We start from the raw sequence: 56,798 nt of genomic DNA, 5'->3' as shown, positions 1-56,798 counted from the left end.
CATCGGCCAGAGCGTCCCGCGCCGGCCGAGCGCCAGCGTGCACTCCGTGAGCCGCAGCCCCGACGGGTGGGCCAGCCCGGCGAACCGGCAGGACGACAGGTCCAGCCCGGCCAGCGCCAGGCTGGCCGCGTCCACCTGGCGCAGCGACGTCAGCGTGGCCCGGCCGCGCCCGGTCACCGTCGCCGGGCCGCGCAGCACCGCGCCCTCCAGGTCGGCCTGCGAATCGGTCAGCCGCAGCGTGGTCGCGCCCGCCACCCGCACCTGGCGCAGGTCCACCCCGCAGCCGCGCACGGCCACGTCCAGCGTCGCGTCGGCCCGTGCGCGGGCGGCCGACAGCCGGCCGGTCGCCGACAGGTAGGCGTCGGCGGCGAAGTGCGCGGCGTCGAACCCGGCGCTGCCGGCCACCTTGCGGAACGACAGCGTGCGCCCGAACCGCGCGCCCCGGAAGCACGCCGCCTCGCCCAGCCGGGCGCCGTCGAACGTCGCGTACCCGTCGAACCTGGCGCTCTCGCACGACAGCCCGTGCTCGAAGACGGCCTGGCTGAACAGCGCGTCGCGCGACATCACCGCCCGGTCCAGCGACACGTGCCCGCGCGCCCGCACCCCGTGGAAGGACAGCTCCCTGGCGAACCAGGCCCCGGCCAGCGACACGTTGCCGTCGAAGCGGGCGCCGAAGAACGACGCCAGCCGCTCGAACCTGGCCCCGTCGAGCGACACGTCCCCCTGGAAGGCCACGCCCGACAGCCGCACGTCGCCGGTGAACCTGGCCCGGTCCAGCCGCGCCCGGCCCGGCCGGTCGCCCGCCGCCGCCAGCACCCGGCGCAGCAGGTCGCCGCCCACGGTGGTGCCGCGCAGGTCCAGCAGGCGGCCCGGGGCCAGGGCGGCGAGGGCGGCCGACAGCTCCTCGTGAGGCAGATGGGCCAGGCAGCGCCCGGACGGCGGGCGGGCGACTCCGGTGCAGGCGGCCGAGTGCGCGCAGGTGACCCAGTCCATGCAGGGGTCATACCCGGGGCGGGTCCATGTCAAGGTTCGGAGATTTCATGTTCCAGCCTTGTCTATGGAGGAAGATGCGGCGGGGACTGCCTCTAAAGTGCGGATTATGCGTGCTTTACCGCTTGCCGCGCTCACCGTGGCAGCCACCCTCACCGCCACTCTCACTGCCACCCTCACTGCCGGAGCCGTACCGGCCTCCGCGGCCCCTGCCGGGCCCTGTGACACCCCGGCGGACCGGCAGATCGCCGAGGTCCAGGGCCCCGGCGCCGCCACCCCGCTCGCCGGGCAGAGCGTCCGGGTGGAGGGCGTCGTCACCGGCGACTTCCAGCGCGGCGACCAGCTCAGCGGCTTCTTCCTCCAGGACCCGACGCCGGACGGCGACCCGGCCACCTCCGACGGCCTGTTCGCCTTCGCCCGCGACACCTTCAAGGACGTCAAGGTCGGCGACCGCGTCCTGGTCACGGGCCGGGCGATCGAGTACAACGGCTGGACCGAGCTGTCACCGGTCACCGCCGTCGACGTGTGCGGCACCGGCTCCGTCGCGCCCCTGCGCCAGAGCCTGCCCGCCGTCGGGCTGGAGTCCGTGGAGAACGTGCTGCTCACCTTCCCGCAGCCGCTGACCGTCAGCGACCACTACGACCTGGGCCGCTTCGGCGAGGTGACGCTCTCCTCCGGCGGCCGGCTGTTCCAGCCGACCGACCGGCCCGGCGTCGATCCGGCGCTCAACCAGCGGCGCTCGCTGCTGCTCGACGACGGCTCCTCCCGCCAGAACCCCGCCACCCTCCCGCCCCTGGCCCGCGCCGGCGACACCGTCACCGGCCTCACCGGCGTCCTCGGGTACGGGTTCGGCGCCTACCGCCTGCAGCCCACCGAGCCCGTCGCCTACCGTGCGGCCAACCCGCGCCCGGCCAGGCCCGCCCGGGTGGGCGGCAACGTCAAGGTGGCCTCGTTCAACACGCTCAACTGGTTCACCACGCTCGGCTCGCGCGGCGCCACCGACGCCGCCGAGCAGCAGCGGCAGCTCGCCAAGCTGGTGGCCGCGCTCAAGGGCCTCGACGCCGACGCCGTCGGCCTCATGGAGGTCGAGAACAACGGCCGGACCGCACTCCAGGCGCTGGTCGACGCCGTCAACGCCGAGGTGGGCGCGGGCACGTACGCCGCCCTGACCCACCCGTACCCGGGCACCGACGCCATCCAGGTCGGCCTCATCTACAAGCCCGCCAAGCTCAAGCCCGTCGGCGAGCCCGCGGCGTCGCGCGACCCGGTCTTCAGCCGGCCGCCGCTCGTCCAGACGTTCCGCCGCACCGGCGGCGGCCAGCCGTTCACCATGATCGTCAACCATCTCAAGTCCAAGGGCTCCTGCCCCGACGACGGCCCCGACGCCGACCAGGGCGACGGCCAGGGCTGCTGGAACGCCACCCGCGTCAAGCAGGCGCAGGCGCTGCTCGGCCTGACCGCGGACCTGCCCAACCCGATCGTGCTCGGCGACCTCAACGCCTACGGCGAGGAGGACCCCGTCGACACGCTCGAAGCGGGCGGCCTCACCAGCGTCACCAAGAAGCACGTGCCCGCCTCCCAGCGCTACAGCTACGTCTTCGAGGGCCTGGCCGGGGAGCTCGACCACATGCTGGTCGGCAGGCAGCTCCTCAAGCGGGTCACCGGCGCCGCCATCTGGCACGTGAACGCCGACGAGCCCCGCATCCTCGACTACAACACCGAGTACAACCCGCCCGGCCTCTACCGGCCGGACGCCTACCGCTCCTCCGACCACGACCCGCTCGTCGTCGGGCTCGCCCTGCCGGGAGGCCGCGGCTGAGGGCTGGAATGCCCGCGCGAGGGTAGGGGTTCTTCCTGTGTAGAGATGTTGACGTACACACGCTGACGGACGAATGCGAGGAGCCACTTGTGGCGACCATCGAAGTAACCGAGAAGAACTTCAACGACATCGCCGACAAGGGGATCGTCCTGCTCGACTTCTGGGCGGACTGGTGCGGCCCCTGCAAGATGTTCGGGCCGATCTTCGAGAAGGCTTCCGAGGAGCACCAGGACATCACGTTCGGCAAGATCGACACCGATCAGGAGCAGGCGCTCTCGCAGGGCTTCGAGATCCGGTCCATCCCGACGCTGATGGCGATCCGCGACGGCATCGTGGTGTTCTCGCAGCCGGGCGCCATCCCGGCCCCGGCCCTGGCCGACCTCATCCGCCAGGTCCGCGCCCTGGACATGGACGAGATCCGCGCCGAGCTCGACAAGGAGCTCAAGGACGCGCAGCGGCAGCAGTGAGACGACAGGGCAGCCCCGCTCGCGGCGGGGCTGCCGTGTTTTCAGTGACGCCCGGTGAGGCTCAGGGGCCGGTCTTGCGGCCCACGCCCGCGTAGCCGATGGCGGTGCCGCCGCCGTAGGTCTCCCCGCCGTCGGGCCGCCAGTCCTTCGGGAAGACCAGGCCCGGCTCCAGCAGCTCGTAGCCGTCGAAGAAGCGGACGATCTCCTCGTGCGTGCGCAGGTTCAGCCCGGCCGTGGCCTGGTTGTAGACCTCGATCGCCTGCGGCGTGGTGTCCGGCTTGGCGTCGATCGCGTGGCTGATCACCAGATGGCTGCCGGGCACGCTCACCTCACGCAGCTTGCCGACGATCCCGTACGCGTCGTCGTCCGGGATGAAGTGCAGGATGGCCAGCATCATGAACGCCACCGGCTGCCCGAAGTCCACCATCCCGTCGAGGCGTTCGAGCAGCTCGTCCGGCTTCCTCGCGTCGGCCTGCAAGAAGTCCACCTTCTCGCCCCTGGCCAGCAGGGCACGCCCGTGCGTGCACACCACGGGGTCGTAATCCACGTACACCACGCGCGCCTCGGGCGCGATCTCGTGCGTGTTGCCCTGGGTGGGCAGGCCCGCCCCCAGGTCGATGATCTGCCGGACGCCGCCCGCGACCACCTCGCGCACGGCCCGGCGCAGGAACGCCCGGTTCTCCCTGGCCGCGTCCTTGGTGACCGGGAAGATCTTCATGATCCGCTCGGCCGCTTCACGGTCGGCCGCGAAGTTGTCCTTGCCGTCGAGGTAGTAGTCGTACATCCTCGCGACGTTGGGCACGTTGGGGTCGACGCCCTCCGGAGCACTGTCCACCAAAACTCCTGATATTTCGCCCTTTACAGCGCGATCCTAGGAGATCGCGGGGGTCACCGTGACCGATGACCCCCGGTGTGGCGTGGATCACTCAGCCGCGGTAGAGCTCGGCCACCCGGAACGCCAGATCCAGCGACTGACCACGGTTGAGCCGCGGGTCGCAGGCCGTCTCGTAGCGCGTGGCCAGGTCGCCCTCGGCGATCTCGTGGCCGCCGCCCACGCACTCCGTCACGTCGTCGCCGGTGAACTCGATGTGGATGCCGCCCGGGTGCGTGCCGAGCGAACGGTGCACCTCGAAGAAGCCCGCCACCTCGTTGAGCACGTCGTCGAGCCGCCGCGTCTTGTGGCCGCTCGGCGCCTCGAACGTGTTGCCGTGCATCGGGTCGCAGATCCAGGCGATCTGCGCGCCCGAGGCGGTGACCTCCTTGACCAGCCGCGGCAGGTGCTCGCGGATCTTGGAGGCGCCCATCCGGGTGATGAACGTCAGCCGGCCCGGCACGTTGTCCGGGTTGAGCTTGTCGATCAGCGCCAGCGCCTCGTCCGGCGTGGTCGTCGGGCCCAGCTTGACGCCGATCGGGTTGCGGATGCGGGAGAAGAACTCCACGTGCGCCCCGTCGAGCTGCCGGGTCCGCTCGCCGATCCAGACCATGTGCGCCGACACGTCGTAGGGCAGCCCCGTACGCGAGTCGATGCGGGTGAGCGCCTGGTCGTAGTCGAGGATCAGCGCCTCGTGCGAGGAGTAGAACTCCACCGAGTGGAACTCCTCCGGGTCGGCCCCGCACGCCCGCATGAACGCCAGCGCCTGGTCGATCTCCCGGGCGAGCTGGTCGTAGCGGCGCCCGGCGGGCGACTCGGCCACGAAGTCCTGGTTCCACGCGTGGACCTGCCGCAGGTCGGCGTAGCCGCCCTTGGTGAACGCCCGCGCCAGGTTGAGCGTCACGGCCGAGGAGTGGTAGGCCTTCAGCAGCCGCCACGGGTCGGGGCGGCGCGACTCGGCGGTGAAGTCGAAGCCGTTGACCATGTCGCCCCTGTAGGCGGGCAGCTCGACGCCCTCGCGGGTCTCGGTGCCCTTCGAGCGCGGCTTGGCGAACTGCCCCGCCAGCCGGCCGATCTTCACGACCGGCACCTTGCCCGCGTAGGTGAGCACGATCGCCATCTGCAGCAGCGTCTTGAGCTTGTTGCGGACGTTGTCGGCGGTCGCCGCCGCGAACGTCTCGGCGCAGTCACCGCCCTGGAGCACGAAGGCCTCGCCCCGCGCCACGGCGGCGAGCTCGTCCTTGAGCTGGTCGCACTCTCCGGCGAAGACCAGCGGGGGGAGGCCGCCGAGCTCGGCGACGACCTTCTTGAGCTCGCCGTGATCGGGCCAGTCGGGTTGCTGGGCCGCGGGGAGGGCTCGCCACGAATCGAGATTCAGCGAATTGGTCAGTGCGCTCACGACATACGAGGGTATTCCACCGGGTCCTCCGCACCGACCGCCGTGTCCACGTTGTGAGAAGACGGTGTCAAAATAGGGGTCGCCCGCACGTGCTCGGGGCGCACCCCGAGGCCGACGAAGCGGCGGACCAGCCGGTTGAGCACCGGCACCCGCGCCAGGTCCGGGCGCACCCGCGGCGGCCCGAACCTCCTGGTCAGCGCCGGTTTGATGAGCTGGTTCTGCACCAGCCGCTGCACCGCCTGCGTCACCAGGGTCGGCGGCATGCGGCGCCGCTGCACCCGGCGCAGCGCCGCCTCCGGGACCGGCCCCCGCCCGGGGGAGCGCAGCGCGCCCGCCAGCAGGCCGGCCGTGGCGACCGCGTCCTGCACCGCCAGGTTGATGCCGACGCCGAACACCGGCGACATCGCGTGCGCCGCGTCGCCGATGCACAGGAACCCCGGCCGGTGCCAGCGGCGCAGCCGGTTGAGCCGCACCGTCAGCATGCTCACGTCGTCGAAGCCGCCGATCACGCCCAGCCGCCCGGCCGTGAACGGCAGCATCCGCGCCACCGGCTCGCGCAGCGCCTCGATGCCCCGGCCTGCCAGCTCCTCGTAGCCGCCCTTGCGGATCACGTACGCGAGCTGCCAGTAGGTCTCGCGGTTGATCGCGACGACCACGTGGCCGCTGGAGACCCGCAGGAACGGCTGCTCCGGGTCGGACTCCTCGCGCGGCACCCGGAACCACAGCACGTCCATCGGCGCGCCCAGCTCCTGCGGCGCCAGCCCGGCCCGCTCGCGCAGCACCGAGCCGCGCCCGTCGGCCGCGACCGTCAGCGCCGCCCGCACCTCGTGCTCGCCCGACGGGTCGAGGTAGCGCAGCCCGCGCACCGCCCCGCCCTCGCGGATCAGGTCGTACGCCTCGGCCCGCATCAGCAGCCGGAAGCTCGGGTAGCGGGCCGCCTCGGACGTGATGAGGTCCAGGAAGTCCCACTGCGGGACGAACGCGATGTAGTCGTAGCGACCGGGCAGCCCCCGCAGGCTCGCCAGCCGGATCGGCCCGCTGTCGGTCACGACGCTCAGCTCGTGGGCCTTGCGGTGCGGCAGCGCCAGGAAGCGGCCGGCCAGCCCCAGCTCGTCGAGCACCTGCAGCGTGGACGGATGGATGGTGTCGCCGCGGAAGTCGCGCAGGAAGTCGGCGTGCTTCTCCAGCAGCGTCACTTCGACGCCGGTCCGGGCCAGCAGCAGGGCGAGCATCGCGCCCGCCGGGCCGCCGCCCGCGATCACACAGCTCATAATTCATCACCTGATGAGATTGTCTCACGGGCCGGGAAAGGGAGCAATACCCGCATCCGGAAAGGCGGAAAGACCGAATCAGGTGATGCAGCCGCCTCTCCCGGGAGTGGACATGAACGACGACCTCCACCTCCTCACCGGCGCCTACGCCGTGCACGCGCTGCCCGCCGCCGACCTGGCCCCCTTCGAACGCCACCTGACCCGCTGCCCCTCCTGCCGGGCCGAGGTCCGCCGCCTGTGCGAGGCCGCCGCCCGCCTGGCCGCCCCCGTCCCGCCGCCGCCCGCCCTGCGCACCCGCCTGCTCGGCTCCCTCCACCCCCACGGCGGAGCCCTCCGGGAGCAGGAGGAGCCCCCCGGCGAGCCGGCCCCGCCCTCCGCCCGCCGAGGCCGCGGCCCCCCACCCCTGCTGCGGGGCCCGCCGCCCTCCCGGGGAAGGCCCCCGCCGTGACGGCGCGGACGGGCCCCGGCGCCCGTGGGCCGGGTGGAGGGTCAGGGCTGGCGGGTGAGCCAGGTGGTGTACGGGGGACGGCGGGCGGCGACGGCGGCGTGGGCGGCGCGAGCGCTGTCCAGCAGGGCCGGCACGTGGGCGGCGAACCCCGGGCGCCACACGAGCACCTGCCGCATCCACAGCGGGTTGCCCGCCAGCGGCCGCACGACGACGCCGGGCCCGGGGTCGTGCAGCGCCTGGCAGGCGGAGACCGCGTGCCCGGCGCCGATGAGCTCGCCGCGTACCCCGGCCCCGATGAGCTGGTAGCGGGCGCGGGGCGTGAAGCCGGCGCGCCCGCACGCGTCCAGCAGGTGCTCGGGCCATCCGAGCCCGTCCGGCGGCGGCAGCACCCACGGCTCGCCGGCCAGGTCGGCGAGCTCGACCTCCTCCCGCGAGGCGAGCGGGTGGGCGGCGGGCAGGGCGACGAACACCGGCTCGACGGCCACGGCCTCCAGCCCGAGCGAGGGCTGGGGGCGCAACTCGTGTCCCGGGTAGTCGGCGACGAGGGCGACGTCGAGCCGCCCGTTGGCGACCATGTCGACCAGGACGCGGACGAAGTGCTCGGTCTGCAGGGTGATGCGCGCCTCGGGGAAGGCGCGCATCAGGTTGGCGACGAGCGGCACGACGACGGGGTGCTCGAAGCTGCCGACGCGCACGGCCTGCCCGGCGAGCTCGTACGGCCCGGCGGCGAGCAGGTCGTCCACGCCGGCGAGCACCACCCGGGCCCTGGCCAGCACGAACTCGCCGAACGGGGTGGCGGTGACGCCGCGGTGGTCGCGGGCGAAGACGGGCCCGCCGAGCACCCGCTCGATGCGGCGGAGCTGGGCGGTGAGCGCGGGCTGGGAGACGCCGAGCGCGGCGGCGGCCCTGGTGACGCTGCCTTGGTCGGCGATGGTCCGGAGCGTCTCCAGATGCCGCAGCTCCAGCTTCATCCGGCAGAAGGTATCACGCCGGGGTTATGCCCTTATGGGATGAGACGTCCGGCCTGGCCGGGCCGATAGTGCTGGGCATGCGCACAATCGCGGCCCTCGTGCTGGCCGCCGCAGTCGTGTACGTCCCCTCCCAGGCTGCCGCCACCACGGCCACTGTGGCGGCCACGGTGTCCGCCGCCGAGCCCGGCGCCGCCACCGTCGTGCCCGTGCAGGTCACCGGCGCGCCGGAGAAGCGGTTCAACCTGATCGTCATGGGCGACGGCTACACCGAGTCAGAGCAGGCGAAGTTCGGCCAGGACGTCGACCGTCACCTCAACGTGATGTGGTCGATCGAGCCGTTCAAGTCCTACCGCAACTACATCAACGTCTACCGGGTCGACATCGTGTCCGGCGAATCGGGCATCAGCTGTGACCCCGACCTGACCTCGCCGCGCAGGACGACCCCGCTGAGCATGGGCTTCTGGGGCCGCTGCAACCCCGGCAGCGTGCAGCGGCTCATCACCATGGACAACGGCGCCGCCAACCGCTACGCCAACCTGGTCGCCGGCACCACGTCCGGCAACCGGCAGATCCTCGCCCTGGGCAACAGCGGCACGTACGGCGGCGCGGGCGGCTCGTACGCCACCGCGTCGGGCAGCAACGCCATGTCCGCCCTGATCAGCCCGCACGAGCTGGGCCACTCACTGGGCGGGCTGCAGGACGAGTACGACTACTACCAGCGCGGCGAACCCGGCGGCGCCTACAGCGGCGGCGAGCCGTCGTCGGCGCACCACACGCTGCTGACCGAGCAGCAGATGCGCGAGCAGCAGCGCAAGTGGTGGCGCTGGCTGGGCGAGCCCAGCGAGTCGGGCGGCCCGATCGCCCGCTACGAGGGCGGCCTGTACGCCACGACCGGCGTGTGGCGGCCGAGCCAGCACTCGATGATGAAGACCCTCGGCTACTACTTCGACCAGGTCAGCCGCGAGGTCATGGTCCGGCGCATCACCGCGAAGACCGCTGTCGTGCAGGACGCCACCCCGTCCGGGCAGCCGGTCGGCGCGGACCGCGTGCTGTGGGTCGAGCCGATGCGCCCGGTCAGCCACGGCCTGACCACCACCTGGAACGTCGACGGCAAGGACCTGCCGGGTGACGCCGACACGCTCGACCTGCGCACGCTCGGCCTCAGCCCCGGCACCCACACGGTCAAGGCCACGGTGACCGACCCGACGGAGTTCGTCCGCGACCCGGCCGTGCGCGCCGCGCTGACGGCGAGCAGGACGTGGACCGTCGACACGACGCTCACCACCCCGCCCGACGGCGTCGAGCCGGGCTTCACCTCCTCCACCCCGACCGACCGCCCGGCGGGCGCCGAGGACGTCATATACGTTGAGACCACGCACCCGGCGCACACCGTGCCGAAGGTCGCCTGGGAGCTCGACGGCGAGCGCGTCGGCGACGGCGGCACCGACCTCGACCTGGGCGAGCTCGACCTGAGCCCCGGCACGCATCGGCTCACCGCGAGCCTCGGCGGCGACACGCTGACCTGGACGGTCGACGCCGTCGCCCCCGCGACCGGCTACGAGCTGTCGGAGCCGCTGGTCAGGTCCGGCGACACCTACGTCTACAACGGCCCGTTCTCGATGCGGCTGACCGGCGACGACGACCGCGACGGGTACGTGGTCTCGGAGTCGCGGGTCGACGGCGACGGCTGGTTCAACTACTTCGGCTGGCCGACCTCCTCGGAGCTGCCGTGGACGTTCACCGAGGAGGGCACGGTCATCGACCACCTCGTGTACGGCAAGCTGCCCCGGGGCCGCCACACGGTCGAGTACCGCTCGATCGACGCGGCGGGCAACGCGGGCAAGGCGAAGTCGTTCACCGTCACGACGATCGCGCCGCCGCCCGCCTGCACCCGCACGGTCACCGGAACTCACCGCGGCCCGCTCACCGTGACCGGCGGCGTGACCTGCCTCGACGGCGCCACCGTCACCGGGCCGGTCCAGGTGCGGGCCGGGGCGTCGCTGGTGGCCGACGGCGGCCGGATCTCCGGCACGCTCACCGCCTCCGGCGCCGCCGAGCTGCACCTGCTGGGCACCCGGGTGGACGGCGCGCTGACCGCCGACCGGACCGGGACGCTCACCGTCGTGGGCGCCGAGCTGCGCGGCGCGGCCTCGCTGACCCGCAACACGGCCCCGGCCGTGTCCGGCACCACGGTCAAGGGCGCGCTCTCCTGCACCGGCAACACCCCCGCCCCGGCGGACCTGGGCGTGCCGAACCGGGTCACCGGCGCGGGCGGCGGCCAGTGCCGCGACCTACGCGAGGGCCCCAGGGGCGGGAGCTACGAGGCGATCCAGCAGCTCGCCCAGTGAGCTGAACGCCGCGTCGCGGATCCGGGCGTACTCCTCCTCGGGGTACTGCCTGGGTCCGTTCTCCACCAGCAGGATCAGGGAGAGGTAGGCGCGGTAGAGGTCGAGCCGGGTACGCGCGGACGCGGTGAGCTCCAGCGGGCGCACCTCGCGGTACCCGGCCAGCATCGGATCGTCCTCGCGCAGCTCCCCGAAGAGCGTCGGCGTGACGAACTCGGCCAGCGGATCGCCCCAGAACGCCCGCTCGTGGTCGATGATCGCCTGGATGCGCGGCGTGCCCGACACGTCGAGGAACACGTTCCCCTTCCAGATGTCGAAGTGCACGAGCCGCGGCGTCGTCACCTCGTCCAGCACCGGCGAGGCCGCCTCCAGCACCTCCATGATCCGGCCGGGCGGCGCGGGCAGCGGCGTCGGGTAGCGGCCGGTGTCGCCGAGCAGCGCCCCCGCCATCGCCAGGAACGCCTCCCGCCAGGTCGCGCCGGTGATCCCGGCGTGCGGGTAGCCGAACACCTCGCCGGTCACCGAGTTGAAGCGGGCCATCAGCCGGCCCAGCTCGCGCCGCAGCTCGTCCTCGTTGCCCGGCCGCGCGTCGTTCCACGACACGCCGTCGAGCGCGGACAGCATCAGGTAGTCGCCGCCCAGCACCGGATCGTCGAACCCGGCCCGCAGCAGCGCCGCCACCGGCACCCCGGCCGCCGCCACCAGCTCGTACGCGGCCGCCTCCATGCGCAGCAGGTTGCGTTCGTAGCTGAGCTGGTCGAGCTCGGGCGGCGGCGCCAGCTTGCACACCACCTCGCGGCCGTCGTCCAGCCGCAGCCGCCACACGGCGTTGGCGTAGCCGTCGGTCAGCTCGGTGTGCCCCACGACCCCGGCGCCCAGCGCGCGGCGGGCCAGGGCGTCGAGCTCGGCGGGGGATAAGCGGCGTTTCGTCCTGCTGTCCACGCGAGCAAGTGTGGCCTCAGGCCGCGCCGATCGTCCAGCGCGCCTCGTGCTCGCCGCCCGGCTTCAGCACCACCAGGTCGGTGCCCGAGTTGAACGCGTCGGGCGGGCACGTCATCGGCTCCACCGCCACGCCCTGGTAGCCGAGCTGACGGCTGGTGCACACCTGCACCCACGGCAGCACCGCCGGGTCCCACGTCAGCCGCACCCCGCCGACCCGCACCTCGCCCCGCGCCAGCCCGGTGAACGCGTGGTCGACCACCGCGCCGTCCACCGCCCGGACGCGCGTGAAGTCGTACGGGGTGCCGGAGACGTCCGCCAGCTCGCGGGGGAGCAGCGCGTCGTCGGGCAGCAGCACCTTGGCCGCCGGCACCTCCAGCTCGTCGCCGAGCAGCCACGGGTGCGGCCCGCACCCGTAGGGCGCGTCGCGCTCGCCCGCGTTGCGGGCCAGCACCGTCGTGGTCAGCCCCCGCTCGCCCAGCTCGTGCGTCACCGCCAGCTCCAGCGTGAACGGATAGCCGGGCGCGCCGTCGATCCGGTACGTGAGCCGCACCCGGGAGCCGCCCGCCTCGGCGATCTCCCAGTCGTCACGCGCCACCAGCCCGTGGATGGCGTGGCCGCGCTCCGGCTCGGTCACCGCCAGCTCGTGCGTGCGGCCCTCGAAGGTGTAGCGGGCGCCGCCCACCCGGTTGGGCCACGGCGCCAGGATCGTGCCCGCGAAGTAGGGCACCGGCCCGCCCTCGGGCCAGGAGGTGACCAGGTCGCGCTCGCCGTGCCTGAGTGTCCTGAGCGCGGCTCCGCGGCGGCTCACCTGAGCGGTGTAGCCCCCGCCGACAAGCTGAGGCACGACAGACGTCCTCTCGACTGGTGTAAACGGTTTCGGAAATGATATCGGCAGGTCAGGCGGATTCGCGGCGCACCAGGTGAGTGTCGAGGATGACGACCGGCTGGCGCAGCTCCTCGCCGTTGATGCGGGCCACCAGCAGCAGCGCCATCTGCCGGCCCATCGCCTCCATCGGCTGGTGCACGGTGGTCAGCGGCGGGTCGGCGTGCAGCGCGGCCTTGGAGTCGTCGAACCCGATCACCGCCACGTCCTCCGGGATCGCCCGGCCCGCCGCCTTGAGCACCCGCATCGCGCCCAGCGCCATCGGGTCGGAGGCGGCGAACACCGCGTCGACGTCGGGGTGGGCGGCCAGCAGCTCGGCCATGGCCGACTCGCCGCTCTCCTCGGAGAAGTCGCCGTAGGCCACCAGCTCCGGCAGGCCCGTCGGCAGCACCGCGTCGCGGTAGCCCGACAGACGGTCGACGCCCACGCCCATGTCCTGCGGCCCGGCGATGGTGGCGATCCGGGCGCGGCCGAGGCCCAGCAGGTGCTTGACCGCCTGCCGGGCCCCCGCCCTGTTGTCCATGTCGACGTAGCTGTAGGGGGTCGCCGGACCGACCGGCCGGCCGCCCAGCACGGTCGGCACGCCCATCGCCTCCAGCCGGCCCGGCAGCGGGTCGTCGCCGTGCAGCGACAGCAGCAGCACGCCGTCGACGTGCTGGCCGGTCAGGTAGTGCTCCAGCCGGGCGTGCTCCTGCCGCGAGCGGGCCATCGCCAGGATGAGCTGCAGCCCCGTCTCGGTCAGCGCCGAGCCGATGCCCCGGATGGTGCCGGCGAAGTAGGGCTCGTCGAACACCCGGAACTCCGACTCCGACACCACCAGGGCCACCGTGTCGGTGCGCCGCGTCACCAGCGCGCGGGCCGCCCGGTTGGGCACGTAACCCAACTCCTGGATGGCCTGCTGGACCGCCTCGCGGGCCTTCTCGCTGACGTTGGGTGAGCCGTTGATGACTCTCGACACGGTGCCCCGGCCGACGCCGGCCCGAGCTGCGACTGCCTCAAGAGTCGGTCGGTTCATGGGCCCTATTCTGCCGGATGATCTCGGCATACCAGATCGCGCTGTCCTTCAGCACCCGCTGCTGCGTCTCGTAGTCGACGCGGACCAGCCCGAACCGCTTGCCGTACCCCCAGGCCCACTCGAAGTTGTCCATCAGCGACCAGGCGAAGTAGCCCTCGAGCGGCACGCCGGAGTCGATCGCCGTGCGGCAGGCGCGCAGGTGCGCCTCGATGTAGTCACGGCGCTCGGTGTCGCGCACCCGGCCGTCCTCCAGCACGTCGTCGAAGGCCGCGCCGTTCTCCGAGACCACCAGCGGGACCGGCGGATAGTCGCGCGCCACCCGCTGCAGCACCTCGACCAGGCCGTCCTCGTCGATCTCCCAGCCCATCGAGGTGACGGGCCGGCCGCCGTTGACGAACGACACGTGCTCGCTGCCGATCCACGGCGAGCCCGTCTCGGTCGGCGCGGCCGAGGCCGACGCCTTCCCGCCGGCCTCACCGGAGACGGTGAAGCGGCTGTAGTAGTTGACCAGCAGCACGTCGATCGGCGCGTTGATGGTCTTGAGGTCGCCGTCCTCGATGAAGGACAGGTCCATCCCCAGGTCGTCCAGGACGTCCTGGGGATAGCGGCCCGTCAGCAGCGCGTCGAGGAAGAACCGGTTCTGCAGCCCGTCGATGCGGCGGGCGGCGTCCTGGTCAGCCTCACTGGCCGTGGCCGGGGTGATCGCGTACAGGTTGACGCAACCCCCCACCCGCCTGGCGCCCATGGCCTGGACCCCTAGTCCATGGGCGAGGTTGAGGTGGTGCGCGGCCCGGATCGCGTTCTCGGGCTCGCGGCGTCCCGGAGCGTGCTCGCCCGAGGCGTAACCCAGGAAGGCCGCGCACCACGGCTCGTTGACGGTGCTCCACGTGTGCACGTGATCCTTCAGCGCGTCGTGCACCGCCGCCGCGTACTCGGCGAAGCGCAGCGCGGTGTCGCGCTCCGGCCAGCCGCCCTTGTCCTCCAGGGCCTGGGGCAGGTCCCAGTGGTAGAGCGTCAGCCAGGGATCGATGCCGTGCGAGCGGAGCTCGTCCGTCAGTCGTTTGTAGAAGTCGAGACCCTTGTGGTTGACGGGTCCCGAACCGTACGGCTGGACGCGCGGCCACGACACGGAGAACCTGTAGGAGCTCAGCCCCAGGTCCGCCATGATCCGCACGTCGTCGCGGTAACGGTGGTAATGGTCGATGGCCACGTCCGCGTGCTGGCCGCCGACCACCCTGCCCGGCGTTCTGGTGAACGTGTCCCAGATGGAGACGCCGCGGCCGTCGGCCGTCACCGCGCCCTCGATCTGGTAGGCAGAGGTGGCCGCACCCCACGCGAACCCGGTGGGGAATCGCAGCTCGGAGCGGGTCTGCTCCTCCTGAGTCGTCACGCCTTGACCGCACCTTCCATCAGGCCGCCGACGATCTGCCGGCCGAACAGCACGAAAACCACGAAGAGAGGGAGGACCGAGGCCGCGGTGCCGGCGAACAGCATCACGTAGTCGGTGCCGTGCGCCTGGTTGAGCGCCGCGATCGAGGTCTGCACCACCGGGTTCTCCGGCAGCAGCACGATGAGCGGCCACATGAACTCGTTCCACGTCTGCATGAAGACCAGCAGCGCGAGCACCGCCATGCCCGGCCGTAGCGCCGGCAGGATGACCTTGCGGTAGATGCCCATCGTGGACGCCCCGTCGACCCGGGCCGCCTCGACCAGCTCGTCGGGCACCGCCTGGGAGGCGTACTGCGTCATCATGAACACGCCGAACCCGTTCACCAGGAACGGCAGGATCACCGCCTGGAGCTTGCCGGTCCAGCCGAGCGTCACCATGAGCTCGTAGAGCGGGACGATGCCCATCTGCTGCAGCGGCACCATCATCGTCACCAGGATCACGCCGAGCAGTACCTTCGAGCCGCGGAAGCGCAGCTTGGAGAAGGCGAACCCGGCCAGCGTCGAGATGAGCACCACCGACACCGTGACGGTCGTGGCCACGATCGCCGAGTTGACCAGGCCGGTGATGAAGTACGCGTCCTCGGTGGTGAGCAGGCGTTCGACGTTCTCGCCCAGGTGCCCGCCGGGCAGGAGCGGCGGCGGCACGTCGAGCGCGTCGTCGTTCGTCCGCGTCGCCATGATGAACATGTAGTAGATGGGGAAGGCGGACAGCAGCAGGGCCACGGCCAGCACGACCTTGGTGAGAGCCCCCGCTTCCCACAGGCGGCCGGTCGGTTGTCCGGCGGTCATCGCGCACCCCCGATGCGGCGAGTGAAGAAGTAGTTGATCATCGTGCCGATGAGGATCAGCACGAACAGCAGCCAGGCCGCCGCGGAGGCGTAGCCGATCTCGAAGCTGCCCCGGAAGGCCTGCTCCACGATGAACATCGCCACCGTCTGGTACTGGCCGGTGGTGCCGCCGGTCATCATCTGCTCGCCCTCGAACGTCACCGGCTCGGTGAACAGCGTCAGGCCGCCGATGGTGGAGATGAAGACCACGAACACGATCGTCGGGCGCAGCATCGGCAGCGTGATCTGCCAGAACTGCCGCCGGGCCGACGCGCCGTCGATGGCGGCGGCCTCGTACAGGTCCTTGGGGATCGTCTGCATCGCGGCGAGCAGGATGATCGCGTTGTAGCCGGTCCAGCGCCAGTCGACCATCGTGGCGATGGCGATCCAGGACGACCACTTCTCGTTCTGCCAGGCGATCGGCTCGATGCCCACCAGGCCGAGGGCCCAGTTGAACAGGCCGTAGTCACGGCTGTAGAGCTGGCTGAAGATGACGGCCACCGCGACCACCGAGGTGATCATCGGCAGCAGCACGCCGAGGCGCAGCAGCAGCCGGCCGCGCAGCCTCTTGTTCAGCGCGTTGGCCAGCACCAGCGACAGGATCAGCTGCGGGACGGTGGCCAGCACGAACATGCCGACCGTGTTGAACACCGCGTTCCAGAACTCGGCGTCGGCGATCAGCTCGGCGTAGTTGCCGAGGCCGGCGAAGGTCCGGTCCCCGGCCAGCTCGGCGTCGTGCAGCGACAGCCAGAGCGTGTAGACCAGGGGGAAGATCCCGAAGACGGCGAAGAGCAGGAAGTAAGGGGACACCAGGAGATACGGCATCCCCTTGATGTCGAAGCGGGCCAGCCGCCGCCTGGGCGCCGCCCGCCTGCCGGACGCGTGCCGCGGCGGCGCGAGTTGGAGAGTCATGAAGGGCCTTTCGAGCCGGGGCGGGAGTGAGGTGGCGTCCGCCGCGGGGGAGGACGCCACCCGTTTCCTTCAGGCGAGCCGTCAGCCGGCTGCCTTGACGCCCGCTTCGACGAACTTGGTCCAGGCCTCGTCGTAGCCGATGGCGCCCTGGTCCATGCCCTCGAGCACCTTCTCCACCGAGGTCTTGACCTGGGCGTGCTTCTCGCCGAGGAACACCGGCTGCAGGTCCTTGACCGAGGCCGCGAAGATCTCGCCCGTCGGCACGTCGTTGAAGTACTCGTTCTTCAGGCCCGCCACCTCAGGGTCCTGCTGGGCCGGGATGGAGCTCGGGAACGCGCCCGCCTCCTTGAAGGCCGCCACGTGGCCCTCCTTGCCCGTCAGGTAGTTGAGCACCTGGGCGGCTTCCTTCGGGTGCTTGGTCTGCTTGGGGATGGCCAGCCAGGAGCCGCCCCAGTTGCCCGATCCGCCCGGCACGGCCGCGACGTCCCAGTTGCCCTTGTTCCCGTCACCGGCCGCGCCGGAGATCACGCCGAGCATCCACGACGGGCAGCCCATGGTGGCGAAGTCGCCGCCCTTGATGGCCTTGTTCCACGGCGGGCTGAACGCCTGCAGCTTGGCCGTCAGGCCCTGCTGGCTGAACTTCTGCACCCAGTCGAAGGACGTCTTGACCGCCGGGTTCGTCTCCAGCACGAGCTGGTTGCTCTTGTCGAAGTAGGAGACGTTGCCGTTCTTCGGCGCCTCCTGCGACAGGATCACGTTGTAGATGGTGTTCGGGCCGTCCATCCACTTGGCGTCCTTGTTGGCGGCCTGGAACTTCTTGCCGGCCTCCAGGTACGCGTCCCAGGTCGGCCAGAGCTTGGCGACCTCCTCGCGGTCGGTCGGCAGCCCCGCCTTCTCGAACAGGTCCTTGCGGTAGCACATGGTCATGCCGCCGATGTCGGTGCCGAGCGCGAACAGCTTGCCGTCGGCGTTGACGCCCGCCTCCCACTTGGCCGCCGGGAAGTCGGCCTTGCGGTCCTGCAGCCCGTGCTCGCCCAGGTCGGTGAAGAACTGCGGCCGGGCGGCCATCAGGCCCATCGCGCCCTCGTCGATGCCGACGATGTCGCCGGCGCCGCTGCCCGCCTGCAGGCGCTGGAGCAGCTGCGGCAGGTAGACGTCCTCGAACCGGTCGGTCAGGTTCGTGTACTTGATCTGGATGTTCGGGTGCTCGGCGTTCCACTTCTCGACGGCGGCGTCGTAACCGAAGTTCTCGCCACCGCCGAAGGTGTGCACATTGATCGTGACAGGCTCTGCCGCCGCCGTCGTCTCACCGGCCCCGGCCGGCGTCGTCGTGCCGCCGCCGCCACACGCGGCCGTCGCGACGGCCAGCGCCGCGACCATGACACCGGAAACAGCAAAGCGCTTGTGGTTCGTCATTCCGTACCCCTTTTGGGTGTGGATCGTGGGAGGTGCATCGCGGGGTGAGCCGCGAGAGGAAGGTCTGTGGGAGCGCTCCCACAAAGAGTGCCCGTACGGCGTGCGGACGTCAACGTCCCGAAACTCAACCGTTACCTCTGGGGTGTTTCGGGCCACTAGAAGCGGATTTTTCACCTTAAAGGGCTCATATAGCCCTTTGGGAGCGCTCCCATCTCATGCGCACCTATTCCACACCACTCCGGGCAGCCCGCCCCGGCGGCGGCGCGGATCAGCCGCAGGCCAGGGCGCGCTCCTCCAGCAGCCGCCGCTCCCGCCCGTTGCGCGTCAGCCCCGCCGCCCGCACGAACTCCGCCCGCGCCTCCGCCAGCCGGCCCAGCCGGAACAGCAGATCCCCGCGCACGCTCGGCAGCAGGTGGTAGCCGCGCATCGCGGGCTCCTCGGCGATCTGGTCCACCAGCCCCAGGCCCACCTCCGGGCCGTACGCCATCGCCAGCGCCACCGCCCGGTTCAGCTCCACCACCGGCGAGCGCGACAGGCGCGCCAGCTCCTCGTACAGCGCCGCGATCCGCGCCCAGTCGGTCTCCTCCGCCGTCAGCGCGCGCGCGTGACAGGCGGCGATCGCCGCCTGCAACGTGTACGGCCCCATCCCCCCGCCCGCATCCCCGCCCGCATCCTCGCCCGGAGCCCCGCCCGGAGCCCCGCCTGCATCCCCGCCCGGAGTCCCGCTCAGTTCCCCGCCCCGGTCCCTGCCCGGGTCCACGCTCCGGGCCCCGCTCAGCTCCTCGGCCCGCGCCAGCGCCGCCAGGCCGCGGCCGATGAGCAGCCGGTCCCAGCGCGCCCGGTTCTGCTCCAGCAGCAGCACCGGCTCGCCCGACGGCCCCACCCGCGCCGCCGCCCGCGACGCCTGGATCTCCATCAGCGCCACCAGCCCGTGCACCTCCGCCTCCATCGGCATCAGCCCGGCCAGCACCCGCCCCAGCCGCAGCGCGTCCTCGCACAGCCCCGGCCGCATCCAGTCGTCACCCGCCGTCGCCGAGTAGCCCTCGTTGAAGATCAGGTAGATGACCTCCAGCACCGACGACAGCCGATCCGCCAGCTCCGCACCCTCCGGCACCTCGAACGGCACCCCGCGCTCCGCCAGCGTCCGCTTGGCCCGCACCACCCGCTGCGCCATCGTCGACTCCGGCACCAGGAACGCCCGCGCGATCTCGTCCGTCGACAGCCCGCCCAGCACCCGCAACGTCAGCGCCACCCGCGCCTCCGTCGACAGCACCGGATGGCACGCCGTGAACACCAGCCGCAACAGGTCGTCCTCGATCTCCTCGACGCCCGGCAGCTCCGTCTCGTCGTCCAGCTCCCGGCCCAGCTCGACCAGCTTGCGCTCGAACCGCTCCCGCCGCCGGATCATGTCCACCGCCCGGCGCTTGCCCACGGTCATCAGCCAGGCGCCCGGATTGCGCGGCACCCCCTCCCGCGGCCACTGCTCCAGCGCCGCCACCAGCGCGTCCTGCGCCAGCTCCTCCGCCAGGCCGACGTCACGCACCATCCCGGCCAGCCCGGCGATCACCCTGGCCGCCTCGATCCGCCACACCGCCTCAATGGCCCGATGAGTCTCCGACGCCGTCACCCGCCCATGACAACAGCCCCACCCGCCTACTCGCAACCCAAGCGCTCTCTCGTGGGACGCACCCCTTCCCACCACGCGGCCCCTGCCGCTCAGTGGGGGTCACGCCTCCATGAGGCGGCGGCTTCCCACGAGCCGGCGGCTGCGCCGCACCACGCGGGCCCACAACCCACCGGCACCGCCCAGCCCAGCAACGGGGTCGGACCGCCCGGGGTACGGGCGGCCGGTGGGGCCGCGCCCCCGGGAGCCGGGCACCGGAGGGGCTGGGTCCGGCCTGCCGGTGGGGTCGGGCCGTCCGGGGTGCGCGCCGCCGGTGAGGCCGCGCCCCTGGGGCCGGGCCCAACTGAGGGGGGCGGGCCCGGGGGACCGGTGGGGGTGGGCCGTCCGGGGCGTGGGCCGCCGGTGGGGTGGGGCCGCCTCGGCGGAGGCCGCCAGAGGGCCGGATTGCCTGGGGGCCGGTGGGTTGGGCCGTCCGGGGCGTGGGCTGCCAGTGTGGTCGGGCCGCTCCGCCGGGGGTCGCCGGTGGGGTGGGGCCGCCTCGGCGGAGGCCGCCAGAGGGCCGGACTGCCCGAGGCGCCCCTTCCGGGGGCCCGCCCCCTCCCGGGGTTGCCGCCATCCTGGGGCTTCCGCCTGCCCGGCGGGGTGCGGCCTTCGGGGAGGGGGCGCCGCTTCCGGGAGTCACCCTTCCGGGGTTGCCGCCACCTGGGACTCCCCGCCTGCCCCGGCGGGGGCGCGGCCTCCCTGGGAGGAGGCCGCCGCAGCGGGGTCGCCTCCCACTGGGGCGTCGCTATCGGATGGTCAGGGTTCAGGTGGGGAGTCGAGGGTGGCGCGGAGGGTGGCGTGGCGTTGGGCGGTCTCGGGGGTCAGGGAGGTCTCGGGCATGTCCGAGGGGTCGAAGACCTGCCAGACGTCCAGGCCGATGCCGTCGTGGCCGGGCGGGACGGGGACGCGCAGGGCCCATTCGAGCGCCTCCTCCCGCGACTTGACCTGGATGAGCCAGAAGCCGGCGATGAGCTCCTTGGCCTCGGCGAACGGCCCGTCGATGACGCGGGCCTTGCCGCCGCTGTAGGCGATCCGGGCGCCGCGCGAGCTGGGGTGGAGCCCTTCGGCGGCCAGCAGGACGCCGGCTTTCACGAGCGACTCGTTGAAGGCCGTCATGTTGTCGACGAGCTCCTGGCTCGGCAGGGCGCCGGCCTCGGTCTCCTCGCTGGCCTTGCCGACGATCAGGAATTTCACGGTGCGTTCTCCTCGTCCAGGCGGTGAAGCGGGCTCCCGGCGAGCCTGCCACACCTGTGCGTCGTCCCGGAGGGGGCCGGATCGACACGGGGAGGGGAGAAAACGCGGAAGCGCGCGCCCGGGGGAGGGGCGCGCGCTTCGCGAAGGGAGGTCAGGCGGCGTACGAGGGGTAGCCGTAGCCGACGACCTGGGACTTGGGCCGGACGCGCTCCTCGACCTTGCCGTTGCCGGTGTTGCCCTCGATCGTGGAGATCGTGCCGTCGCCGTTGTCCTTGACGACGAAGCCGACGTGCTGGATGGCGCTGATGCTCTTGCTGCCGTTCCAGGCGAAGAAGACGACGGCGCCGGGCCTGGCCTCGGTGCCCCAGCGGTCGTTGGCGGCGAACCACTTGGCGTGGGTGACGGTGTAGGCGTCCCAGCCGACCTGCGGGCGGGCGCCGGTCTGCTCGCCGACCCAGGAGACGAACATGGAGCACCAGGGGGCGTTGAGGTAGGCGCTGGGGTTGCCGCCGTCGCGGGCGACGGTCTCGAGGGCGCGCTTGGAGCTGGCGTACCACTCCTGGAACTTGGTGCCGCCGCCGTAGGCGTTCTCGGAGGTGCCGACCTGGGCCTTGGCCAGGGCCAGGACCTGGGAGGCGGTGACGTTGACCTGGTTGGCGCCGGCCCTGGTCTGCGTGGACTCGGACATGGTCTGGGTCTCGACCTGGTGGCCGGGCTCGGCGGCCTGGGCGGGGAGTGCGGTGGTCATCCCGGCGCCGAGTCCGGCGGCCAGGACGGTTGCGCCGAGGGTGGCGCGGAGGGAGGCGCCGGCGCGGGGGTGAAGCTTCTTCGGGGCACGGGTAAGACGGTGCTTCGCCATCGAGGGGATTACTCCTTGCTTCCATGCCGCTTACCGGGTTAGCTGACGGGTTCGGGCGTGGAAGCTGCCCTACGGCACACAAGGTGCCGATTCACCCCAAAGGACATGGGTCCCCGGCTCCGCGCAAGGCGGATTCAGCGGTCACAGGACGATCCTGTGAGTGTCGTGCGATGGTTGGCAACGACCGGACAAACCGGACGTAAGCCGCGAATGCGCCATAAGGTAATACATCCGCCAAGGCATTACAAGTCGATAAAGTCGCAGCTAGGCGAGTTGCCCGCGCGCGTCGGCCAGGAGCCCCATCATGGCAAGGGATTCGTCAAGAGGCATGATCGCGCTCTCGGTCCGGTTCTCGGCCAGCGCGTCCCGCACCTCGCGCAGCTCCCCGGCGTAGCCGTTGTCGGCCGGGTCGAGCTCGTGCTCCTCGGTCTCCATCGACGGCCCGCTGAGCACCACCCGCCGGGGCGCCCAGAACGGCGCGTCCAGGTCGGCGCGCATCCCGGTGCCCACGATGCTGGCCGAGTTGGGGAAGTGCGCGAGCAGCGAGGTGTCGACCAGCGCCCGCCGGCCGCCCGGGTAGACGAGCACCCCGCCCGCCTCCGCGTCGACCCCGTTGGGCGCCAGCGCGCCCGTCAGGTGCATGGACTCGGGCATGCCGAGGAAGAGCTGGGCCAGCCCCAGGGGATAGATGCCCAGGTCGAGCAGCGCGCCCCCGCCCAGCTCGGGCGCCCACAGCCGGTGCGCGGGATCGTACGGCAGCGCGAACCCGAACGAGGCCCGCACCGAGCGGATCTCCCCGAAGCGCGGGTCGTCCTTGAGCATGCGCACCAGCGGGTTGAACCGCATCCACATGGCCTCCATCAGGAAGACCCCGGCCTCGCGGGCCAGGCGGACCATGCGCTCGGCGTCGGCCAGGCTCGCCGCCAGCGGCTTCTCGCACAGCACCGCCTTGCCCGCCGCGATCGCGGCCTCGGCCACCTCCAGGTGCTGGGCGTGCGGGGTCGCCACGTAGACGGCGTCGACGGCCGGGTCGGCGCACAGCTCGGCGTAGGAGCCGTGGGCGGACTCGGCGCCCAGCGTCGCCGCCAGCGCCTTGGCCCGGCCCAGGTCGCGGGAGCCGACGGCGGCCACCCGCATGCCCGGCTCCGCCGCGATGACCGCCCCCACGGTCCTGGCGATGCCGCCCGTCGCCGCGATGCCCCACGCTAGATCTCGCACGCGGGAGATCGTACTGATTCATCCGCGGACGCGAAACCTGACCGGTTTCACCTCACGGGAACACGTCCGGGTCCGGGCCCAGCCGGCGGCCCGCGTTCAGGGCGCCGATGGCGGCCATGTCCTCCCGGTCGAGCGTGAAGTCGAAGACCGCGATGTTCTCCTTGATCCGCGCGGGCGTGACGGACTTGGGGATGACGATGTTGCCGAGCTGGATGTGCCAGCGCAGCACGATCTGCGCGGGCGTGCGGCCGTGCTTGTCGGCCAGCACCGCCAGCGCGGGCTCCGACAGCAGCCCCTTGCCCTGCCCGAGCGGGCTCCAGGCCTGCGTGAGGATGCCGTTCTTGTCGTGGAACTCGCGCAGCTCGCGCTGCTGGAAGTACGGGTGCAGCTCGATCTGGTTGATGCACGGCGGCACGTCGGCCTCGTCGAGCAGCCGCTGCAGCGTCTCGACGGTGAAGTTGGACACGCCGATGGCCTTGGCCCGGCCGTCGCGGTAGACCTTCTCCAGCGCGCGCCACGCCTGGACGTACTTGTCCTGCCGCTGCGCCGGCCAGTGGATCAGGTAGAGGTCGACGTAGTCGAGGCCGAGCCTGCCCAGACTCTCCTCGAAGGCCTGCTCGGCGCGGTCGTGGTCGTTGTTCCACAGCTTCGTGGTGACGAACAGCTTCTCCCGCGGGATGCCGGAGGCGCGCACCGCCCGCCCGACGCCGGCCTCGTTGCGGTAGAGCTTGGCGGTGTCGATGTGGCGGTAGCCGCAGGCGAGCGCGGTCGTGACCGCCTGCTCCGCCTCGTCGTCGGGCACCTGCCAGACGCCGAGCCCCAGCTGCGGGATCTCCACGCCGTCTCTGTATAGCCGTAGCGAGTTCATACCCTCCATTGTTCACGTGCCGTTCCGAGCGGCTTAAGCCGCCCGGGCTAGCTTGAAGCGGTCGTGAACGGGCCATCACCTGGCTGGGAGAACATCAGTGGTCAAACGGGCGTCGGCCTGGGTGGAGTCGCCGCTCCAGATGCTGTGCGCCGTCGAGGCCCACCATGCCGGGCTGCTGGGGCCGTCGGCCGAGGTCGTGCCGCGCGCGGGGCTGCGCGCGCTGCGGGTGACGCGGCGCGAGCTGCGCCGCCTGCCGCTGCCCGACGGACTGGAGCTGGCCGAGCCGCGCGAGCGCATGCCGCGCCGGCCGTCGGCCGTCGGTGACGCGTTCTCCGGCAAGGTGCAGCTGCGCTGGCTGACGGCCCATCCGGGCCGCGTCGTCGTGGTCGACGACGGGCTGGCCACGATCCGGCTGCTGGAGCTGCTGGCGGCGGGCCCGTACCGGCCCCTGCTGCGGGCGCGCGCCCACCCCGGGCTGCTGCGCACGGCGCTCGGGCTGGCCGCGGCCCTCAGGCTGCGCGCCGGCCGGGTGACGGTGTTCACCGCGCTGCCGGTCTCCCGCGAGCTGGACAAGGCGGTCACCGAGGCGGGCGTCGACCTGGTGCGCCACGACTTCGCCTGGCTGCGGGGCCAGCCGCCGAGCGACCCCGGCCCGGCGGAGCGCACCGTGGTGCTCGGCACCTCGCTGGTGCGCAACGGGCTGGTGCGCCGCGACCGCTACCTGACCTGGCTGACCGAGCTGGCCGCGCGCGAGCCGCTCGCCTACTACCCGCACCGCCGCGAGGACCCGGTGGACGTGGCGCTGATCCGGGAGCGTCCCGGCATCACCGTGCACGAGGCCGGGCTGCCCGCCGAGCTGCGGCTGCGCGGCCTCGACCCGGGGCAGCGGGTGCTCAGCCTGCCGTCCACCGCGATCTCCTCGCTGCGCGTGCTGCTGAGCCCGCGCGGGGTGGCGGTGGAGCCCGTCGAGGTGCCCGACGACTGGTGGACCAGCAGAGCGGCCCCCGCTCTGCGCTCGCATCTGACGGAAGTGACAGGAGTGACCGGGTGAGGGTGCTGGCGATAGCCGACTCCGACTCGTATCTGAAATGGGCGGCCTGCCTGCTCGGCGACCTGCCGGCGGGCTGCGCGAGCGAGCTCGTCGTGGTGCGCACGCCGATCGCGCCGTCGGCCGACCAGATCGCCGCGGCGGTGGGCGAGCTGCCCGCGCCGCCGGTGCTGACGGCCAGGGCGGTGCGCCGGCTGGCGGAACGGTCCAGGCCGGACGCGATCCTCGTGGCGTGCACCGGGCCGGTGGTGGACGTGCTCGTCTCGGGCGTGCTCGACGGGCTGCGGCCACGGCCGGTGTTCGTCACCGGGCTGCCGGGCATCTCGGTGCCGGCCACGGACAAGGCGTGGATCTACCGCAGCGGCTGCGACCTGTTCGTGGTGCACAGCGAGCGGGAGGTGGCCGAGTTCGCCGCCGTGGCCGCCCGGCTGGGCGGGGGAGGGGCGGTCGGGCTGGCCAGGCTGCCGTTCCTGCGCCCGGCCCCCGGGCGCGGCGGCGGCGACCGGGTGGTGTTCGCCACCCAGGCCAAGGTGCCGCGCGCCCGCGAGGAGCGCGAGCGGGTGCTGCGCGGGCTGGCCGAGCTGGCCGCGGCGCGGCCCGACCTGGACGTGGTGGTGAAGCTGCGCGCCCTGGAGGACGAGCAGCAGACGCACCGCGAGCGCCACCACTACCAGCGGCTCTGGCGGGAGCTCGGCGAGCCGGGCCGGCTGCGGTTCGAGGCGGGCTCGATGCGCGAGCACCTGGCGCACGCGGCCGGGTTCGTCACCGTCAGCTCGACGGCCGCGCTGGAGGCGATCGCGCAGGACGTGCCGCTCATCGTGCTCAGCGACTTCGGCGTGAACGCCGAGATGATCAACCTGGTGTTCGAGGGCAGCGGCCTGCTCGGCACCCTGGACGACCTGGCGCGCGGCGACTTCCGGCGGGCCGAGCCGCGCTGGACGGCCGCCAACTACTTCCACCCGGCCGGGCGCGACGACTGGACGGGCCTGCTGACCGGGCTGGTCGTCGCCCGGCCGAGGGTGCCGGCCAGGTCGCTGCTCGACGGGCCGGAGCACGCCGCGGCCCGCCGCCGCGCCCGGCTGCGGGTCGAGGTGCCGCCGAACATGCTGCGCGCGGGCCGGCGGGCCGAGCGGCGGGTGCGCCGCTACCTGAAGGCTCTCACCTGAGACAGCTTCCTGCGGAAGCGGCCCATCGCGCTGGGCCGCTCGGCCAGGCCGAGGCTCTCCAGCCGCTTCCTCTTGAAGTAGCGCGGATCGAACTCCAGCGTCTCCGGCCGCAGCTCCGGGTAGGCGTCGGCCTGCATGCAGTAGCCCACCGCGCGCACCAGCGCGGTCACGTCCAGCCGGGGCGGCGCTTCCACGCTCCCGTCGGCCGACAGCCGGGGCAGCAGCGCGTCGGCGATCGTCGCCGGGACCCGGTTGCTGTTCTCGTACGGGGCCAGCCGCTCCAGCACCAGGCCGGTGCCGTACGTGGCCACCGGCAGGCTGAAGTAGCGCCGCGCGGTCATCAGCGCGGTGGAGAAGCAGCCGACGACCAGCTCCGGCCGCAGCGCGGCGAAGCACACCTCGGCCGGCACGCTCTCCCCGGCCACGATCAGCCGCACGCCGAGCGGCTCGGCCGCGGCCCGCAGGAGCTGGGCGTGCCGGCGGCCCGCCGCCGGGTGCGGCTTGAACGCGACCGTGGTGTGGCCGCGCGCCACCAGGCCCCGCAGCATCGCCTCGTGCAGCTCCGCCTCCTCCTGCGGGGTGACGATGTCCAGCGCCGACAGGTACTGGCCGAGGATCAGCGCCCCGGCCGCCATCATGTCCGGCGCCGTCGCCGCCACCTCCCGCACCACCGCCAGGAACGCCTCCTGCGGCAGCGTCTCGGCGGGCACGCCGTACTCGCTGAGCAGCAGCGGCTCCAGGCCGGGCACCAGGTCCAGGTGGAGCAGCCGGGTGACGCGGCGGAAGATCTCGGCGGGCAGCGGGTCGCGGGTCGGGCCGTAGCTCATCAGCCCGTCGGAGTAGACGGTGATGGGGCAGTCGCGCACCAGCCCGGCGATCGTGCGGGCCGGCGGCACCGCGATCGACTCCAGCACCAGCTCGTCGACCCGCTCCAGCCCGAGCCGGGCGCCGATGAGCCGCTCCAGCATGGGCACCTCGATCACCCGGGCCCGCCAGTCCGACGGGTGCAGCGGCGCGATCAGCTCGTTCCACGAGTGCACCTCGTCGAAGCGGGAGCGCAGCGCGGCGAAGCCCGGCGTGGCGTCGAGCGGCGTGGCCGCCTCCGGCACGGCGCCGTTCGACGACACCAGCAGGACGGCGCGCCCGCCGCCGAACCGGCCGTCGTCGATCGCCGCCGCCAGCGACATCGCGCCGAACAGGGTCGAGGCGTAGAACACCGTGGTCATGGGTCCTCCCGATCGCGGCGATGGCGGGAACCGGCGGGCAGGCCGGGCAGCAGGGTCCGCAGCGTGGCCTCGCGCGAGGCGGACATGCCGGAGGCGGCCTCGGCCACCAGCTCGACCGGCAGCGAGCCGGCGACCTGCGCGCCGCGCTCCTCGAAGCGGGCCCGCAGTGCGGGGGTGAACCGGTCGGCGATCTCCAGATGGTGGGCGAGCAGGGCGCAGAAGTTCCGCACCGCCTTGGGCAGGAACTCCTCCTCCAGGTCCTTGAACACCAGCTCGAAGGCGTCGAAGAAGTGCAGTTGCCGCTCGTCGCCGACCTGGGTGAGCGATCCGGCCACCTGCCGCCGGTAGAACACCCCGGCCAGCGACACCACGGCGAACGTCGCCGCCTCCCGGTGCAGCCGCCAGATCCACGGCCGGTCCTCGGCCGTGTGCAGCGATCCGGGGAAGTGCAGCAGGTCGCGCAGCGAGCGGCGGTAGACGCCCGCCCACGCGTACGGGTAGTCCACCATGGTGCGCACCCCGGCGGGCAGGATCGCGTCGCGAGGGTCGAGCACCGCGCCGCGCCGCGCCAGCGGGGCGCGGTGCACGACCCGCTTGCGGCCCTCCACCTGGACGTGGTCGGCGCGCACGAAGTCGCAGCCGAGCCCCTCGATGGCCTCGACGAGCCGTGCCAGGTAGCCGGGGGCCAGCCAGTCGTCGCCGTCCATGAACGTGACGTACCGGCCGGAGGCGGCCGACAGCCCGGCGTTGCGCGCGTCCGCGAGCCCGAGCGGAGCCGGGTTGCGGATCACGGACAGGCCGGGCAGGTCGGCGCGGAAGTCGTCGACGATCGCGCCGGTGTCGTCCACCGACCCGTCGTCGACCACGATGAACTCGAAGTCGCGCCGGGCGTTGCGGCACAGCGAGGCGAGCGCGTCGGCGATGAAGCGCTCGCCGTCGCGGATCGGCACGACGACCGAGAGTGCGATCAATGCGGTCTCCAGGTACGGCCCGCGCGGCCGTACGGGCCAGAAGGGTCAGACGGTGACGCGGCGCAGCCGGGCCTTGGGGGCCTCCTCGCCGGGGAAGACGCGCTTGACGCCGTCGCCCAGGGCCTGCTCGATGACGCGGATGTCGCGCACCAGGTGCTCCAGCCCGGCCGGCTCCAGGGAGGCGGCGTGGTCGGAGCCCCACATGGTGCGGTCGAGCGTGATGTGGCGCTCCACGCAGACCGCGCCGAGCGTGACCGCGGCCAGCGAGATCTGCAGGCCGCGCTCGTGCCCCGAGTAGCCGACCGGCACGCCGTAGCGCTCCTTGAGCGTGGTGATCGTGCGCAGGTTGGCCTCCTCCGGCGGCAGGGGGTACGTGGAGGTGGCGTGCATCATGATCAGCCGGTCGGTGCCGAGGATCTCCACGGCCCGGTCGATCTCCTGGAGGGTGGACATGCCGGTCGACAGGATGACGGGCTTGCCGGTGGCGGCCAGGGCGCGCAGCAGCTCGTGGTCGGCGACGCCGGCCGAGGCCACCTTGTGCACCAGGACGTCCATCTCCTCCAGGAACTCCACCGACGGCACGTCCCACGGGGAGGCGAACCAGTGCAGGCCCCGCTCGTCGCAGTACTTGGCGATCTGCCGGTACTCGTCGCGGCCGAACTCGGTGCGCTCCTTGTACTCCAGGTACGTCATCTCGCCCCACGGCGTCTGCCTGATCTGCCCCTTCTGCTCCTCGGGCACGCAGATCGCCGGGGTGCGCTTCTGGAACTTGACCGCCTGGCAGCCGGCGTCGGCGGCCACGTCGATGAGGCGGCGGGCCACGTCCAGGTCGCCGTTGTGGTTGATGCCGATCTCGCCGATCACGTACACCGGCTCGCCGTCGCCGACCAGCACGTCGCCGATCGCGACCGGGCCGAACGTGCGGCGGGGCGCGGGGGAGGGGGCGGGCTCGGGCTCCGGCCGGGCGGCCACCACCCGGTCGCACAGCTCGCGCACGGCGCCGTCGCCGCCGACCTTGGTGAGCACGACGCGGGCGGCGGCGCGCACGCGCGGGTGCGCGTCCGGCACCGCGACCGGCCAGCCCACCTCGGCCATCGGGCCCAGGTCGTTGACGTCGTTGCCGACGTAGGCGACGCGGGCCGGGTCGAGCCCCTCGATGGCCAGCCAGTCGCGCAGCACCGTGCGCTTGTCGGCCAGGCCCTGCAGCACCGGCACGCCGAGCTTGCGTGCCCGCGCGGCCACCACCGGGTTGTGCTCGGTCGACATGACGAGCACCTTGACCCCGGCGCGGCGCAGCAGCGACACGCCCATCCCGTCGGAGCGGCTGACCAGCACCATCTCGCGCCCGTCGGAGTCGACGTAGGCGCGGTCGTCGGTGTGCACGCCGTCGAAGTCGGTGATGACGGCGTCGACGTCGATCGGCTCGGGCGCGTCGACGAACGGCGCGAGCGCCCGGACGAGCTCCAGGTCCTCGGGGTTGTCGACCTCGATCGCGTGCTGCGGCGGCACCGGCTGGACGGCGATCGCGCCGAAGAAGCGGTGCCCGTGCTCGCGCAGCCCCTCGGTGCGCATCGCGTAGAAGGCGCCGTTCTCGCGGTACTGCGGCTCCAGGTCCTGGCGGCGGCGGCGCACGGCCGGGTCGTGGTTGATGCCGGAGCCGTTGCCGGTCCACAGGAACTCGTGCGTCGGCAGCCCCGACACGACGGAGTCGGCCTCGCCGTCGAGGACCCGCCGCACCGCGGCCGACAGGTCCTCGGGGTCGATGAACGCGCTGGTGCACTGCACGAGCACGACCACCTCGGGGTCCTCGCCGAGCGTGTCGAGCGCGTGCAGCACCGCCGACTCGCTGGAGGCGGTCGCGCCGCTCAGCTCCTCGGGCCGGTCGACGACGCGCGCGCCGGCCCGGCGGGCGGCTTCCGCGATCCCGGCATGGTCGGTGGACACCACGACCTCGTCCACGAGCTCGGCCCGCAGGCAGGCGCGCACCGCGCGGGCCACCAGCGGGACCCCGCCGACCGGCGCGAGGTTCTTCAGGGGTACGCCCGCCGAACCTCCGCGGGCGGGAACTACGGCCAGGACTCGCAACGTGACTCCTCCATGCTTACGGGTTGCACCCAGAAGCTAGAGGGACCGATTGAACTGGCAGCGTCCCCGTCCTGAACTTTCCGTGTGCCTCAGACGGCGGGCAGCCGGAGCACGAAACGGGCGCCGTCGGGGTGGTCCTCGACCCGGATCTCGCCGCCGTGCGCCATGGCCACGTCGCGGGCGATGGCCAGGCCGAGGCCGGTGCCGCCGGCGTCGCGGCTGCGGGCGGCGTCCAGGCGGGTGAAGCGCTCGAAGATGCGCTCGCGGTCCTCCTCGGCGATCTGCGCGCCGTCGTTCTCGACGGCCAGCACCGCCTGGCCGTTCTCCCGCGAGACCGTGACGCGCACCCGGCTCTCGGCGTGCCGCTGGGCGTTGTCCAGCAGGTTCGTCAGCACCCTGACGAGTTGCAGGCGCACGCCCTGCACGGCGACGTCCTCCTCCAGCTCGGCCCGTACCGGGATCTTGTCCTTGCGGGTGGCGAGCTCCTGGCGGACCAGTTCGGCCAGGTCGGTGCGCTCCTTGGCGACGTCGACGCGGGAGCCGATCCTGGCCAGCAGGAGCAGGTCGGTGATGATGGCCTCCAGCCGGTCGGTGTCGCGCAGGCAGCTCTTGACCAGCGCCTGCACGTCGGTCTCCTCCGGGTAGAGCTCGGCGCTCTCGAGCTGGGCGCGCAGCCCGGCGATGGGGGTGCGCAGCTCGTGGGAGGCGTCGGAGGCGAACTGCCGCTGCTGCAGCGCCGAGCGCTCCAGCCGGGCCAGGGTGCCGTTGACGGCCCGGGCGAGCTGCGCCACCTCGTCCTCGCCGCGCGGCTGCGTCACCCGGCTGCTCAGGTCGCCGACGTTGACCTCGTCCAGCTCGGCCCGCATCGCCGCCACCGGGCGCAGCGCCCAGCCGGTGACGGCCCAGGTGGCCCAGGAGGCGAGCGCGACGAGCGCGCCGAGCTGGGCGGCCACGGTGACCTCCAGCGTCCGGGTGGCCAGCACCGACGGGGTGCGGCGGCCGGCGTAGACGACGGCCGCGCCGGGGTCGTGGGAGACCCGCATGGCCGTCAGGTGCAGGCACTCGCCGGAGCGGCAGCTCGTCGTGTCGATGGCGCCCGCGTCGGGCGGCGGGCGCACGCCGCTGATCGGCGGCCGGTTGCGGGCGGCGTCGCTGGCCGCCACGACGGTCCCGTCGGGGGCGACGACCTGGATGAGGTCGATGGACGGGTCCGGCACCGGCACCGTCGCCCCGGGCCTGAGCGCGCCGGTGCGGACCTCGGTGACGGTGCGGCCCGCGCTGTCGCGGGTGTCGGACCACACGGCGTCGGCGACCAGCGACCTGGCGATGATCACGCTGCCGACGGCCACGGGCGTGAGCACCAGGGCGGCGACCGCCGTGGCGACGAGGGTGACGCGTCCGCGCAGAGAGCGGGCCCACAGGCGTGACACCCACCGAGGCTATAAACCGCAGTCACTCGCGCATGCCGCCTGCGGGCAAAGTATGGTCAATGCTGCAGCCAAACGGCGGTGTCCGGCGGGATCGCGCCGCCGGCGGGCAGCGGGCCGCTCGCCAGCAGCACCCGCCCGCCCAGCCCCGGTTCGACCGGCTCCTCGCCGGTGTTGAGCACCACGGTCAGGCCGGGCTCGCGCCTGATCGCCAGCACGTCCTTGGGGGAGTCGAGCCAGGTCAGCGTGCCGCCGCCGAGCGCCGGGTGCTCCCTGCGCAGCCGCAGCGCCGCCCTGTAGAGGTTGAGCGTGGAGGCGGGGTCGTCCTCCTGCGCCTCGGCCGACAGCGCCGTCCACTCCGCCGGGATCGGCAGCCACGGGTCGCGCCATCCGCAGCCGGGCCCGGCCGTCCACGGCAGCGGCACCCGGCAGCCGTCGCGGCTCTCGCCGGTGCGCCGGAAGGCGGGGTCCTGCCGCAGCTCGTCGGGCAGGTCCAGCACCTCGGGCAGGCCCAGCTCCTCGCCGTTGTAGAGGTAGGCCGAGCCGGGCAGCGCCAGCATGAGCAGGGTGGCCGCGCGGGCGCGGGCCAGGCCGCCGTGCCGGGTGACATGGCGGGGCTTGTCGTGGTTCGACAGCACCCAGGTGGTCGGCGCGCCCACCAGCTCCGCCTCCGCCAGCGACTTCTCGATCACCGTACGGAACGACTTGGCGTGGAAGTCGGCCATCATGAACTCGAAGTTGAACGCCTGGTGCAGCTCGTCCGGCCCGATGTAGCGGGCCAGCCGCTCCGGCGACGACACCCACGCCTCGGCCACCGCCATGCGGCCGCCGGGGTAGGAGTCGAGGATCGGCCGCCACTCGCGGTAGATGTCGTGCACGCCGTCCTGGTCGAAGTACGGCACCCGCTCGTCGCCCAGCATCTCGGCCTGGCGGCCCTCCTTGGGGCCGACGTCGGGCAGCCCCTCGGCCTTGATCATGCCGTGCGCCACGTCGACCCGGAAACCGTCGACGCCCCGGTCCAGCCAGAACCGCAGGATGTCGCGGAACTCGGCGCGCACCTCCGGGTTTTCCCAGTTGAGGTCCGGCTGCTCGGGGGCGAACAGGTGCAGGTACCACTGCCCGTCGTCCACCTGGGTCCAGGCCGGGCCGCCGAAGATCGACTCCCAGTCGTTGGGGGCGTCGCGGAAGATGTAGCGGTCGCGGTTGTGGCCGCGCAGCGCCTCCTGGAACCAGGGGTGGCGGTCGGAGGAGTGGTTGGGCACCAGGTCCACGACGACCCGCAGGCCCAGCTCGTGCGCGTCGCCGATCAGCGCGTCGAAGTCGGCCAGCGTGCCGAACATCGGGTCGACGTCGCGGTAGTCGGCCACGTCGTAGCCGCCGTCGGCCATCGGGGAGGTGTAGAACGGGCTCAGCCAGATCGCGTCCACGCCGAGCCTCTTGAGGTAGCCCAGCCGCAGGCGCACCCCTTCCAGGTCGCCGACGCCGTCCCCGTTCGCGTCGGCGAAGCTGCGGGGGTAGACCTGGTACACGACGGCGTCGCGCCACCAGTCGTCGTTGTCGGGCATGGCTGTCCTCCCCGGGGGGTGTCCGTGATGTCTGGTGCAGGATGGCGTGCGCGATCGGCTGAGCGCAAGTTGCCGAAAGTTGCAGATTGCCTCTGCGCTGGGCCGGGCGCGTTTCCCTCGGCCCGTACGGTGTGGATCGGGTAACGCTCGATTGCAAGTTCTTCCAATTCTTGCAAAGAGCCGCTAACGTCCCGGTCACATAAGCCGCGAAAGCGGTCCTGTTAACGATCTTTGGTGGCGGCGCACGCTCAGGTGTCGCCCATCCTCCGTGACCTCAGGAGGTCTCATGAGCAAGCGAGCTCTGGGTGTGGCCGCTTTCGCGTCCCTGGCCTTCGCCACCGCGGCGTGCGGCGGCTCCGACCCGGCCGCGCCGTCGGCCGCGCCCACGGCCGGGGCGAGCGGATCGGCGTCGGCCCCCGCCGCGGCGGGGGGCACGCTCGTCATCTGGGCCGACCCCAACCGGGTCAAGGCGCTCAAGCCGTTCGCCGACCAGTTCGGCACCGAGAACGGCGTGACCGTCGAGGTCAAGGAGATCAGCAAGGACAACCAGACCGTCTTCCTGACCGCCTCCCAGCAGGGCAGCGGCCCCGACGTGATGGTCGGCGCGCACGACTGGATCGGCAACCTGGTGCAGAACGGCGCCATCGACCCGGTCAACCTGACCGAGGAGCAGAAGAGCGCGTTCTCCCCGATCGCGATGAAGGCCGTCACCTTCGACGGCCAGGTGTACGGCGCCCCGTACGCGGTCGAGAACATCGCGCTGATCCGCAACACCGACCTGGCCCCCGACGCGCCCGCCAGCATCGAGGAGATGGTGAAGACGGGCAAGAAGCTGAAGGACGACGGCAAGGTCGAGGAGATCCTCTGCCTGCCGGTCGCGCAGAAGGGCGACGCCTTCCACGCCTACCCGATCTTCGCCTCCGGCGGCGGCGCGCTGTTCGGCACCACCGCCTCCGGCGACCCCGACCCCAAGAAGGTGCTGCTCGGCTCCGAGGGCTCGGTCAAGGCGTTCGGCAAGTTCAAGGAGCTCGGCGAGAAGGGCGACGGCGCGCTCAAGACGTCGATCACCAACGAGAACTACATCACCAGCTTCGCCGGCAAGAAGTGCGCCTACCTCATCTCCGGCCCGTGGGCGATGACCGACGTGAAGAAGGGCGGCTTCGGCTACGACATCACGCCCGTCCCGTCGTTCGAGGGTGGCGAGCCGGCCACCCCGTTCGTCGGCGTGCAGAGCTTCTTCGTCGCCTCCAAGGGCAAGAGCAAGACCCTCGCCCAGGAGTTCGTCACCAACTACGTCACCAACAAGGACGTGGCCAAGGCGCTGTACGAGGCCGACCCGCGGCCCCCGGCGCTGGCCGAGACCCTCGAAGAGGTCAAGGCCGCCGACCCCGACGCCGGCAAGTTCATGGACGCCGGCAAGGACGGCATGCCGATGCCCGCCATCCCCGAGATGGCCGCGATCTGGGAGCCGTTCGGCATCGCCGAGGCGGCGGTCGTCAAGGGCGGCGACCCGGCCAAGGCGGCCGCGGCCGCGCAGAAGGCCATCGACGGCGCGCTCAAGAACTGACGTCATGGCTCCGGACGTGCCCGGGGCCGCGGAGCGCGCTCCGCGGCCCCGCCGCAACATCACCACCGCCTTCGTGGTGAGCCGGATCGCGGTGCTCGCCGTGGCGGCCGCGATCCTGCTCTACGCCGTGCCGCCGCTCGTCGCCGCCGAGTCCTGGCTCGGGCTCGGCGTGCTCGGCGCGGCCACCGCGCTGATCGGCTACCTCTACCTGACGCCCCGCCTCGTCCCGGCCAAGTACCTGGTCCCGGGCACCGTCTTCCTCATCGCGTTCCAGGTCGTGCCCGTCGTCTACACGGTGACGACCGCGTTCACGAACTTCGGCGACGGCCACCGGGGCAGCATGCAGGACGCGGTCGTGGCCATCGAGACCGGCTCGGTCCGCCAGGCGCCCGGCTCGCCGGAGTACGCGCTGACCGCCGCGCTGCGTGACGGCGAGCTGGTGTTCCTGCTCGTCGACCCCGACACCAAGCAGGCCGGGCTGGGCACCGCCGAAGGGCTGGAGCCGCTGGCCGGAGCCCGGGTCGGCGTCACCGGCAAGGTGCTGAGCGCCCCGGGGCTCACCGTGCTGAAGGCGCCCGAGGCCGCCGCCCGCGCCAAGGAGATCTCGGCGCTGTCCGTGCCCACCCCCGGCGGGGCGATCAAGGCCAACGGGCTCAGCCGCGCCGTCGAGGGCAGGGCCGCGCTCGTGTACGACGCCGCCTGCGACTGCGTGCGCGGCGACGGCGGGCCGTGGACCGCCGACGAGAGCCAGGGCTACTTCGTCAACGCCGCCGGCGACCACCTGGCGCAGGGCTGGCAGGTCGGCGTCGGCCTCGACAACTTCGCCCGGGTGCTGACCAACCCCACCATCTCCGGCTACTTCGCCGGGGTGTTCGGCTGGAACGTGGTGTTCGCGCTGGCCTCCGTCGCCGGCACGTTCGCCCTCGGCATGTCGGTCGCGCTGGCGCTGCACCACCCCCGGATGCGCGGCACCAGGATCTACCGGATCGCGATCGTCCTGCCGTACGCCATGCCCGCCTTCGCCATGCTGATGGTCTGGCGCGACATGTTCAACCGCGACTTCGGCCTGATCAACCAGCTGTTCGGGCTCGACGTCGACTGGCTGGGCGAACCGCTCACCGCCAGGCTCGCGGTGATCCTGGTCAACCTGTGGCTCGGCTTCCCGTACATGTTCCTGGTCACCACCGGCGCGCTCCAGGCGATCCCGCGCGAGCTGACCGAGGCCGCCTCCATCGACGGCGCGACCCCGTGGAAGGGCTTCCGCAAGGTCACGCTGCCGCTGCTGCTGGTGGCGCTGACGCCGCTGCTCATCTCGTCGTTCGCGTTCAACTTCAACAACTTCAACGCCATCGCGCTCACCACCGACGGCGGGCCGTTCCCGGCGGAGAACCCGCAGGTCGGAGCAACCGACCTGCTCATCACCTACACCTTCCGGCTGGCGTTCGGCGCGGGCGGGGCGCAGTTCGGCTTCGCCGCCGCGGTGTCGGTGTTCATCTTCGCCATCGTGGCGATCATCTCGGCGACGGCGTTCCGGCGCACCCGCAAGCAGGAGGAGGTGTACGCGTGAAGATGGCGCTCAGGCACGCGTTCGCGCTGGCGGTGTGCGCGTTCGCGCTGTTCCCGATCGTGTTCGTGCTCTCGGCCGCGATCAACCCGCTGGGCACGCTGGCCTCCACCGACCTGCTGCCGACCGGGTTCGGGCTCGGCAACTTCGCCGACCTGTTCGGCTCGGACGTCTACCCGTTCGGCCGGTGGTTCTTCAACTCGGTGTTCATCGCGCTGACCGCCTCGTTCGCCAGCCTGCTGCTGTCGATGTTCGCCGCCTACGCCTTCAGCCGGATGCGCTTCGCCGGCCGCCGGGCCGGGCTGCTGGCGTTGCTGCTCATCCAGATGTTCCCGCAGTTCCTGGCCATCGTGACGATCTTCATGATCTTCACCAGGGTGACCGAGCTCTACCCGGCGTTCGGCTTCGACACCGTATGGGGGCTGCTGCTGCTCTACCTCGGCGGCGCGCTCGGCGTGAACACCTGGCTGATGAAGGGCTTCCTCGACACCATCCCCAAGGAGCTCGACGAGGCCGCCACGGTCGACGGCGCCACGCACGCGCAGATCTTCTGGCGCGTCATCATGCCGCTGGTCACGCCGATCCTCGCGGTCACCGCGCTGCTGGCGTTCATCGGCACGATGAGCGAGTTCCTCATGGCCAGCGTCTTCCTGCGCGACCCGGAGAGCAAGACGCTCGCCGTGGGCATGTTCGGGATGATCGCGGGCGACAACCGCAACGCCAACTTCGGCATGTTCGCCGCCGGCACGCTGCTCACCGCGATCCCCACCGTGGGGGTGTTCCTCTGGCTGCAGAAGTACATCGTCTCCGGCCTGACCGCCGGAGCCGTCAAGGGATAGGAATCACGTGCGCCTGATCGACGAGCCGCATCACGACGGCTCCGCACTCTACGTCTCCGCCCAGGCGCCCGAGCTCGGCTCCACGGTGACCCTGTGGCTGCGCGCCCCGCGCGCCGCGGGCGTCACCGGCGTCCACGTACGCGCCGTGCACGACGGCGAGCCCCGCTACGCGCCCGCGTCCGTCGACGCCGCCAGGACCGCCCGCGCGGTCGGCGGCTACGGCGCGGGCGACGTGTGGTGGCGGGCCGAGGTCACCGCGGTCAACCCGGTGACCCGCTACCGCTTCCTGCTGGAGACCGCGCGCGGGCAGCGCTGGCTGACCGCCGCCGGGCTCGTCCGGCACGACCTGCCCGACTCGGGCGACTTCCGGCTGGTCTGCCACGCGCCGCCGCCCGCCTGGATGGCCGGCTCGATCGTCTACCAGATCTTCCCCGACCGCTTCGCCGCCTCCCGGCCGATGCGCGAGCTGCCCGGCTGGGCGCTGCCGCGCGACTGGGACCGCGACCCCGTCATCCCGCACGGCCCCGGCACCGCCGAGCAGTTCTACGGCGGCGACCTCGACGGCATCACCGAGCGCCTGGACCACATCGAGGCGCTGGGCGCCGACACCGTCTACCTGACGCCGATCTTCCCGGCCCGCTCCAACCACCGCTACGACGCGGCCACGTTCGACCGGGTCGACCCGCTGCTCGGCGGCGACGAGGCGCTGCACCGCCTGTCGGACGCCCTGCACGCGCGCGGCATGCGGCTGCTCGGCGACATCACCACCAACCACACCGGCGACTCCCACGAGTGGTTCACCGCCGCCGTGTCCGACGTGCGCGCGCCCGAGCGCGAGATGTACTTCTTCGACCCGGACACCGGCGACTACGCGTCGTGGTGGGGCTTCAAGTCGCTGCCCAAGCTCGACTGGAGCAGCGAGCTGGTCCGCGCCCGCATGCGCGAGGTGCTCACCCGCTGGATCGGGCCGTTCGACGGCTGGCGGGTCGACGTGGCCAACATGACCGGCCGGCTCGGCGCCGCCGACCACGCCCACGAGGTGGCCGCGATGCTGCGCCGCGCCCTGCCGCCGCAGGCCGCGTTCATCGCCGAGCACAACCACGACGCCTCCGCCGACCTGGACCGCGACGGCTGGCACGGCACCATGAACTACGGCGGCTTCACCCGGCCCGTGTGGGCCTGGCTGCGCGGCGACGACCCCGGCCTGGAGCACTTCCTCGGCGTGCCCGGCGGCGTGCCCCGCCGCGACGGGACCGACGCGCTCGCCACGTTCCGCGCGTTCGCCTCGCACCTGTCGTGGCGCTCGCTCGTGCACTCCTGGCAGCTCCTCGACTCCCACGACTCGCCGCGCATCCGCACCGTGACCGGCTCGCGCGAGCGCCACCTGGTGGCGCTCGGCCTGCAGGCCACGCTGCCGGGCACGCCCATGGTCTTCGCCGGCAGCGAGTACGGGCTCACCGGCGTCAACGGAGAGCACGCGCGCACCCCCATGCCCTGGAACCGCCCGGCCGACCAGGATCTCGTCACCCTGGCCGGCTACCGCACCCTGCTGGGCCTGCGCCGCGCCGAGCCCGCCCTGCGCCACGGCGGCCTGCGCTGGCTGCACGCCGACGCCGACTGCCTGGTGTTCGCGCGGGAGACGTACGAGGAGACGCTGGTGGTGTGCGCGCGCCGCGCGCCCGGCCCGGAGCTGCGGCTGGGCACGCACGCCGAGGGGGTGCACGACGCGCCCGACGGCGACGTGCTGCCCGGGGACGGGCCGTCGTTCCGCGTCTGGCGCCTCGCCCCGCGATCACGCTAAGTTGGCACATCTCCGTGCAACGTTCAATTAGATAGTGGTGTCACGTATGAGGTTACTGTCCGTGGCGGTCCTGGCCACGCTCCTGCCCGCCGTCCCCTTGCAGGCCGCGGCCCAGGCCGGCACGACCTACTACGTCGACTCCAAGGCGGGCGACGACTCGGCCGCGGGCACGTCCGAGTCGGCCGCCTGGAAGTCGCTGGACGCGGTCAACGCCACCTCGCTCCAGCCGGGCGACACCGTCGCGATCAGGCGCGGCAGCACGTTCAGCGGCTCGCTCACCCTCACCGCCAGCGGCACCGCGGCCGGTCCCATCACCGTCAAGGCGTACGGCAAGGGGCCGCTGGCCAGGATCAGCGGCCGAGACGCCGACTGCGTCGTCATCTCCGGCAACCACTGGAAGGTCAGCGGCCTGCGCGCCTCCGGCTGCCGCTGGGCCGGCTTCCGCGTCGAGGGTGACCACAACACGCTGTCCGGCGTCGAGGCCGACCGCAACATCGCCGGCGCCGTCATCGCGCCCACCGGCGCCCGCAACACCGTCCGCGACAGCACCTTCACCGCCAACAACCGGATGAGCATCGCCGACAAGGGCGGCGACAACGACTCCGGCGCGTTCGGCATCCTGCTCAACGGCGACGACAACCTCGTCACCGGCAACACCATCACCGGCAGCTACGCCAAGAGCCCCGACTACGGCTACGACGGCGCCGCCATCGAGGTGTTCGGAGGCAACCGCAACCGCGTCACCCACAACCGGGCGCACGACAACAACACCTTCAGCGAGCTCGGCGCCAAGAAGGGTGACACCGCCACCGGCAACGTGATCGCCTTCAACGTCGTCACCTCCACGCTCAAGAGCGGCTCGTTCCTGGTCACGCGCGGCCCCCGGCACATCGTCGGCCCGGTCAAGGGCACGATTGCGGTGCACAACTCGGTCTACATGCCGGCCAGGAAGACCATCGGCTGGTCCTGCCACGACGGCTGCTCCCCGTCGATCCTCAAGCTCCGCAACAACGTCGTCGTCGTCGGCGGCCAGGCGGGCTTCGAGGACGGCTCCGGCGCCGACGAGGCGGGCAGCGTCTACCGGGCGCGCAGTGCCCGCTTCAAGCTCGGCGCCGGCTCGGTCATGGCCGACCCGAGATTCGTCTCCGCGACGAACCTGCGGCTGCGGCCCGGCTCCCCGGCGCGCGGCCGGGCCGTCCGGTTGCCTGCCGCCTGGTACGGGGGAGCCGAGCTGGCCAGGGACTTCACCGGCAGGTCCATCCCGGCCGACCCGCACGCCGGCGCCTACCAGCGCTGACCCCGCCCCGGGCGGCTCAGCCGATCCCGTAGCGATCGGCCATCCACGCGTAGACCTGCCGGGCGGCCCGCTCGTCGCCCAGCAGGTGGATCAGCCGCGACGTGCGGCGGGTCAGCACGCAGGCGAAGCTCTCGGCGAACAGCTCCGAGACGTCCTCCCGGTACGGCGGGGCCAGGTGGGCGCGGCGCAGCGCGTGCAGCACCACCCACCACGGCTCCGCCGACGGGCGCCCGTCGGAGTCGTCCAGCGCGTGACCGAGCTCGTGGCCGCACACGTTCACCGAGGGCGAGGGGACGCTGCCGACCGCGATGCGGCGCAGCGCCGGGTCGTAGACGCCGGCGCTGCGCTCCCACGTGCCCTCCTGCTGGGGGAGCGGCAGCGCGCGCAGCTTCTCGAAGGCCGGCAGGTCGGGAACGGCTCCCGGGCCGACGACCAGGCCGCCGCTCAGGTGCTCGGCCAGCCGTCCCGCCAGCCGCCGGGGGACCGCCGCCAGCGTCATGACGGCCAGCAGCGACTCGGCCGGCGGGAAGGCGCCGGGCACCCACATCCGGGTCAGGCGGTGTTCCAGGACACCGACATGGAGCCACCCGGGCCATGCTCTGCTGGGCCTCACCACACCGCGCTCTCTCCGCGCTCTCAGCACGTCTTTCCGGTGGCCGCCCGCCGCGGCCGGATTCCATGATTGCCTATTTACCGGTGAGGAGCGGCTGATCGCGCCAACGACATGCTTGGCCCGAAAAATGACCTCATCTTTCAGCGGCCCGGGGCCCGCCTGAGCCAGAGCGCCCAAGAGGTCAGTCCGGGGGTCAGGCCGGGCGGTGGGCCAGCCCGTGGACGATCAGGTCGAGGACGGTGTCGAACGCCGGGCCCGGCTCGGCGATCAGGCCCTTCGTCTCGGCCAGCACGAACCCCGACATGAAGGCGTGCAGCACGTCGCCGGTGCGCTCGACGTCGGGCCCCGGCACGCCGGCCGCGCGCAGGATGCGGTGCAGCACGCCCCAGATGCCGCCCTCGTGGGTGATGCCCGGCTGCTGGTGGGCGTAGGCGTAGGCGAACAGGGCCGGGTAGGCGCGGGCGAGCGCGTGGTAGGCCAGCGCCAGCGCGCGCAGCTGCTCCTGCCACGGGGTGCCGTCGTCGGGCGGCAGCTCCAGCCGGTTGGCCATGCCGACGCAGATCTGCTGGATGAGCGCTTCCTTGCTCGGCACGTGGTGGTAGAGCGACATCGGGTTCACGTCGAGCTCGGCGGCCAGCTTGCGCATCGACAGGGCGTCGACGCCGCCCTCGTCCACCATGCGCAGGGCGGCGGCGTGGATCTCGCCGAGGGTCAGAGGAGCGCCCCTTCGCGCACTGGTAGCCATACGGTGTATGGTAGCAGCCATACGGTGTATGGCAACAAGCATTGGGAGTGCTCATGACGGAGATCCCGGCCCCCAAGGGCCTGCCGATCCTCGGCAACGCGCTGCAGATCCCCTCACACTCGCCGTCGGCCTACTTCGAGGAGCTGGCCGGCCGCTACGACCAGGGGCTCTACCAGGTGGACCTGGCCGGCCGGAAGGTCCTGTTCGTCTACGACCCCGACCTGGTGGCCGAGGCGTGCGACGAGAGCAGGTTCGTCAAGCGGATCGACCCGCCGCTGTCGATCGTGCGCGACTTCGGCGGCGACGGCCTGTTCACCGCCGAGCAGGACGAGCCCCTGTGGGGCCAGGCGCACCGCATCCTCATGCCGGCCTTCAGCCAGCGCTCGATGAAGGCGTACTTCCCGCAGATGCTGGAGGTCGCCGAGCAGCTCGTCGCCTCGTGGGCCCGCCGCCAGGGCGAGGACCTGCCCGTCGCCGACGACATGACCCGGCTCACGCTCGACACGATCTCGCTGACCGGCTTCGGCTACCGGTTCGGCTCCTTCGACACCCCGGAGCTGCACCCCTTCCTGCGGGCGATGGGCGGCGCGCTGACCGAGGCCATGCACCGCAACCAGCAGCTCCCGCTCCTGACGCGGCTCAAGTGGCGCGAGGAGGAGGCCTACCGGCGCGACATCGCCGTCATGCGCGAGCTCGTCGACGAGGTGATCAAGCAGCGCCGGGGCGGCACGGAGAAGTCGCAGGACCTGCTCGGCCTCATGCTGGAGGCCGCCGACCCGCGCACCGGCGAGCGCCTGCCCGACGACAACATCCGCGACCAGGTGCTCACCTTCCTCATCGCCGGCCACGAGACCACCAGCGGCCTGCTCTCCTTCGCGCTGTACAACCTGCTGCGCGAGCCGCACGTGCTCGCCCGCGCCTACGACGAGGTCGACAGGCTGCTGCCGGGCGACGAGCCGCCCACGTACGAGACGATCATGAAGCTGGACGTGATCCCGCGCATCCTCGACGAGACGCTGCGGCTGTGGTCGCCCATCCCGGCCTTCGGCGTCAACGCCGTCGCCGACACCACGATCGGCGGCCACCCCATCCCGGCGGGCACCCGGATCGGCGTCCTGCTGGGCCCGCTGCACCGCAGCCCCAAGGCGTGGGAGCGGCCCGAGGAGTTCGACATCGACCGCTGGCTGCCCGAGGGCAGGAAGAGCCACCACCCGGCCGCCTACAAGCCGTTCGGCAACGGCGAGCGTGCCTGCATCGGCCGCCAGTTCGCGCTCACCGAGGCCCGGCTCGCCCTGGCCATGATCCTGCGCCGCTTCGCCGTGTCCGACCCGGCCGTCTACCGGATGCGGATCAAGCAGACGCTCACCGTCAAGCCCGACGGCTTCACCGTGCGGGTGCGCGAGCGCCGGCCGCACGAGCGCAGCGTCGCCGTGCCCGACCAGCAGGCCGAGCACGGAGACATGCGCGGCGAGGAGCGGCAGGACGTCACGGTGAGCGGCGTCCCCCTCACCGTCGCCTACGGCTCCAACCTCGGCACCTGCGCCGACATCGCCGAGCGGCTGGCCGAGCGGGCCGGCCGGGCCGGCTTCGCCACCACGCTCGTCACGCTCGACGAGCTGGAGCCGCCCGAGGGCGGGCTGCTCGTCGTGGTCGCCTCCTCCTACAACGGCAAGGCGCCCGACAACGCCCAGCGCTTCGACGCGCTGGAGAGCCTGCCGCCGCTGACCGGCGTGCGGCTCGCGGTGCTCGGCGTCGGCAACACCCAGTGGCCCACCTACCAGGACTTCCCGCGCCGCGCGTACGCCAAGCTCACGGCGGCGGGCGCGGAGCCGCTGGTCGAGCGGGGCGAGGCGGACGCCGACGGCGACCTCGACGGCGACGTCACCGCCTGGACCGGCACGCTGTGGGCGGCCGTCGCCGACGTCTACAGCGCCTCGGCCGCCGACGCCGGCCCCCGCTACGAGCTGGAGGTGCTGAGCGAGGCCGAGGTCAGGCCCGCCGTCGTCTCCGCCCGCGCCGTGCCGCTGACCGTCGTGTCCAACGAGGAGCTGACGGGCGACCCGGCCGGGCTGTGGGACTTCTCCCGGGAGGCGCCGCGCCCCGGCGTCCGCTCGATCGTCGCCCGGCTGCCCGAGGGCGTCACCTACACCGCGGGCGACCACCTGGCCGTCTTCGCCAAGAACGACCCCGAGCTGGTGGAGTGGGCGCTGCGGCTGCTGCGCGTGCCCCGCGAGCAGGTCGTCCGGCTGCGCGCCCGCACCTCCAGCCACCTGCCGCTGGACACGCCGGTGACCGCCGGGCTGCTGCTCACCGAGTTCGCCGAGCTGCAGGAGGTCGCCACCCGCGCCGACCTGGAGGCGCTGGCCGCCCACACCGGCTGCCCGTGGACCAAGGGCCAGCTCGCCGCCCTGACCGACGCGTACGCCGACGAGATCCTGGCCAAGCGGGTCTCGCCGCTTGCGCTGCTGGAGCGGTTCCCGGCGATCGAGCTGCCGCTGCCCGCCTTCCTGGAGATGGCCGGGCCGATCAAGCCGCGCTACTACTCGATCTCCTCCTCGCCGCTGGCCGCCCCCGGCCTGGTCCGGATCACCGTCGGCCTGGTGGAGGGCCCGGCCTGGTCCGGCAGCGGCGAGTACCGGGGCATGTGCTCGGCCTACCTGGCCGGCCTCGGCGAGGGCGAGGTCTTCTACGGCTACGTGCGCGAGCCCGCGCCGCCGTTCCGGCTGCCGGAGGACCCCGCGACCCCGGTGATCATGGTGGGCCCCGGCACCGGGTTCGCCCCGCTGCGCGGCTTCCTGGAGCACCGGGCGCTGACCGGCGCCACCGGCCCCGCCGAGGTGTTCACCGGCTGCCGCCACCCCGAGCACGACTGGCTCTACCGCGACGAGGTGGAGGCGTGGGCCCGGCAGGGCGGCGTGCGCGTGCACACCGCGTTCTCGGCCGTGCCCGGCCACCCGCACCGCTACGTCCAGGACGCGCTCGCCGCCGCGGGCGATGCCGTGTGGGACCTGCTCGAACGGGGCGCGTACGTGTACGTGTGCGGCGACGGGCTGCGGATGGCGCCCGCCGTCCGGGCCGCCCTGTCCGCCCTGTACCGCGAGCGCACCGGCGGCGGCGCGGGCGAGGCGGAGACCTGGCTGGCCGGGCTGGAGGAATCCGGCCGCTACCAGCAGGACGTCTTCGCCTGACGCCGGTATGAGGTGCCTCCCGCGAGGGAAGAGGGCAGGGGGGCGATTCGCGCATCATGTGCGACATATCCGTGGAACCTTCCGGAAACCTGTCCACGGCACTGTGAGAAGCCTCGGGAAGGGAGGGCGGCAATGCTGCTGAGACTGAGGGTGTCGCTGCCGGACCGGCCCGGTGGCCTCGGGCAGGTCGCCAAGGTGCTCGGGACGCTCGGCGCCGACATCCTGCAGGTCACCGTGCTGGAACGGGAGAAGGGCCGGGCCGTGGACGACTTCACCGTCTCCTGGCCCGGCGCGGCGAGCCCGCAGGAGGTGCGCCAGCGGTTCACCGACGTGCCGGGCGTGCGGATCGAGGGCGTGTGGCCGACGCGCGAGGCGCCCGGCTCCGCGCCCGACTACGACCTGCTCATGCACGTCGCCGCCGAGCCGGGGCGCGGGCTGGCGACGCTCGTCGACGCGCTGCCGGGGCTGTGCGGTGCCGAGTGGTCGGTCGCCTACGCCGACGGCGCGGTGCGGCACGCCTCGCTGGCCGCGCCCGACTACGTCGACCTGCCGGAACCGCCGCCGCGGGCCGCCTGCCTCGACACCGAGAAGCTGCGGCTGATGCTGCTGCCGGTGACCACGCAGAACCTGCACCTGCTGGTCGCGCGCGCCGACGGGCCGGTGTTCCACCGCGCCGAGCTGGAGCGGGCCGTGCGGATCGTGGACGTGGTGTCGGCGCTGGCCGCGCGTAAGTGATCGTTGACCGGCGAAACGGACGATGACTAACGTGGCCGGATGACCGTCCACGAAGCGCGCATCGGCCGTCACTACGAGGACTTCGTGATCGGCGACGTCTACCAGCACCCGCTGGGCCGCACCATCAGCGAGGCCGACAACACCTGGTTCACGCTGCTCACGATGAACACCAACCAGAACCACTTCAACGCGCACTTCGCCGCGAAGGCCCCGGCCGGGAAGATCATCGTGAACTCGGGGCTGACCGTCGCCATCGTGCTCGGCCTGTCGGTCATGGACGTCAGCCAGACCGCGCTGATGAACCTCGGCTGGGAGGAGATCCGCCTCACCCACCCGGTGTTCATCGGCGACACCCTCTACGCCGAGTCCCTGGTCACGGCCAAGCGCGAGTCGAAGTCGCGGCCGTACGCCGGGATCGTCACCTGCCGCACCCGCGGCCTCAACCAGGACGGCGACGAGATCATGTCGTGGACCCGCACGGTCATGGTCTACAAACGCGACGCCCCGCACGACAAGGGCTATTTCCCCCAGGCCAAGACCGGCCCTCTGGAAGGCTGAGCGATGGACTTCGAGCTGACCGACGAACAGCGGGCCTTCCGCGAGACGCTGCGCGCCTTCGTCGACAAGGAGATCGTGCCGGTCGCCACCGAGTGGGAGCACTCCGGCCGATATCCCACCGAGATCGTCGAGAAGATGAAGACGATGGGCCTGTTCGGCCTGTCGGTGCCCGAGGAGCACGGCGGGCTCGGCGCCGACATGGTCACCTTCGCGCTCGTCTTCGAGGAGATCGCGCGCGGCTGGATGGGCGTGGCCGGCACCATCGGCTCCCACTCCATGGCCTGCTCGATGATCGCCCGCCACGGCACCGACGAGCAGAAGCGCCTGCTGCCCGAGCTGGCCACCGGCGCCCGCCGCACCGGCATCGCGCTCACCGAGCCCGGCGCCGGCACCGACCTGCAGGGCATCCGCACCCGCGCGGTCCGTGACGGCGACCACTACGTCGTCACCGGCACCAAGACGTGGATCACCAACGCCCGTCACGCCGACCCGCTGCCCGTGCTCGTCAAGACCTCGATCACCGAGCCCGCCCACAAGGGCATGTCCGTGCTGCTCGTCGACCCGTCGGCCGAGGGCTTCGCCGTCAGCCGCGACCTGCCCAAGCTCGGCTACAAGGGCACCGAGACGTGCGAGGTGGCGCTCGACGGCGTCCGCGTCCCCGTGGGCGCGCTGCTCGGCGGCGTCGAGGGGCGCGGCATGCAGCAGGTACTCGGCGCGCTGGAGATCGGCCGCGTCAACATCGCCGCCCGCGCCGTCGGCGTCGCCCAGGCCGCCTACGACGCCGCCCTCGGCTACGCCCGCGAGCGCACCGCGTTCGGGCAGCCGATCGCCGACTTCCAGGCCATCCAGCTCAAGCTCGCCGACCTCGCCACCGAGATCCAGGCCGCCCGGCTGCTCACCTACTGGGCCGCCTCCCGCGCCGACAGCGGGCAGCGGATCGACATGGAGGCGGGCATGGCCAAGTACTTCGCCTCCGAGGTCGCGCTCAAGGCGTCGCTGGAGTCGATGCGCATCCACGGCGGCTACGGCTACTCCCAGGAGTACGTGGTCGAGCGGCTCTACCGGGACGCGCCGCTGATGGCGATCGGCGAGGGCACCAACGACGTGCAGCGGCTGGTCATCGCCCGGGCGCTCGTCTCCGGGAAGGGGCGCATCGGCTGGTAGCCGGATCTCAGATCGGGCGCACGACTACCATTACCGTCCTTTGTCCGCACATAGGGAACAAGCGGCATCGACCGGGCAAGTCAGGGTAGGTTTGGCCGGGTGTCGATCGCCCCAGCCGCATCCAGCGGCACCGCGTCCGATTCCGCCGGCTCCCACTCCAGGCTCGCCTGGCTCGACGCGCTCCGCGGAATCGGCGCCCTGGCCGTGGTGGCCGAGCACATGCTGCCGTGGTACCTGCCGTCGGCACGGCCCTACTGGTTCAGCTTCGGGGTCTTCGGCATCTTCGTGTTCTTCCTGGTCAGCGGCTACATCATCCCGGCATCCCTGGAGCGGCACGGCGACGTGCGGGCCTTCTGGCTGAGCCGCGTCTTCCGCCTCTACCCGCTCTACCTGGCCGTCTCCGTCCTGGTGCTCGCCCTGGCCTGGTGGGTGCCGGTCCGCGAGGCCGTGCCGCGCGACGGCGGGTCCGTCGCCGGGCACGCCACCATGCTGCTCGACGTCGTGGGCGTGGGCGGGCTCGCCGACACCATGTGGACGCTCTCGTACGAGATGGTGTTCTACCTGCTCGTCACCGCGCTGTTCCTGCTGAGGCTGCACGAGCGCAGCGCGCTGCTGTCGGTCCTGTTCGCCGCCACCGGCGTGGTGACCGGGCTGGTGATGAGCCGCGCCCTGTTCGGCGGCGCCTGGGTGGCGTACGCGTCCTGCGCGGTGTTCGTCGCCGGGCTCGCCTGCGTGATCGGCGGCCGGTTCCGCAGGGCGGCGGCGCTGAGCATGGGCGTGATGGCGCTCGTCCTGCTGGTCCTCAACAGCCGGGTGCCGTGGCTGGGCGCGGCCATCGTGGCGCTCATGTTCGCCGGCACCGCCGTCCACCGGTGGGAACGCGGCCAGGGCAGCCTCTGGCCCGTCGCCCTCACCACCGCGCTCGTCGCCGTCTCGCCCTTCTGGGCCGTCCAGAACGGCTGGTGGTGGGTCCAGCCCGACGTGTGGGTGACCACGATCGCGCTGTCGGCCGCGGTGTTCGGCGGCGCCATGGCGCTGCGCGGCAGACGGCTGCCGAAGGCGCTCACCTGGCTCGGCCTGATCAGCTACTCGCTCTACCTCGTGCACCACCCGGTGCTCAAGTACGTCAGCGCGGTCGCCGGTGACCTGCGCGCCGCCTCGCTGCCGGTCCAGCTCACCGCGACCGTGCTGGTCACGGCGCTGATCGTGGCCGTCAGCGCGCTGACGTACCGCTGGGTGGAACGGCCCATGCAGGAGCTCGGCCGCCGCCTGTCCCGGCGCTGGGCGACAGCGCGATAGCGACCTCCGGGTGGCGGGACAGCGCCTCGCGCACCACCGGGTCCTCCGCCATGAGGAACGCCAGGTGCCGGATCGCGTGCGCCGCCACCTGCGCCACCTCCACCCGCTCCGGCGACGGCGTCGCGGGCGCCGCGCCCCGGGCCGGCTCCGCCGCCGGCCGCCCGTCGGCGGGCAGCCACGGCTCCGGATCGGGACACACCGCGTAGGTCAGCACGATCTCGCCCGGCCGGTGGCGCCAGCTCGTCGAGTGCACCACCACCTCGTCCGTGCCCTGCTCCACCCCGGCCGCCCGGCGGGCCGCCTCGTCGGGGCTCTCACCAGGGCCGGGGGAGACCACCACGCGCCGATAGGACCAGCCGTCGCCCGCCCGCAGCAGGAGCGTCTCGACCGAGACCACGTGTCTTGCCGTCACCGCCGGCAGCCTACTGCCATCCCTGTGCAGGAACGCCCATCTCGCATGTGTGTCCCGCTCTTGCGCGAGCGGGCCCGCCCGTGGCAGTAGTCGAGGACGGGACGGAGAGAGGCGGGGGCCATGCCGGGGACGCTGGTGCTGATGGGATCGGGCGAGACGAGCCCGACCATGGTGGAGGTCCACCGGGCCGCCGCCCGCGCGCTGCCGCCCGGCGCGCGGGCCGTGCTGCTCGACACCCCGTACGCCTTCCAGGAGAACCGCGCCGACATCTCCGCCCGCGCGCGCGGCTACTTCGCCCGCAGCGTCGGCCTGGACGTCGAGGTGTCCGGCGACGTGACCGGCGCCGCCTGGGTCTTCTCCGGGCCCGGCAGCCCCACCTACGCGCTCGACCGGTGGACCGGCTCCGGCGTGGCCGCCGACCTGCGCGCCCGCGTCCGCGCCCGCGCCGGCGTCACCGTGCTCGCCTCCGCCGCCGCCTGCACCGCCGGGCTCGCCACCGTGCCCGTGTACGAGATCTACAAGGTCGGCGCCGACCCGCACTGGCGCGACGGGCTCGACCTGCTGGCGGCGCTCGGGCTGCGGGCCGTGGTGATCCCGCACTTCGACAACGCCGAGGGCGGCACCCACGACACCCGCTACTGCTACCTGGGCGAGCGGCGGCTGTCGCGCATGGAACGCGAGCTGCCGCCGGGCTCGGCCGTGCTCGGCGTCGACGAGCACACCGCGCTCGTCATCGACCTGGAGAGCGAGTCGGCCGAGGTGGCGGGCCGGGGCGTCGTCACCGTCCGCCGCCCGGCGGGGGCCGGAGCGGCGGTGACCGAGCTGCCCGCGGGGACGCGTACCGATCTGGACGAGCTGCGGCGGCTCGCGGAGGGGCGGCGGGGCGCCGCCGCCCCGGCCCGCGCCGCGCGGCCGGCCGCCGGGCGGGCGGCGCCCGAGGTGACGCTGGAGGAGAGCGCCCGCGCGTGCGAGCGGGACTTCGAGCGGGCCGCCGCCGCGGGTGACGCGCCCGCGGCGGCCCGCGCGGTGCTCGCGCTGGAGGCGGAGATCGTCAGGTGGGCGGCCGACACGGAGGAGGACGCGGGCGGCGTCGAGCAGGCGAGGGAGCTGATGCGGCTGCTCATCGCCCGGCTCGGCGAGCTGGCCGCCACGGCCGGCGTCCGCGCGCTCGTGGAGCCGCTGCTGGCGCTGCGCACCACGCTGCGCGGCCAGGGCGGGCAGGGCGGGCAGGGCGGGCAGGGCGGCTACGAGGTGGCGGACGCGCTGCGCGCCGCTCTGCTGGCGGGCGGCGTCCAGGTCGAGGACACCCCGGACGGCCCCCGCTGGGCCCCGGCCTCCTGAGCGGAGGGACGGGTCAGCGGCGCGGCTTGTCGATGCGGGCGCCGTCGGTCGTGAAGAGCATCAGGCGGTTGGGGTCCACGCCGACCTTCGCGGCGTCGCCCGCACGCCAGACGGGCCGGTTGCCGAGGCGGACGATGAGGTCGGCGCGGCGGTGGATGCCGCTGCCCGGGTGCTGCCCGACCTGCTCCTGCTCCTGCTGCTCCGGCTCGCCGCGGTTGGGCAGCAGGCGGCGGACGAGCCCGGCGATGCCGCCGGAGCCGCTGCGCTGGCCGTTGCGCAGCGCGGTGCGGTCCGGGGGCTCTGGCACGGGCACCGCGGGCACGCCGCACTCGATGTAGGCGAGCCATTCGTGCCCGTGATACTCCAGCGCCCGCACCCGCCCGAAGAACGACGGCCCGTCGTACGACTCGGGCACCGGCGCCAGCCCATCGGGCCGCATGCCGACCAGCACCTGCCCGCCGGTGTACTGCGAGATGGCGTACGCGCGCGGATCGCTCCACGGGATCGTCAGCCGGTGCGGCCCGAAGTCGAGCAGCACGTACTGGTTCTGCGGCGTGCGCACCGTCGCTGCCAGCAGGTTCAGCTGCTGCGAGTTGAGGAACGCCGCCACGAACGCCGTTGCTGGATCGTTGTAAATCTGGGCCGGAGTGCCGACGTCCTGGAGGACGCCGCGGTTCAGGATGGCGATCCGGTCGGCCAGGGTGAGCGCCTCGACCTGGTCGTGCGTCACGTAGATGGTGGTGACGCCGAGCGATCTGACCAGGGCGGAGATCTCCATGCGCAGTTCGGTGCGCATGCCGGCGTCCAGGTTGGACAGCGGCTCGTCCATGAGGAACAGCTTGGGCTGGCGGACGATCGCCCGGCCCATGGCGACGCGCTGGCGCTGGCCGCCGGACAGCGTGCCGGGGCGGCGCTCCAGGGTCTCGTCGATGTGCAGCGCCTTGGACAGCTCGGTGACGCGCTCGCGGACCATCGCGGGGTCCGACTTGGCGATCTCCAGGGGGAAGGCGATGTTCCCGCGCACGGTGCGGTGCGGGTAGAGGGCGCCGTTCTGGAACACCATGGCGACGTCGCGGTCGCGCGGCGCCAGGTGGTTGGCCATCTGGCCGTCGAGCCACAGCTCGCCGTCGGTGATCTCCTCCAGTCCTGCGATCATGCGGAGCAGGGTGGACTTGCCGCAGCCTGACGGGCCGAGGAGGACGAGGAACTCGCCGTCCTCAGCCTTGAGGCTCAGGCGATCGACCGCGAGGTGGTCACCCGGATACACCTTGGTCACTTTGTCGAGAACGACCGAGCTCATGGGCCCACACCTTGCGCACGTGTCACCTGTGACGGGGCTGATTGAAGAGGTAGTACATCGTGCCTTAACGCCGCGTGTCCACCCTTGACATAAAAGATCTCGCTCGCGGGGGTTTCGGACGGGGGTTTTGTGCATCCGAACACCTATATTTCCGGATGCGCGGTCCTGGAAGGGCTTGCGAAAACTTGCCGCAAGCCTTTCAATGGTCGAGAACTTACGGGGGGTAAACCATGACCGCGTGGTGGCGTGACGCCGTGATCTACCAGGTGTACGTGCGCAGCTTCGCCGATGGCGACGGAGACGGCGTCGGCGACCTGATAGGCGTACGCGATCGCCTGCCCTACCTCGCCGGGCTCGGCGTCGACGCGATCTGGCTGACCCCTTTCTACACCTCGCCCATGGCCGATTTCGGCTACGACGTCGCCGACTACCGCGACGTCGACCCGCTGTTCGGGACACTGGCCGACGCCAAGGCGCTCATCGACGAGGCGCACGGGCACGGCCTGCGGATCATCGTGGACATCGTGCCGAACCACACCTCCTCGGCCCACCCCTGGTTCCAGGAGGCGCTGCGCGGCCACAACCGCGACCGCTACATCTTCCGCGACGCCCCCAACGACTGGGAGTCGATCTTCGGCGGCCCCGCCTGGACCCAGGTGGACGACGGGCAGTGGTACCTGCACCTGTTCGACTCCTCCCAGCCCGACCTCAACTGGGAGCACCCCGAGGTGCGCGCCGAGTTCGAGTCGATCCTGCGCTTCTGGCTCGACCTGGGCGTCGACGGCTTCCGCGTCGACGTGGCGCACGGCATGGTCAAGCCCGCCGGCCTGCCCGACATCGGCCACACCGGGCAGACCCGGCTCATCGGCAACGACGTCGTCCCGTACTTCGACAACGACGGCGTGCACGAGATCCACCGCGCCTGGCGGCGCGTCCTCGACTCCTACCCCGGCGAGCGCATCGGCGTCGCCGAGGCGTGGGCGCCGACGCCGGAACGGCTCTCCCTGTACGTGCGGCCGGACGAGCTGCACCAGGCGTTCAACTTCCACTTCCTGTTCGCGCCCTGGGACGCCGCCGCGCTGCGCGAGGTGATCGACTCCTCGCTCGCCACCGCCGGCTCCGTCGGCGCGCCCTCCACCTGGGTGCTGTCCAACCACGACGTCAAACGGCACGTCACCCGCTACGGCAGCCTCGCCCGGGCCCGCGCCGCCGCCCTGCTCACGCTCGCGCTGCCCGGCTCCGCCTACGTCTACCAGGGCGACGAGCTCGGCCTGCCCGAAGTGCTCGACCTGCCCGCGGAGCTGCAGCGCGACCCGCAGCGGCTGCGCGACCCCGACAGCGGCCGCGACGGCTGCCGCGTGCCCCTGCCGTGGACGCGCGATTCCGGCTGGCGCGACCCGTGGCTGCCCGTCCCGCCCGCCTGGTCGGAGCTCAGCGTCGAGGCCCAGGACGGCGACCACCGCTCCACGCTGGAGCTCTACCGGCAGGCGCTCCGGCTGCGCCGCACCTTCTCCGGCGACCTCGTCTGGCACGACTCGCCCGAGGGCACGCTCGTCTTCTCCCGCGGCGACCTGCTGTGCACGGTCAACCTGACCGGCGAACCCGCCGACCTCGCGCCCGGCGCCGAGCTGCTGCTCTCCTCGGACGTCCCCGGAGCCGCCGATTCGGCCGCCTGGTGGAAAGTAAAGTAGCGGCCATGAACGGTCACGCTCGCCTAGCCGACATCGCCGCCCAGGCCGGGGTGAGCGAGGCCACGGTCAGCCGTGTGCTCAACGGCAAGCCCGGCGTCTCCGCGGCCACCCGGCAGGCCGTCATGACCGCGCTCGACCTCATGGGCTACGAACGCCCGCCCCGCCTGCGCCAGCGCAGCAACGGGCTGATCGGCCTGGTCACCCCCGAGCTGGACAACCCGATCTTCCCCGCGTTCGCGCAGGCGATCGAGAAGGCCCTCACCCAGCACGGCTACACGCCGGTGCTGTGCACCCAGCTGCCCGGCGGCGCGCCCGAGGACGAGTTCACCGAGCTGCTGGTCGACCGGGGCGTCAGCGGCATCGTGTTCGTCTCCGGCCTGCACGCCGACACCACCGCCCGGATGGACCGCTACACCCGCCTCACCGACCGGGGGCTGCCGATCGTGCTCGTCGACGGCTACAGCGAGCACATCGCCGCGCCGTTCATCTCGCCCGACGACCGCATGGCCGCCCGGCTGGCCGTCCAGCACCTGGTCGACCTCGGCCACGAGCGGATCGGCCTCGCGCTCGGGCCGCGCCGGTTCGTGCCGGTGATCCGCAAGATCGAGGGCTACCGGCAGGCGATGGCCCAGCTCCTCGGCGCCTCCGCCGCCGACGAGCTCATCACGCACTCGCTGTTCTCCGTCGAAGGCGGCCAGGCCGCCGGCGCCCAGCTCCTCACGCTCGGCTGCACCGGCATCGTCTGCGCCAGCGACCTCATGGCGCTCGGCGCGATCCGCGCCTGCCGCGAGAGAGGGCTGTCGGTGCCGGGGGAGGTGTCGGTCGTCGGCTTCGACGACTCGCCGCTGATCGCCTTCACCGACCCGCCGCTCACCACCGTGCGCAAGCCCATCATGGCGATGGCCCAGGCCGCCGTGCAGACCCTGCTCGAAGAGGTCAACGGCGCCCCCGCCAAGCACGTCGAGCTGATGTTCCAGCCCGAGCTCGTCGTACGCGGCTCCACCGGCTCCGGCCCCCTGGTCAACCGGTGAAGGACGTCCTCGTCCTCGGCGGCGCCGGCGTCGACTCCACCGTCTACGTGCCCGAGCTGCCGCTGCCCTACCGCGACACCTACCACGTGCCGCCCGTCGTCGACCGGATCGGCAACACCGGCGCCGGCGTGACGCTCGGCTGCGCCGCGCTCGGCCTCGACGTCGCCTTCGCCGACCTGATCGGCGACGACCCGCAAGGCGCGCTCGTCCGCGACGCGCTGCGCGGCGTCGACTGCGCCTGGGGCCGCGCCGAGGCCGGCACCCGGCGCAGCGTCCTGCTCGTCGGCCCGGACGGCCGCCGCACCTCCCTGTTCGACCCCAAGGCCACCCCCGGCGAACGGCTGCCGCGCCACCTTTACACCGGCGTCCGCGCCCGCCACGCCCACGTGTCCATCACCGACTTCTGCCGCCACGTCTACCCCGACCTCGCCGGCACCCCCACCTCCACCGACCTGCACGACTGGGACGGCGTCAACCCCTACCACGAGGACTTCGCCCACCGCTCCGACCTGGTCTTCCTCTCGGCCACCGCGCTGCCCGACCCGCCCGCCACCATGCGCGCCATCCTCGCCAGGGGCCGCGCCCACACCGTCGTGTGCACCCGCGGCGCCGACGGCTGCCTCGTCCTCACCCGCGACGGCGACCTGCGCGCCTTCCCCGCCGCCCCGCTGCCCGGCCCGGTCGCCGACACCAACGGCGCCGGCGACGCCTTCGTCTCCGGCTTCCTGTACGGCACCCTGCGCGGCCTGCCCGTCGACACCTGCGCCCGGCTCGGCGCCATCGCCGGCGCCCACGCCTGCACCACCCCGGGCACCCACGAATCCCCCATCACCGAAGCCACCCTCCTCGAACGCTCTCGAACATAGAAGCCCGTACGGCCGCGCCGAAGACCGGCCAGGAGGGGAACGACATGTACCTGATCTACCGCTCGTGGGGCGAAGGCGTCCTCGGCAAGTCGGTGCGGCGCTTCCCTGAGCCGACGGTGCTCGACTGGTTCCGCTCCATCTGGGCCACCCCGGACGCCGTCCACGACCTGGGCGTGCACGGGCTCGGCCACATCCCGGGCGAGGGCGGCCCGCCCCCGGCGGACATGGCCGGGTTACGCACGCTCGCCAGGTCCCGGCTGTCCGACTCCCACCAGTGCAACGTCGACGACCACAGCCTGCGCGGCCTGGCCAACGGCCTCGACCACGAGGTGGCCTACTACCTGCTGGACGACGCCGTGGCCGAGGCCGAGCCACGTCGCTGGGCGTACGCCGTGCACGACGGGCCGCTGCCCGACGGTTCCGGTGACGCGCCGTTCGACCCGCCCTGCCCGGTCACCCACCTGGGGCTGCTGTCTCCCGGCGACGGCACCGTGTACGCGATCTTCATGGAGTGCGTCGCCAAGCACGACAGCATCGGCCGGCATCGCCCCTATGCCCTGACCGGCGTGCGGCTTCCCGAGCTGGGCGCCGCACTGCGCGAGGCCGTCCCCGACGGCGACACGTGGCCGCGAGAGCTGGAGGTGCTGCGCGCCATGGTCGCGCCGGGGGAGACCGGCATCGGCCCGGCGCTGCGGCGCTGCAACGACTGGCCCGACTTCCTCGACTCGGAGACCGACGGCCACACCGGCTCCCACGAGGCCGCGCTCCGGCTGACGGCCGCCCGCCCGCCGGCGCCCTCCCTGCATCGGGAGCGCACCGTCGTCCACGTGGGCGAGCACCTGGCGCAGCTGTTCCTGTCCGGCTGGAACGACACGTACGGGCAGTGGTTCCTGTTCGACGACCGGTGGGCCGGAGCGCACCCCGACCTGGCCGCCTCGCTGACGTGGTTCGCCGCCCACTGGGACCCGGCCTGCGCGCGCCCGCACAGCAGGCTCACGACCTGCGCCGACAACCGCGTCCGCTACGTCGCCGTCGCCGGACCAGACGGCCGCCCGGTCGTGCGCCTCGGCGGCCCCCAGGACGAGGACGGCCTCGGGGACCTCTGGTCGCCCGATCGTCCCGCACCCGCCCAGCGAGTCCTCGCCACCGTCGAGCTGCAGCTCCGGCAACCGGCGCCGGACACCTGGAAGCTCACCCACTACTCCGTCGACCCGCACCGCCAGGGACGGCTCACCGCCGGGCTGCTCGCCCAGCGCATCGCCGCCGACCTGCGCGCCGAGGGAATCACGCAGGCGACCGGCTGGCTGCCCGACGACCACGCGCACGGCAAGCTCTTCCTCCGGGTCCTCGGCGACCTGGGCCGGCGGCGCCCGGACTAGGAGCTGTTTCTTGGATCAGGTTCGGAGCCAGATGACCAGGGCGGCCAGGGTGACGGTGCCGAGGAAGATGTAGGCGCGTTTGTCGTAGCG

At 72.6% G+C, this 56,798-nt stretch carries 47 protein-coding genes and 1 riboswitch (1 of these 48 running past the window's edge); of the genes, 21 read left to right on the top strand and 26 right to left on the bottom strand.

The window, feature by feature from the left end:
• On the bottom strand, positions 1–993 hold the 5' portion of the coding sequence (locus AB0J53_RS39385) for a pentapeptide repeat-containing protein (RefSeq protein ID WP_219509396.1). Its footprint begins 45 nt before the window's first position; 993 of the gene's 1,038 nt are visible here — the first part of the coding sequence; it begins with the start codon at positions 991–993; its stop codon lies beyond the left edge, outside the window.
• A 106-nt stretch (positions 994–1,099) separates the two neighbouring features.
• Between AB0J53_RS39385 and AB0J53_RS39380 the strand changes: the two genes are divergently transcribed.
• Positions 1,100–2,809, top strand: a complete 1,710-nt coding sequence (locus AB0J53_RS39380; protein WP_364181964.1) for an ExeM/NucH family extracellular endonuclease — start codon at positions 1,100–1,102, stop codon at positions 2,807–2,809.
• An 89-nt stretch (positions 2,810–2,898) separates the two neighbouring features.
• Entirely contained in the window at positions 2,899–3,276 is a 378-nt protein-coding gene (trxA, locus tag AB0J53_RS39375; protein WP_219509398.1) for a thioredoxin, read from the top strand.
• A 61-nt stretch (positions 3,277–3,337) separates the two neighbouring features.
• On the opposite strand, the gene AB0J53_RS39370 is transcribed toward trxA, so the two are convergent.
• The 3 genes from AB0J53_RS39370 to AB0J53_RS39360 form a co-directional block, all read right to left on the bottom strand.
• Positions 3,338–4,111, bottom strand: coding sequence for an SAM-dependent methyltransferase (locus tag AB0J53_RS39370; RefSeq protein WP_364181961.1), 774 nt, complete (start codon positions 4,109–4,111; stop codon positions 3,338–3,340).
• A 91-nt stretch (positions 4,112–4,202) separates the two neighbouring features.
• Positions 4,203–5,537, bottom strand: coding sequence for a class II 3-deoxy-7-phosphoheptulonate synthase (locus AB0J53_RS39365; RefSeq protein WP_246645915.1), 1,335 nt, complete (start codon positions 5,535–5,537; stop codon positions 4,203–4,205).
• Positions 5,538–5,542: 5 nt separating this feature from the next.
• Entirely contained in the window at positions 5,543–6,817 is a 1,275-nt protein-coding gene (locus AB0J53_RS39360; RefSeq protein ID WP_364181959.1) for an FAD-dependent oxidoreductase, read from the bottom strand.
• 112 nt (positions 6,818–6,929) lie between these two features.
• Here AB0J53_RS39360 and AB0J53_RS39355 point away from each other — a divergent pair, with 112 nt between their 5' ends.
• Positions 6,930–7,265: a zf-HC2 domain-containing protein gene (locus tag AB0J53_RS39355; RefSeq protein WP_364181957.1), complete on the top strand. Its 336-nt coding sequence runs from the start codon at positions 6,930–6,932 to the stop codon at positions 7,263–7,265.
• Positions 7,266–7,306: 41 nt separating this feature from the next.
• On the opposite strand, the gene AB0J53_RS39350 is transcribed toward AB0J53_RS39355, so the two are convergent.
• A complete protein-coding gene (locus tag AB0J53_RS39350) occupies positions 7,307–8,236 on the bottom strand; it encodes a LysR family transcriptional regulator (RefSeq protein WP_364181954.1) in 930 nt (309 codons plus the stop codon).
• A 77-nt stretch (positions 8,237–8,313) separates the two neighbouring features.
• Here AB0J53_RS39350 and AB0J53_RS39345 point away from each other — a divergent pair, with 77 nt between their 5' ends.
• A complete protein-coding gene (locus tag AB0J53_RS39345) occupies positions 8,314–10,584 on the top strand; it encodes a M64 family metallopeptidase (RefSeq protein WP_364181951.1) in 2,271 nt (756 codons plus the stop codon).
• Here AB0J53_RS39345 and AB0J53_RS39340 read toward each other — a convergent pair.
• The 12 genes from AB0J53_RS39340 to AB0J53_RS39285 form a co-directional block, all read right to left on the bottom strand.
• Positions 10,528–11,523 (bottom strand): aminoglycoside phosphotransferase family protein, encoded by a 996-nt coding sequence (locus AB0J53_RS39340; RefSeq protein WP_364181948.1) that lies wholly within the window; start codon positions 11,521–11,523, stop codon positions 10,528–10,530. The two genes, AB0J53_RS39345 and AB0J53_RS39340, sit on opposite strands and share 57 nt — an antisense overlap.
• Positions 11,524–11,539: 16 nt before the next feature.
• Positions 11,540–12,367: an aldose 1-epimerase family protein gene (locus AB0J53_RS39335; protein WP_364181946.1), complete on the bottom strand. Its 828-nt coding sequence runs from the start codon at positions 12,365–12,367 to the stop codon at positions 11,540–11,542.
• Between the two features lie 52 nt (positions 12,368–12,419).
• The gene (locus AB0J53_RS39330) at positions 12,420–13,421 is read right to left on the bottom strand and encodes a LacI family DNA-binding transcriptional regulator (protein WP_357590598.1); all 1,002 of its coding nucleotides are present in this window, start codon (positions 13,419–13,421) and stop codon (positions 12,420–12,422) included.
• Positions 13,402–14,811, bottom strand: coding sequence for a GH1 family beta-glucosidase (locus AB0J53_RS39325; protein ID WP_219509407.1), 1,410 nt, complete (start codon positions 14,809–14,811; stop codon positions 13,402–13,404). The genes AB0J53_RS39330 and AB0J53_RS39325 overlap by 20 nt, the downstream gene beginning before the upstream one ends.
• On the bottom strand, positions 14,808–15,659 hold the full coding sequence (locus AB0J53_RS39320; RefSeq protein ID WP_219509408.1) for a carbohydrate ABC transporter permease: 852 nt from the start codon (positions 15,657–15,659) through the stop codon (positions 14,808–14,810). The genes AB0J53_RS39325 and AB0J53_RS39320 overlap by 4 nt, the downstream gene beginning before the upstream one ends.
• Entirely contained in the window at positions 15,656–16,609 is a 954-nt protein-coding gene (locus tag AB0J53_RS39315) for a sugar ABC transporter permease (protein ID WP_364181942.1), read from the bottom strand. The genes AB0J53_RS39320 and AB0J53_RS39315 overlap by 4 nt, the downstream gene beginning before the upstream one ends.
• An 81-nt stretch (positions 16,610–16,690) precedes the next feature.
• The gene (locus AB0J53_RS39310) at positions 16,691–18,025 is read right to left on the bottom strand and encodes an extracellular solute-binding protein (RefSeq protein ID WP_364181939.1); all 1,335 of its coding nucleotides are present in this window, start codon (positions 18,023–18,025) and stop codon (positions 16,691–16,693) included.
• Between the two features lie 268 nt (positions 18,026–18,293).
• The gene (locus AB0J53_RS39305; RefSeq protein ID WP_364181936.1) at positions 18,294–19,652 is read right to left on the bottom strand and encodes an RNA polymerase sigma factor; all 1,359 of its coding nucleotides are present in this window, start codon (positions 19,650–19,652) and stop codon (positions 18,294–18,296) included.
• Positions 19,653–20,447: 795 nt separating this feature from the next.
• Positions 20,448–20,885: a YciI family protein gene (locus tag AB0J53_RS39300; protein WP_364181933.1), complete on the bottom strand. Its 438-nt coding sequence runs from the start codon at positions 20,883–20,885 to the stop codon at positions 20,448–20,450.
• Between the two features lie 151 nt (positions 20,886–21,036).
• Positions 21,037–21,744 carry a CHAP domain-containing protein gene (locus tag AB0J53_RS39295; RefSeq protein ID WP_364181931.1) on the bottom strand — a complete coding sequence of 236 codons (708 nt, stop codon included), beginning with the start codon at positions 21,742–21,744 and terminating at the stop codon, positions 21,037–21,039.
• 12 nt (positions 21,745–21,756) lie between these two features.
• A riboswitch (cyclic di-AMP (ydaO/yuaA leader) is annotated at positions 21,757–21,894 on the bottom strand.
• A gap of 114 nt (positions 21,895–22,008) precedes the next feature.
• Positions 22,009–22,962 (bottom strand): Gfo/Idh/MocA family oxidoreductase, encoded by a 954-nt coding sequence (locus tag AB0J53_RS39290; protein WP_219509413.1) that lies wholly within the window; start codon positions 22,960–22,962, stop codon positions 22,009–22,011.
• 52 nt (positions 22,963–23,014) lie between these two features.
• Entirely contained in the window at positions 23,015–23,830 is an 816-nt protein-coding gene (locus tag AB0J53_RS39285) for an aldo/keto reductase (RefSeq protein WP_364181928.1), read from the bottom strand.
• 97 nt (positions 23,831–23,927) lie between these two features.
• On the opposite strand from AB0J53_RS39285, the gene AB0J53_RS39280 reads away from it, so the two are divergent.
• Both AB0J53_RS39280 and AB0J53_RS39275 read left to right on the top strand, forming a co-directional pair.
• Complete coding sequence (locus AB0J53_RS39280) at positions 23,928–24,881, top strand: hypothetical protein (RefSeq protein WP_357590606.1); 954 nt, start codon at positions 23,928–23,930, stop codon at positions 24,879–24,881.
• Entirely contained in the window at positions 24,878–26,044 is a 1,167-nt protein-coding gene (locus AB0J53_RS39275; RefSeq protein ID WP_364181925.1) for a DUF6716 putative glycosyltransferase, read from the top strand. The genes AB0J53_RS39280 and AB0J53_RS39275 overlap by 4 nt, the downstream gene beginning before the upstream one ends.
• On the opposite strand, the gene AB0J53_RS39270 is transcribed toward AB0J53_RS39275, so the two are convergent.
• The 5 genes from AB0J53_RS39270 to AB0J53_RS39250 all read right to left on the bottom strand — a co-directional run bounded on the left by AB0J53_RS39270 (position 26,023) and on the right by AB0J53_RS39250 (position 33,318).
• The gene (locus tag AB0J53_RS39270; RefSeq protein WP_219509417.1) at positions 26,023–27,270 is read right to left on the bottom strand and encodes an alpha-2,8-polysialyltransferase family protein; all 1,248 of its coding nucleotides are present in this window, start codon (positions 27,268–27,270) and stop codon (positions 26,023–26,025) included. The two genes, AB0J53_RS39275 and AB0J53_RS39270, sit on opposite strands and share 22 nt — an antisense overlap.
• On the bottom strand, positions 27,267–28,241 hold the full coding sequence (locus AB0J53_RS39265) for a glycosyltransferase family 2 protein (protein ID WP_364181923.1): 975 nt from the start codon (positions 28,239–28,241) through the stop codon (positions 27,267–27,269). Before AB0J53_RS39265 ends, AB0J53_RS39270 begins: the two co-directional genes overlap by 4 nt.
• A 45-nt stretch (positions 28,242–28,286) precedes the next feature.
• Entirely contained in the window at positions 28,287–30,326 is a 2,040-nt protein-coding gene (locus tag AB0J53_RS39260; RefSeq protein ID WP_219509419.1) for an N-acetylneuraminate synthase family protein, read from the bottom strand.
• 89 nt (positions 30,327–30,415) lie between these two features.
• Entirely contained in the window at positions 30,416–31,756 is a 1,341-nt protein-coding gene (locus AB0J53_RS39255; protein ID WP_364181921.1) for a HAMP domain-containing sensor histidine kinase, read from the bottom strand.
• Between the two features lie 56 nt (positions 31,757–31,812).
• Positions 31,813–33,318 (bottom strand): glycoside hydrolase family 13 protein, encoded by a 1,506-nt coding sequence (locus tag AB0J53_RS39250; protein WP_364181918.1) that lies wholly within the window; start codon positions 33,316–33,318, stop codon positions 31,813–31,815.
• A 286-nt stretch (positions 33,319–33,604) separates the two neighbouring features.
• On the opposite strand from AB0J53_RS39250, the gene AB0J53_RS39245 reads away from it, so the two are divergent.
• From AB0J53_RS39245 to AB0J53_RS39225, 5 genes are read left to right on the top strand one after another with little or no spacing between them, the layout of a single operon-like run.
• Complete coding sequence (locus tag AB0J53_RS39245) at positions 33,605–34,885, top strand: maltose ABC transporter substrate-binding protein (protein WP_364181916.1); 1,281 nt, start codon at positions 33,605–33,607, stop codon at positions 34,883–34,885.
• A 4-nt stretch (positions 34,886–34,889) separates the two neighbouring features.
• On the top strand, positions 34,890–36,452 hold the full coding sequence (locus AB0J53_RS39240) for an ABC transporter permease subunit (protein WP_364181913.1): 1,563 nt from the start codon (positions 34,890–34,892) through the stop codon (positions 36,450–36,452).
• Positions 36,453–36,454: 2 nt separating this feature from the next.
• Complete coding sequence (locus AB0J53_RS39235) at positions 36,455–37,288, top strand: ABC transporter permease subunit (RefSeq protein ID WP_219509438.1); 834 nt, start codon at positions 36,455–36,457, stop codon at positions 37,286–37,288.
• Between the two features lie 7 nt (positions 37,289–37,295).
• Positions 37,296–39,089 carry a glycoside hydrolase family 13 protein gene (locus AB0J53_RS39230; protein WP_308125956.1) on the top strand — a complete coding sequence of 598 codons (1,794 nt, stop codon included), beginning with the start codon at positions 37,296–37,298 and terminating at the stop codon, positions 39,087–39,089.
• Positions 39,090–39,135: 46 nt separating this feature from the next.
• On the top strand, positions 39,136–40,386 hold the full coding sequence (locus AB0J53_RS39225; protein ID WP_364181910.1) for a right-handed parallel beta-helix repeat-containing protein: 1,251 nt from the start codon (positions 39,136–39,138) through the stop codon (positions 40,384–40,386).
• 16 nt (positions 40,387–40,402) lie between these two features.
• Here the strand turns inward: AB0J53_RS39225 and AB0J53_RS39220 are convergent, their stop codons facing one another.
• Positions 40,403–40,933 (bottom strand): hypothetical protein, encoded by a 531-nt coding sequence (locus AB0J53_RS39220; RefSeq protein WP_219509425.1) that lies wholly within the window; start codon positions 40,931–40,933, stop codon positions 40,403–40,405.
• A gap of 259 nt (positions 40,934–41,192) precedes the next feature.
• Positions 41,193–41,744 carry a TetR/AcrR family transcriptional regulator gene (locus AB0J53_RS39215; RefSeq protein WP_364181907.1) on the bottom strand — a complete coding sequence of 184 codons (552 nt, stop codon included), beginning with the start codon at positions 41,742–41,744 and terminating at the stop codon, positions 41,193–41,195.
• A gap of 53 nt (positions 41,745–41,797) precedes the next feature.
• Here AB0J53_RS39215 and AB0J53_RS39210 point away from each other — a divergent pair, with 53 nt between their 5' ends.
• The 5 genes from AB0J53_RS39210 (at position 41,798) to AB0J53_RS39190 (ending at position 48,688) form a co-directional block, all read left to right on the top strand.
• The gene (locus AB0J53_RS39210; RefSeq protein WP_364181904.1) at positions 41,798–44,932 is read left to right on the top strand and encodes a cytochrome P450; all 3,135 of its coding nucleotides are present in this window, start codon (positions 41,798–41,800) and stop codon (positions 44,930–44,932) included.
• 132 nt (positions 44,933–45,064) lie between these two features.
• Positions 45,065–45,667, top strand: a complete 603-nt coding sequence (locus AB0J53_RS39205; RefSeq protein WP_219509428.1) for an ACT domain-containing protein — start codon at positions 45,065–45,067, stop codon at positions 45,665–45,667.
• A gap of 39 nt (positions 45,668–45,706) precedes the next feature.
• Entirely contained in the window at positions 45,707–46,225 is a 519-nt protein-coding gene (locus AB0J53_RS39200) for a MaoC family dehydratase (protein ID WP_219509429.1), read from the top strand.
• A gap of 3 nt (positions 46,226–46,228) precedes the next feature.
• Complete coding sequence (locus tag AB0J53_RS39195) at positions 46,229–47,389, top strand: acyl-CoA dehydrogenase family protein (protein ID WP_364181900.1); 1,161 nt, start codon at positions 46,229–46,231, stop codon at positions 47,387–47,389.
• A gap of 99 nt (positions 47,390–47,488) precedes the next feature.
• A complete protein-coding gene (locus tag AB0J53_RS39190; protein WP_219509431.1) occupies positions 47,489–48,688 on the top strand; it encodes an acyltransferase in 1,200 nt (399 codons plus the stop codon).
• Here the strand turns inward: AB0J53_RS39190 and AB0J53_RS39185 are convergent.
• Entirely contained in the window at positions 48,603–49,100 is a 498-nt protein-coding gene (locus tag AB0J53_RS39185; protein WP_364181896.1) for a hypothetical protein, read from the bottom strand. The genes AB0J53_RS39190 and AB0J53_RS39185 overlap by 86 nt on opposite strands.
• A 120-nt stretch (positions 49,101–49,220) precedes the next feature.
• Between AB0J53_RS39185 and AB0J53_RS39180 the strand changes: the two genes are divergently transcribed.
• Complete coding sequence (locus tag AB0J53_RS39180) at positions 49,221–50,441, top strand: hypothetical protein (protein WP_364181893.1); 1,221 nt, start codon at positions 49,221–49,223, stop codon at positions 50,439–50,441.
• Between the two features lie 13 nt (positions 50,442–50,454).
• On the opposite strand, the gene AB0J53_RS39175 is transcribed toward AB0J53_RS39180, so the two are convergent.
• Positions 50,455–51,741 (bottom strand): ATP-binding cassette domain-containing protein, encoded by a 1,287-nt coding sequence (locus AB0J53_RS39175; RefSeq protein ID WP_219517397.1) that lies wholly within the window; start codon positions 51,739–51,741, stop codon positions 50,455–50,457.
• 230 nt (positions 51,742–51,971) lie between these two features.
• Between AB0J53_RS39175 and AB0J53_RS39170 the strand changes: the two genes are divergently transcribed.
• Genes AB0J53_RS39170 through AB0J53_RS39155 form a run of 4 tightly spaced genes read left to right on the top strand, consistent with a single transcriptional unit; the run spans position 51,972 to position 56,708 of the window.
• The gene (locus AB0J53_RS39170; RefSeq protein ID WP_364181890.1) at positions 51,972–53,432 is read left to right on the top strand and encodes a glycoside hydrolase family 13 protein; all 1,461 of its coding nucleotides are present in this window, start codon (positions 51,972–51,974) and stop codon (positions 53,430–53,432) included.
• 5 nt (positions 53,433–53,437) lie between these two features.
• On the top strand, positions 53,438–54,463 hold the full coding sequence (locus AB0J53_RS39165) for a LacI family DNA-binding transcriptional regulator (protein ID WP_219517393.1): 1,026 nt from the start codon (positions 53,438–53,440) through the stop codon (positions 54,461–54,463).
• A complete protein-coding gene (locus tag AB0J53_RS39160) occupies positions 54,460–55,329 on the top strand; it encodes an adenosine kinase (RefSeq protein WP_364181885.1) in 870 nt (289 codons plus the stop codon). The genes AB0J53_RS39165 and AB0J53_RS39160 overlap by 4 nt, the downstream gene beginning before the upstream one ends.
• Positions 55,330–55,373: 44 nt before the next feature.
• Positions 55,374–56,708: a hypothetical protein gene (locus AB0J53_RS39155; protein WP_364181883.1), complete on the top strand. Its 1,335-nt coding sequence runs from the start codon at positions 55,374–55,376 to the stop codon at positions 56,706–56,708.
• The last annotated feature ends 90 nt before the right edge of the window (positions 56,709–56,798 follow it).

The organism is Nonomuraea sp. NPDC049725 (assembly GCF_040674795.1).
In the GTDB taxonomy this organism is placed as follows: domain Bacteria; phylum Actinomycetota; class Actinomycetes; order Streptosporangiales; family Streptosporangiaceae; genus Nonomuraea; species Nonomuraea ceibae.
Note: the sequence above shows the minus strand (reverse complement) of the source record. Positions and strands in the feature narration are given on the sequence as shown.

Coding starts and splice junctions, on each gene's coding strand:
- AB0J53_RS39380 (WP_364181964.1), top strand. CDS start 1,100: ATGCGTGCTTTACCGCTTGCCGCGCTCACCGTGGCAGCCACCCTCACC.
- AB0J53_RS39360 (WP_364181959.1), bottom strand. CDS start 6,817: ATGAGCTGTGTGATCGCGGGCGGCGGCCCGGCGGGCGCGATGCTCGCC.
- AB0J53_RS39355 (WP_364181957.1), top strand. CDS start 6,930: ATGAACGACGACCTCCACCTCCTCACCGGCGCCTACGCCGTGCACGCG.
- AB0J53_RS39350 (WP_364181954.1), bottom strand. CDS start 8,236: ATGAAGCTGGAGCTGCGGCATCTGGAGACGCTCCGGACCATCGCCGAC.
- AB0J53_RS39345 (WP_364181951.1), top strand. CDS start 8,314: ATGCGCACAATCGCGGCCCTCGTGCTGGCCGCCGCAGTCGTGTACGTC.
- AB0J53_RS39330 (WP_357590598.1), bottom strand. CDS start 13,421: ATGAACCGACCGACTCTTGAGGCAGTCGCAGCTCGGGCCGGCGTCGGC.
- AB0J53_RS39320 (WP_219509408.1), bottom strand. CDS start 15,659: ATGACCGCCGGACAACCGACCGGCCGCCTGTGGGAAGCGGGGGCTCTC.
- AB0J53_RS39315 (WP_364181942.1), bottom strand. CDS start 16,609: ATGACTCTCCAACTCGCGCCGCCGCGGCACGCGTCCGGCAGGCGGGCG.
- AB0J53_RS39310 (WP_364181939.1), bottom strand. CDS start 18,025: ATGACGAACCACAAGCGCTTTGCTGTTTCCGGTGTCATGGTCGCGGCG.
- AB0J53_RS39295 (WP_364181931.1), bottom strand. CDS start 21,744: ATGGCGAAGCACCGTCTTACCCGTGCCCCGAAGAAGCTTCACCCCCGC.
- AB0J53_RS39285 (WP_364181928.1), bottom strand. CDS start 23,830: ATGAACTCGCTACGGCTATACAGAGACGGCGTGGAGATCCCGCAGCTG.
- AB0J53_RS39270 (WP_219509417.1), bottom strand. CDS start 27,270: ATGACCACGGTGTTCTACGCCTCGACCCTGTTCGGCGCGATGTCGCTG.
- AB0J53_RS39250 (WP_364181918.1), bottom strand. CDS start 33,318: ATGCCCGACAACGACGACTGGTGGCGCGACGCCGTCGTGTACCAGGTC.
- AB0J53_RS39245 (WP_364181916.1), top strand. CDS start 33,605: ATGAGCAAGCGAGCTCTGGGTGTGGCCGCTTTCGCGTCCCTGGCCTTC.
- AB0J53_RS39240 (WP_364181913.1), top strand. CDS start 34,890: ATGGCTCCGGACGTGCCCGGGGCCGCGGAGCGCGCTCCGCGGCCCCGC.
- AB0J53_RS39235 (WP_219509438.1), top strand. CDS start 36,455: ATGGCGCTCAGGCACGCGTTCGCGCTGGCGGTGTGCGCGTTCGCGCTG.
- AB0J53_RS39225 (WP_364181910.1), top strand. CDS start 39,136: ATGAGGTTACTGTCCGTGGCGGTCCTGGCCACGCTCCTGCCCGCCGTC.
- AB0J53_RS39220 (WP_219509425.1), bottom strand. CDS start 40,933: ATGTGGGTGCCCGGCGCCTTCCCGCCGGCCGAGTCGCTGCTGGCCGTC.
- AB0J53_RS39215 (WP_364181907.1), bottom strand. CDS start 41,744: ATGGCTACCAGTGCGCGAAGGGGCGCTCCTCTGACCCTCGGCGAGATC.
- AB0J53_RS39210 (WP_364181904.1), top strand. CDS start 41,798: ATGACGGAGATCCCGGCCCCCAAGGGCCTGCCGATCCTCGGCAACGCG.
- AB0J53_RS39205 (WP_219509428.1), top strand. CDS start 45,065: ATGCTGCTGAGACTGAGGGTGTCGCTGCCGGACCGGCCCGGTGGCCTC.
- AB0J53_RS39200 (WP_219509429.1), top strand. CDS start 45,707: ATGACCGTCCACGAAGCGCGCATCGGCCGTCACTACGAGGACTTCGTG.
- AB0J53_RS39195 (WP_364181900.1), top strand. CDS start 46,229: ATGGACTTCGAGCTGACCGACGAACAGCGGGCCTTCCGCGAGACGCTG.
- AB0J53_RS39180 (WP_364181893.1), top strand. CDS start 49,221: ATGCCGGGGACGCTGGTGCTGATGGGATCGGGCGAGACGAGCCCGACC.
- AB0J53_RS39175 (WP_219517397.1), bottom strand. CDS start 51,741: ATGAGCTCGGTCGTTCTCGACAAAGTGACCAAGGTGTATCCGGGTGAC.
- AB0J53_RS39170 (WP_364181890.1), top strand. CDS start 51,972: ATGACCGCGTGGTGGCGTGACGCCGTGATCTACCAGGTGTACGTGCGC.
- AB0J53_RS39165 (WP_219517393.1), top strand. CDS start 53,438: ATGAACGGTCACGCTCGCCTAGCCGACATCGCCGCCCAGGCCGGGGTG.
- AB0J53_RS39155 (WP_364181883.1), top strand. CDS start 55,374: ATGTACCTGATCTACCGCTCGTGGGGCGAAGGCGTCCTCGGCAAGTCG.